This window comes from Imperialibacter sp. (genome assembly GCF_040222385.1).
In the GTDB taxonomy this organism is placed as follows: domain Bacteria; phylum Bacteroidota; class Bacteroidia; order Cytophagales; family Cyclobacteriaceae; genus Imperialibacter.
Map to the genome: position 1 here is coordinate 1 of NZ_JAVKDF010000023.1, position 57671 is coordinate 57671.

General features: G+C 46.4%; 47 protein-coding genes (1 of these 47 running past the window's edge). 35 read left to right on the plus strand and 12 right to left on the minus strand.

All coding sequences use genetic code 11. The features are described 5' to 3' along the window. The first annotated feature begins 117 nt into the window (after positions 1–117). Positions 118–660, plus strand: a complete 543-nt coding sequence (locus tag RIG68_RS10200) for a GNAT family N-acetyltransferase (protein WP_350121836.1) — start codon at positions 118–120, stop codon at positions 658–660. A gap of 50 nt (positions 661–710) precedes the next feature. Here the strand turns inward: RIG68_RS10200 and RIG68_RS10205 are convergent, their stop codons facing one another. Together RIG68_RS10205 and RIG68_RS10210 are read right to left on the minus strand one after the other, a co-directional pair. Beyond that, positions 711–1436, minus strand: coding sequence for a LytR/AlgR family response regulator transcription factor (locus RIG68_RS10205; RefSeq protein ID WP_350121838.1), 726 nt, complete (start codon positions 1434–1436; stop codon positions 711–713). Next, positions 1433–2473, minus strand: a complete 1041-nt coding sequence (locus RIG68_RS10210) for a sensor histidine kinase (RefSeq protein ID WP_350121840.1) — start codon at positions 2471–2473, stop codon at positions 1433–1435. Before RIG68_RS10210 ends, RIG68_RS10205 begins: the two co-directional genes overlap by 4 nt. A 229-nt stretch (positions 2474–2702) precedes the next feature. On the opposite strand from RIG68_RS10210, the gene RIG68_RS10215 reads away from it, so the two are divergent. The 9 genes from RIG68_RS10215 (at position 2703) to RIG68_RS10255 (ending at position 10924) form a co-directional block, all read left to right on the plus strand. Beyond that, complete coding sequence (locus tag RIG68_RS10215) at positions 2703–4508, plus strand: serine hydrolase domain-containing protein (RefSeq protein WP_350121842.1); 1806 nt, start codon at positions 2703–2705, stop codon at positions 4506–4508. Between the two features lie 36 nt (positions 4509–4544). Next, entirely contained in the window at positions 4545–5582 is a 1038-nt protein-coding gene (locus RIG68_RS10220) for a serine hydrolase domain-containing protein (RefSeq protein ID WP_350121844.1), read from the plus strand. Position 5583: 1 nt separating this feature from the next. Beyond that, entirely contained in the window at positions 5584–6144 is a 561-nt protein-coding gene (locus RIG68_RS10225) for a hypothetical protein (protein WP_350121846.1), read from the plus strand. 209 nt (positions 6145–6353) lie between these two features. Then, positions 6354–6983 carry a hypothetical protein gene (locus RIG68_RS10230; RefSeq protein WP_350121848.1) on the plus strand — a complete coding sequence of 210 codons (630 nt, stop codon included), beginning with the start codon at positions 6354–6356 and terminating at the stop codon, positions 6981–6983. Continuing rightward, the gene (locus RIG68_RS10235; protein ID WP_350121850.1) at positions 6980–8008 is read left to right on the plus strand and encodes an alpha/beta fold hydrolase; all 1029 of its coding nucleotides are present in this window, start codon (positions 6980–6982) and stop codon (positions 8006–8008) included. The genes RIG68_RS10230 and RIG68_RS10235 overlap by 4 nt, the downstream gene beginning before the upstream one ends. A gap of 61 nt (positions 8009–8069) precedes the next feature. Continuing rightward, positions 8070–8879: a CPBP family intramembrane glutamic endopeptidase gene (locus RIG68_RS10240; RefSeq protein ID WP_350121852.1), complete on the plus strand. Its 810-nt coding sequence runs from the start codon at positions 8070–8072 to the stop codon at positions 8877–8879. 66 nt (positions 8880–8945) lie between these two features. Then, positions 8946–9320: a cupin domain-containing protein gene (locus tag RIG68_RS10245; RefSeq protein ID WP_350121854.1), complete on the plus strand. Its 375-nt coding sequence runs from the start codon at positions 8946–8948 to the stop codon at positions 9318–9320. 35 nt (positions 9321–9355) lie between these two features. Continuing rightward, positions 9356–10408 carry a serine hydrolase domain-containing protein gene (locus tag RIG68_RS10250; RefSeq protein WP_350121856.1) on the plus strand — a complete coding sequence of 351 codons (1053 nt, stop codon included), beginning with the start codon at positions 9356–9358 and terminating at the stop codon, positions 10406–10408. A gap of 93 nt (positions 10409–10501) precedes the next feature. Beyond that, a complete protein-coding gene (locus tag RIG68_RS10255) occupies positions 10502–10924 on the plus strand; it encodes a DUF6326 family protein (RefSeq protein ID WP_350121858.1) in 423 nt (140 codons plus the stop codon). Positions 10925–10972: 48 nt separating this feature from the next. Here the strand turns inward: RIG68_RS10255 and RIG68_RS10260 are convergent, their stop codons facing one another. Beyond that, positions 10973–11377 carry a hypothetical protein gene (locus RIG68_RS10260; RefSeq protein ID WP_350121860.1) on the minus strand — a complete coding sequence of 135 codons (405 nt, stop codon included), beginning with the start codon at positions 11375–11377 and terminating at the stop codon, positions 10973–10975. Between the two features lie 325 nt (positions 11378–11702). On the opposite strand from RIG68_RS10260, the gene RIG68_RS10265 reads away from it, so the two are divergent. Next, the gene (locus RIG68_RS10265; protein ID WP_350121862.1) at positions 11703–13169 is read left to right on the plus strand and encodes an alpha/beta hydrolase family protein; all 1467 of its coding nucleotides are present in this window, start codon (positions 11703–11705) and stop codon (positions 13167–13169) included. A gap of 517 nt (positions 13170–13686) precedes the next feature. Here the strand turns inward: RIG68_RS10265 and RIG68_RS10270 are convergent. From RIG68_RS10270 to RIG68_RS10285, 4 genes are all read right to left on the minus strand, one after another. Further along, entirely contained in the window at positions 13687–15072 is a 1386-nt protein-coding gene (locus RIG68_RS10270) for a methyltransferase RsmF C-terminal domain-like protein (RefSeq protein WP_350121864.1), read from the minus strand. A 408-nt stretch (positions 15073–15480) separates the two neighbouring features. After that, positions 15481–16080, minus strand: a complete 600-nt coding sequence (locus RIG68_RS10275; protein ID WP_350121866.1) for a pseudouridine synthase — start codon at positions 16078–16080, stop codon at positions 15481–15483. 8 nt (positions 16081–16088) lie between these two features. Further along, entirely contained in the window at positions 16089–16592 is a 504-nt protein-coding gene (locus RIG68_RS10280) for a hypothetical protein (RefSeq protein ID WP_350121868.1), read from the minus strand. 12 nt (positions 16593–16604) lie between these two features. After that, on the minus strand, positions 16605–17879 hold the full coding sequence (locus tag RIG68_RS10285) for a dicarboxylate/amino acid:cation symporter (protein ID WP_350121870.1): 1275 nt from the start codon (positions 17877–17879) through the stop codon (positions 16605–16607). 182 nt (positions 17880–18061) lie between these two features. On the opposite strand from RIG68_RS10285, the gene RIG68_RS10290 reads away from it, so the two are divergent. The 15 genes from RIG68_RS10290 (at position 18062) to RIG68_RS10360 (ending at position 42979) form a co-directional block, all read left to right on the plus strand. Next, positions 18062–18616 carry an acyl-CoA thioesterase gene (locus tag RIG68_RS10290; RefSeq protein WP_350121872.1) on the plus strand — a complete coding sequence of 185 codons (555 nt, stop codon included), beginning with the start codon at positions 18062–18064 and terminating at the stop codon, positions 18614–18616. A 153-nt stretch (positions 18617–18769) separates the two neighbouring features. Beyond that, positions 18770–19168 (plus strand): hypothetical protein, encoded by a 399-nt coding sequence (locus RIG68_RS10295; RefSeq protein WP_350121874.1) that lies wholly within the window; start codon positions 18770–18772, stop codon positions 19166–19168. 456 nt (positions 19169–19624) lie between these two features. Beyond that, positions 19625–20071, plus strand: coding sequence for a RhuM family protein (rhuM, locus tag RIG68_RS10300; RefSeq protein WP_350121876.1), 447 nt, complete (start codon positions 19625–19627; stop codon positions 20069–20071). Beyond that, positions 20038–21396, plus strand: a complete 1359-nt coding sequence (locus RIG68_RS10305) for a M24 family metallopeptidase (RefSeq protein ID WP_350121878.1) — start codon at positions 20038–20040, stop codon at positions 21394–21396. The genes rhuM and RIG68_RS10305 overlap by 34 nt, the downstream gene beginning before the upstream one ends. 403 nt (positions 21397–21799) lie before the next feature. Continuing rightward, positions 21800–22642, plus strand: a complete 843-nt coding sequence (locus tag RIG68_RS10310; RefSeq protein ID WP_350121880.1) for an endonuclease/exonuclease/phosphatase family protein — start codon at positions 21800–21802, stop codon at positions 22640–22642. Between the two features lie 143 nt (positions 22643–22785). After that, entirely contained in the window at positions 22786–24705 is a 1920-nt protein-coding gene (locus RIG68_RS10315; protein ID WP_350121882.1) for a histidine kinase, read from the plus strand. 1 nt (position 24706) lies between these two features. Continuing rightward, complete coding sequence (locus tag RIG68_RS10320) at positions 24707–25453, plus strand: LytR/AlgR family response regulator transcription factor (RefSeq protein WP_350121884.1); 747 nt, start codon at positions 24707–24709, stop codon at positions 25451–25453. Positions 25454–25558: 105 nt separating this feature from the next. Next, positions 25559–30367, plus strand: coding sequence for a T9SS type A sorting domain-containing protein (locus RIG68_RS10325; protein ID WP_350121886.1), 4809 nt, complete (start codon positions 25559–25561; stop codon positions 30365–30367). 191 nt (positions 30368–30558) lie between these two features. Continuing rightward, entirely contained in the window at positions 30559–32550 is a 1992-nt protein-coding gene (locus tag RIG68_RS10330) for a histidine kinase (protein ID WP_350121888.1), read from the plus strand. Beyond that, entirely contained in the window at positions 32547–33302 is a 756-nt protein-coding gene (locus tag RIG68_RS10335) for a LytR/AlgR family response regulator transcription factor (RefSeq protein WP_350121890.1), read from the plus strand. Before RIG68_RS10330 ends, RIG68_RS10335 begins: the two co-directional genes overlap by 4 nt. Before the next feature lie 120 nt (positions 33303–33422). Next, positions 33423–37556: a T9SS type A sorting domain-containing protein gene (locus RIG68_RS10340; RefSeq protein WP_350121892.1), complete on the plus strand. Its 4134-nt coding sequence runs from the start codon at positions 33423–33425 to the stop codon at positions 37554–37556. Between the two features lie 128 nt (positions 37557–37684). Then, positions 37685–38818, plus strand: coding sequence for a Gfo/Idh/MocA family protein (locus tag RIG68_RS10345; protein ID WP_350121894.1), 1134 nt, complete (start codon positions 37685–37687; stop codon positions 38816–38818). A 120-nt stretch (positions 38819–38938) separates the two neighbouring features. Beyond that, positions 38939–39694: a lysophospholipid acyltransferase family protein gene (locus RIG68_RS10350; RefSeq protein WP_350121896.1), complete on the plus strand. Its 756-nt coding sequence runs from the start codon at positions 38939–38941 to the stop codon at positions 39692–39694. Beyond that, positions 39691–39978 (plus strand): Asp-tRNA(Asn)/Glu-tRNA(Gln) amidotransferase subunit GatC, encoded by a 288-nt coding sequence (gatC, locus tag RIG68_RS10355; RefSeq protein WP_339787149.1) that lies wholly within the window; start codon positions 39691–39693, stop codon positions 39976–39978. The genes RIG68_RS10350 and gatC overlap by 4 nt, the downstream gene beginning before the upstream one ends. A gap of 1 nt (position 39979) precedes the next feature. Continuing rightward, the gene (locus tag RIG68_RS10360; RefSeq protein WP_350121898.1) at positions 39980–42979 is read left to right on the plus strand and encodes a tetratricopeptide repeat protein; all 3000 of its coding nucleotides are present in this window, start codon (positions 39980–39982) and stop codon (positions 42977–42979) included. 287 nt (positions 42980–43266) lie between these two features. On the opposite strand, the gene RIG68_RS10365 is transcribed toward RIG68_RS10360, so the two are convergent. Then, positions 43267–44166: a LysR family transcriptional regulator gene (locus tag RIG68_RS10365; protein WP_350121900.1), complete on the minus strand. Its 900-nt coding sequence runs from the start codon at positions 44164–44166 to the stop codon at positions 43267–43269. 138 nt (positions 44167–44304) lie between these two features. Here RIG68_RS10365 and hutH point away from each other — a divergent pair, with 138 nt between their 5' ends. The 8 genes from hutH (at position 44305) to RIG68_RS10405 (ending at position 53138) form a co-directional block, all read left to right on the plus strand. Continuing rightward, positions 44305–45882 (plus strand): histidine ammonia-lyase, encoded by a 1578-nt coding sequence (hutH, locus tag RIG68_RS10370; RefSeq protein ID WP_350121902.1) that lies wholly within the window; start codon positions 44305–44307, stop codon positions 45880–45882. A gap of 52 nt (positions 45883–45934) precedes the next feature. Beyond that, positions 45935–46183: a hypothetical protein gene (locus tag RIG68_RS10375; protein ID WP_339813927.1), complete on the plus strand. Its 249-nt coding sequence runs from the start codon at positions 45935–45937 to the stop codon at positions 46181–46183. Continuing rightward, entirely contained in the window at positions 46180–46584 is a 405-nt protein-coding gene (locus RIG68_RS10380) for a putative toxin-antitoxin system toxin component, PIN family (protein ID WP_350121904.1), read from the plus strand. The genes RIG68_RS10375 and RIG68_RS10380 overlap by 4 nt, the downstream gene beginning before the upstream one ends. Before the next feature lie 43 nt (positions 46585–46627). Beyond that, entirely contained in the window at positions 46628–48298 is a 1671-nt protein-coding gene (gene hutU, locus RIG68_RS10385) for a urocanate hydratase (RefSeq protein WP_350121906.1), read from the plus strand. 109 nt (positions 48299–48407) lie between these two features. Then, a complete protein-coding gene (hutI, locus tag RIG68_RS10390; RefSeq protein WP_350121908.1) occupies positions 48408–49634 on the plus strand; it encodes an imidazolonepropionase in 1227 nt (408 codons plus the stop codon). A 127-nt stretch (positions 49635–49761) separates the two neighbouring features. Further along, positions 49762–50736, plus strand: a complete 975-nt coding sequence (hutG, locus tag RIG68_RS10395) for a formimidoylglutamase (protein ID WP_350121910.1) — start codon at positions 49762–49764, stop codon at positions 50734–50736. A gap of 547 nt (positions 50737–51283) precedes the next feature. After that, positions 51284–51499: a hypothetical protein gene (locus RIG68_RS10400; protein ID WP_151997914.1), complete on the plus strand. Its 216-nt coding sequence runs from the start codon at positions 51284–51286 to the stop codon at positions 51497–51499. A 262-nt stretch (positions 51500–51761) separates the two neighbouring features. Beyond that, positions 51762–53138, plus strand: a complete 1377-nt coding sequence (locus tag RIG68_RS10405; RefSeq protein WP_350121912.1) for a TolC family protein — start codon at positions 51762–51764, stop codon at positions 53136–53138. Positions 53139–53144: 6 nt separating this feature from the next. Here the strand turns inward: RIG68_RS10405 and RIG68_RS10410 are convergent, their stop codons facing one another. The 4 genes from RIG68_RS10410 to rsfS all read right to left on the minus strand — a co-directional run bounded on the left by RIG68_RS10410 (position 53145) and on the right by rsfS (position 57315). Beyond that, on the minus strand, positions 53145–53972 hold the full coding sequence (locus RIG68_RS10410; RefSeq protein ID WP_350121914.1) for a hypothetical protein: 828 nt from the start codon (positions 53970–53972) through the stop codon (positions 53145–53147). After that, positions 53926–54693 (minus strand): UDP-2,3-diacylglucosamine diphosphatase, encoded by a 768-nt coding sequence (locus RIG68_RS10415; protein ID WP_350121916.1) that lies wholly within the window; start codon positions 54691–54693, stop codon positions 53926–53928. The genes RIG68_RS10410 and RIG68_RS10415 overlap by 47 nt, the downstream gene beginning before the upstream one ends. A gap of 65 nt (positions 54694–54758) precedes the next feature. Continuing rightward, positions 54759–56855 carry an ATP-dependent zinc metalloprotease FtsH gene (ftsH, locus tag RIG68_RS10420; RefSeq protein ID WP_350121918.1) on the minus strand — a complete coding sequence of 699 codons (2097 nt, stop codon included), beginning with the start codon at positions 56853–56855 and terminating at the stop codon, positions 54759–54761. A gap of 67 nt (positions 56856–56922) precedes the next feature. After that, the gene (rsfS, locus tag RIG68_RS10425) at positions 56923–57315 is read right to left on the minus strand and encodes a ribosome silencing factor (RefSeq protein ID WP_350077445.1); all 393 of its coding nucleotides are present in this window, start codon (positions 57313–57315) and stop codon (positions 56923–56925) included. Positions 57316–57355: 40 nt separating this feature from the next. On the opposite strand from rsfS, the gene RIG68_RS10430 reads away from it, so the two are divergent. Next, a protein-coding gene (locus tag RIG68_RS10430) for a biotin--[acetyl-CoA-carboxylase] ligase (RefSeq protein WP_350121920.1) crosses the window boundary here: on the plus strand, positions 57356–57671 show its 5' portion. It continues 446 nt past the right edge of the window; the window shows 316 of its 762 coding nt (coding positions 1–316); the start codon lies at positions 57356–57358; its stop codon lies beyond the right edge, outside the window.

Here is a 57671-nt window from a genome sequence, read left to right on the forward strand (position 1 = left end):
TGGTATGAGGGAAGTGAGTACAAGGCTGCGAGGAAGATAGAATAGTGGTAATGTTGACGTTCTAATATGTGTCTTCACATATGATAACGACAACGCAGCTATTGAAAATAATTTGCAATGACTTATCAATCGACCAGATTACGACTTGTTGAAATATCGTTAGACGACCAGGACGACATTCATCATCTGCACTCCTTTCCTGAGGTAGATGAATTTAATACGCTGGGAATTCCAAGAAATATTGATGAAACCAAAGAGTATTTAACGCCATTGATTCAAGCCCAAAAAGTGACTCCCAGAAAATCTTATTTCTGGAAAATAGAATTGTTGGAAACCTTTGCATTTATCGGAATAGCGGGAATGACATTGTCTCTTGATCGATTCAAAAGGGGAGAGATTTACTATAAGCTACTTCCCAACTGCTGGGGTAAAGGATATGCAACGGAGCTTGGCAAGTTACTGATAGGTGTAGGGTTTAATGAGTTTAGTTTGCATAGAATAGAGGCTGGCGTGGCGACTGATAATATCAAATCCATCAGGGTTTTAGAAAAAATGGGAATGAGAAGGGAGGGGCTGCATCGAAAAATTTTGCCAATAAGAGGTGAATGGAAAGACAATTATCACTATGCTATCGTAGAAGACGATCTGAATGGTAATTGAGAACTAATGAGGCCGTCAGGTGACTTTGATTACGTTGACCGACATTGACCTTACCCTCCAGTTTTACCGTTGATTATTTCTAAAAAATCTTCTCTATACGTACTGCTTAATGGCAGCTCATGTTTGTCGATGACCACACAATGGCTTTTAACTGTTTCTATGTGCATGAGCGCTACTACAAAGGAGCGATGTATTCGTACAAATAGAGAAGGGGGAAGTAGCTCCAGTACTTCAGATAATTTATACCTGGCCAGTATCGGTCGGCCGTCCGTATGGAAAGTCACATAATTGCCATCGCTTTCAATGTATTTGATGTTTTTAATAGCCAGCTGGTGAAATTCAGCACCGCTTTTAATGAAAATAGTCTGCTCAGTCACGTCAGCAGCTGGTTCAGCGTTGGCGGATAGACCGCCACTGTGCAGATTCAACACGCTCTTCACTTTCATGATCGCTTGAAGCAATCGGTCGAACTGAATCGGCTTTAAAAGATAGTCTACTGCCTTGAGCTCATAGCTTTCCAGCGCATACTCCGAATAGGCCGTTGTGAAAATTATTAAAGGAGGGTTTTGTAATAGTTTGGGGAAACTAATGCCCGACAACTTAGGCATGTTGATGTCAAGAAAGATGAGATCAACTTTGTGCTGCTGAAGATAGTCCAGCGCCTCCATGGGGTCTCGAAAAGAAGCTTTGAGCACCATATACGGAACCGTATTCAAATGAATTTGAAGCACCTCGATAGCGGCAGGCTCGTCATCAATAATTACGTAGTCTATCATGGTGCCTGGTCAAGTTGTAAACTTAGTGAAGAGATAAAGTAACCATTTTCTTCCATTGTTTTTAATGTATGCGCATCGGGATAAAGAACAGCAAGTCGCTTTCTTAAATTATCGAGTCCAAAGCCTGAGGAATTGTCTTGAATTCCGTTGGCTCCTTTGTGAATGGAGTTCGTCACTTTAAAATCCATCCGGTTTTGCTTTATCTCCAATGATATGGCAATGGCTGATTTAGCATGAGGAACTACGCCATGCTTGATCGCATTTTCTACAAAAGGAATAAGCAACATCGGGCTAATCTTAACCGCTTTTATATCTCCTTTCACATCAAAATCGATATACACATCATCGTCTTCTGCGATGCGCAATTGATAGACCTGAATGAAGTTTTTCAGGTGATGGATTTCTTTTTCCAGCTCCACCTTGTCTGCATTGGTTTCGTACACCATGTATCGCATCAGCTCGGCCAATTTTGCGATGCCGTCTGCCAGCTCGGGTACATTGTGCTTCAAAGATTTTGCGTAAAAACTGTTCAACACATTGAACAGGAAATGTGGGTTGATCTTCGACTTCAGAAAAGCCATTTCTGTGGATAGTTTTTCCTCAAGCAATACCCTTTTCAGTTTTTCATTGCGGATCCAATACTTGAGCAGCGCATAGGATAGGGCAACAAGCAAAACAAAGAAGCCCACGATTAAATTGTAGTAGAAATAAATCTGGAAACCTTCATTGGCTGTTGAGAAGAAATTGACCAGGTAGTTGTAGTCAACAAAGCTCTCAACCAGTGCAATTGAGAACAGAGTAGTAATTATTAAGCCGATTAAGGTTTTTGTCTTTTTTAATCGCAAGAATTTGGGGACAAAGTAAAAGGCAGTCGTGTAAAAAAGCAGCTGACTCATCAACGTGCCAAACAACAGTGGTACCCAATAGGGGCCAGTTTCCTTCCTGAAATCTCCTATGGTTGACGTTGCTTGTAAGAGTATAAAATAGCCTACTCCCCAAATCAAAATATGAATGACCGCCTCTAATTTCTTATTCATGTTGATGATTTTCCATGTCAAAGAAAGGGAATTAAAACGAGGCTAAGGCAGCCATGGGACAAATGCTCCCTTTCTAGTGACTAAACCAGGCAGCGCTGTGAAGTTGGCTTATTTCACATCATTTCCAGCCTGGATAACATTTTATCTGGCATTAGTCACATTCATTTTCTAGTGCCCTCCAACTGCTATAATGTTGTTGCAGTTATCACAAACATTAAAACGACAGGTAATGAAAAAGTTAATCATTGTTGCATTCATTCTAGCCGCCGGACATGGGTCATTTGCCCAAACCGATGGTAAGAAAGAATTGGAGGGGAAGTTGGATGAATTATTCGAAAGCTATACGCAATACAATCGCTTTGTAGGCAATGTATTAGTCAGCAAAAACGACAAGATCATTTACCAAAAGAGCTTTGGCTATGCCGATTTGGAAGAAGGCAGAACGAACTCAGAGAAATCGATCTTCAGTATCGCCTCACTTACAAAATCATTGACCGCAGTAGGCATCATGAAGCTGGTAGAAGCTGGAAAGCTCACTTTAGAAACGCCGCTCTCCACCTACTTTCCCCATTTTATGCCCGAGTATTCAGACCAAATCACCATCCAGCACTTGTTGAATAATAGCTCCGGCATGCAAGCCAATATTGGTAGAGTGGACGATGCAGGCAACGGCCTGATGCCCGGAATAGAGGAGGTAACGATCGATGAGCTTTTAGAAAAGTTTAGAGATTCGAAGTTGAATTTTGAACCGGGCACCGCTTATGAGTACAACAACTTTGGCTACCTACTTCTTGCCAATATTATTGAAAAGGTAAGCGGCACTTCCTATGCCGACTTTATGGAGCAAGCTGTATTCAAACCTGCTGGCATGAAAAATACAGCCGCCACTACCTTTAAAAATGTTGGCCAAATGGCCTACCCCTATTTTGGCTTAGGTATGGAAACATTCGAAAGATTTACTACGCCGTTCCACACTTCCTGGCTCATGGGTGCCGCCGACGTGACGTCCACCACTATTGATTTATACAAGTTTATGCAGGCGCTGGACAATGGAACACTTTTGGAGCCAACCTCAGTAGCTCAGTTGTACACCCGTTCTCAATCAATGGGAGTGAATGAGATGGCCTCAGGGTTGGGTTGGGTTACTGATCAAAAAGAAGGAGAAAAGTGGGTCTACAATAGCGGCCTCCTCCCTGGGTATGTCTCCATGATGGGCTCACTGCCAGCACAGGACATAAAGGTGATCATTCTGTCGAACGCAACGTCTGTTAACCCAGTAACAGATGAATTTCAGGGGAACGTCTCCTTCGTTGAAGGTGAAATAACAGATAAAATGGTAGCGCTACTATTAGGCAAACCTGTCGAGCTCACACCTGTACCGACTCAAATAAGTGCTGGTAGTTTCACCAAAGACAAAGCGTTTCAGTTGGACGACGACCACACCATCCTCATTAAAAATGAAGGCGGAAAGTACTTTTTAGAAACAACTGGTGAAGCACCCTGGTCGGTTTTTACTTATGCATTTGCCAAAGATGCAAGCGAGAAGAATGAAGCCAGTGAAACAGCACTGTTTTTCGCCAAAGCATGGAGTACGCAGCAGTTTGAAGGACTTTCAGATTACGGCAACGAACAAATGAGAGGCTTCTTAGGTACCCAACAGGGGCAGGATCAGCTAAAAGGCATGTGGGCAAATTTTGTCAACCATGCCTGTGCATTTCATTCGTACAATATCTACAAAATTGCCGGTGAGGAAGTTAAAAACGTGCACATCAGGTTTCACTTTGAAGCAGTTGATATAGGAATGGTCATCGTTGTAAATGCTGCAAATAAAATCCAGGGAATGTTCATGGATGATGCCGTCAAAACAAGCCATGTGATAAAGGTGGCGCTTGTTCCTGTGGGCGAAAACAAATTCTTTATTGACGGGCACCGCAATGGTGGCATGCAAGATTTAGTAATAAAAATGACAGAATCAACACTAACCTTGAGTGACGGCTCCGAAAAATTTGAGGCTAAAATTCAAGCAGCATATTGAGTGGCGGGATTGTGAGCCCTTCGGTTTGTATAGCATATGAAAAATCAACTTAAAATAGAAGAGTTAAGAAATGTAACGATCGGGGCTATACTATCTCTCGTGCTCTTCACAGGATGTAACAAGGAATTGATTTTCTTTCCTGGTACGATTCAGGAAGAAGTGGATAAAGCGATCGATCGTGGGTTTGATGGTATTGTAGTTTATGTCAATCAATCAGGAATATCTTCGTTTTACAGCGCCGGATGGAAGAATAGAGAAAACCAGGTTCCTGCTGATCCCCATGTGTTGTTTAAAATTGCGAGCATTAGTAAGCTCTACATAGCCGCTGCTACCACCAAATTGATTGCTGATCAATCGTTGTCTTTGGATCATACGCTGACAAAGCTTCTGCCAGACCTCGCTGAAGGCATTGAATATTCAGATCAGATTACCCTGAGAATGTTGCTACAACATCGCAGTGGTATACCTGATTTCATTGATGCCTACCCATGGGACAATCCGTTCAAGGACAATAGTGAAACCTACACCCTGGTGATGGGTCAACCTGCCGACTTTAGACCAGATAAAAAACATAAGTATTCCAACACCAATTATTGGCTGATCGGAGAGATACTTGACCGAACGTTGGGTTACAGCCATCACCAATACATCCAAAATGAAATTCTCCATCCGCTAAGGCTAAACAACACCCACAGTTTGCTTAGTGAGGTGGATATAGAAGATGTAATGAGTGGGTATAATAAAGGATATGAGCCTGATATCAAGGGCAATGATTTCATTCAGCCCGGTGGCTCCATGGTGGCCACTGCAGAGGACGTGGGAGTCTTCTTGCGGGCATTAATTGACGGTACACTGCTCACCGACGATGAGCAAGCAATTTATTCTTCTGTATACCAATACGAACATACGGGTTGGTTGCCCGGCTACACAAGTATCGCACGCTATCACAGCGACATAGATGCGGTGGTTATTCAGTTCGTTAATACCAGCAGCAATGAGCTGTTCTGGCTTCAATTGGAACAGGTATACAACAGGATCGTCAAAGCTTTAGAAAAGGAACAGTCCAATAATTGAAATGAATATTGTGAAACATTTCTTTATCATTCTACTAGCAAGCCTGATTCCTTACCTAAGCAGCGCTCAAAAAATTGACTCGCCAGGTAATAGTTGGGGTTTCGCTTTGAATTCAAGCTATAACACTGAAATAAACACGGTTGGACTTGTTCCGGGTGCATCATTCTATAAAGAAAAAAGTCAGTTCGAATTGGGTGTTGGGTTCTATCCGTTTGTTGTAAAAAACCAAAGAGTCGTAAGCGGGAATTTCAACTATAAGTACTTTCCAAACGGAGCAGGTAACAAATTCAACCTGTTTCTGATCATTTCTGGAGCCTACGTCAATCAATTGAGAAAAACATACTATCCTGCCACTTATCAATACCTGTTCTTAGGTGGGGGGTATGGTATGCAAATCAGCTTGTTTAAAGGGGTTTATCTCGGAACAAACATCAATCTTGGCACTTTCACTCATAGCAAACGCACTGAGAACCCATACAAAAACTACCTCGGCACTCAAAAACTGTTTGATGAGTTCGGTATGAACCTCGCTTTTCAAGCAAATGTTGGTTACCGATTCTAAATTAAAACCAGCCTTCTATTGGCGTGCAAAGCTACTCGTGGGACGACCTACGCATTTATTGTGAGTAAATCCACCATCCCTGTGAAGTTTGCCTCTTTCACATTGTCAGGGGTATCAATCACAGCTAACTATACCCCGGGCACATTCATTTTACGGCCTGAAGAATTCCCGTTACTCTTGCTATCACTTGAACTTAACCAATTAAACAAATGAAAAAGTTACTACTCCTGACCCTGAGTTTGGTCGCTGGCATCAATTCATTTAGCCAATCCAATACCCAGTTCAATTCGGTAAGCAATGAAAGAAGCCAAAAACAAATTCCATTCTCCCAATTCGTCTACAACGACAAGGTCGCCTTGAAGCTGGATTACTTCGGGGAATTGGTGCTTCATCCGGGCCTGAGTATGGGAGTCGACTATACGTTGGCAAAGAAGAACTGGGTAACCATTCACTGGGACTCAGAATTGGGAGGCTACTGGCACCGCTGGAACAATACCGCACTGTTTCTCAAATCTAGTATTGGCGCCCGATTGCCTGTTAAATCTTTCTTCGTTGATCTGAATCTGGGGGCAGGATATATGCACGCTTTTGCTGTGGGCACTATGTATCAAATATCTTCTGAAGGTGGACTTGAAATGGCAGCCAACTGGGGCCACTCACATTTTATGCCCACCTCATCCTTTTTGATTGGTTGGGATGGAACAAGGAAAATGAATCTGCCCTGGACTTTTCATGCTGGGGTAGAGGCCTACTTACAGTCATCCTTCAATCACATATTCCTTCCTCATGCTGCGGCCAAGGTTGGTCTTACTTATAAATTCAAAAGACAATCACTATGAGAACTTTAATTCAAGTGCTCGCATGTTTAGTTCTGTTTGTCCTGGGCTCCTGTGAAAAGGAAAGTTTCTACGATGGAGATCACTTCTTTATCAAAAATGCGGGAGCCGAAATGCCGGTCTTTGTAAAAGGAAACATTGAGTCCGGGGTTTTCATCCTCTTCCTGCACGGCGGACCGGGCGGAAGTGCTTCCCTTCCTTCTTTTATGCCCGTTTCAAAAGAGCTTGAGGAGGACTATGCTTTTGTTTATTGGGACCAGCGTGGTTCCGGACTTTCGCAGGGCAATCCTGACCAAGCCACTTTCACTGTTGATCAATTTTTGGAAGACCTTGATTTAGTGGTTGAAAGCATCAAACTGAGACACAACAGCCCCAGGATTGTCTTCTACGGCATCAGCTGGGGCGGTGCCTTAGGTAGTGCTTATTTGAGTACTGGCAATTATCAGGAAAAGGTAGCCGGATTCATCTGTATGGATAGCGGGCACAACCTGCTTGAAGGCATACCGAAATCGGTCGTGTTTGTGAAAGAATACGCCCAAAAGCAAATTAATGCAGGTATTGACGTGGGCTATTGGACAGAAGCATATAACTGGTGCGCTTCTGCTCATGACATGACTATTAAGGAAAATTATTTCAAATACGATGCCTACTTAACCAATACAAATGCCTATCGCAAAGACCCCAATCAGGAGGTACAGGGACCAGAAGTCGGCGCTTTGGGAGCAATGAACTCCTATCTGTCATTGTCCATATTTTTTAATGGCGGATATCTCAGACCAAATTTTAATGTATTAGCGCTAAATCTCAGCCCTCAAATGGCAAAGATCAAGATACCCTCAATGGTCATCTGGGGAAGACACGACGGGGTCAACACCATTGAAATGGGATTTGATGCATTTAATAGTATTGGCGGACCTGATTTTACGGACAAGGAAATGGTGATCCTGGAAAACAGTGCTCATGAAGGATACATGGAAGAGCAGCCATTATTTGTGAGCTCATTCAGGCGATTTGTTAACCGGCTTTGATAATACTGACAGTTAGCCCTCATTATCAAGGGTGGTATTTAACTAGATTAAAAAAATCGTAATGAAAGACATCAAAACTATTTCTCCCTTTTTCCTTACAGTCATCGTGCTGTTCGTAGTAGGCTTAGCTTTTATGGTTCCACTTGAAGGCTTGCTGCTAAAATGTTCTTTGTCCGACTTTCATGCTGAATATATAAACCTATTGGCGAAAATGAGCGTGTTAATGCTATTGGGGTTCTCGCTCATAAAAAAATGGAACTTGGCTGTTCTTGCAGGGCTCTCTGCCAGTTATAATTGGAAGCATAAATATTTGACCGCAATTCCTGTTTACATCATACTACTAGGTCTTGCCTCTGTAATAGCTACTGATCTAACGAAAATAGAACTACCAAACCTAATCCTACTATTACTTAGCTGTTTGGCAGTGGGTTTTGCAGAAGAGCTGTTGTTTAGAGGTGTTTTACAATCGTTTTACCTCAAGAAATACGTCAACCGAAAATCAGGAATGTTCTTAGGCATTTTTATTCCTTCGCTCGCATTTGGCCTATTTCACCTCATCAATTATTTAAAATACGGGGCACTATTGCCTGTATTAGTCCAGGTTGTTTTTGCCACATTTATCGGTTTCTTCTTTGGCGTAGTATTGCTTAAAACCAACAAACTGATTCCTATCGCAATCACGCATGCGTTAATTAATTTCTCCTTTTCACTTCAAAATCTACCTAACCTACAAAGCCAGGTGACGCAAGAACCAGAAAATGCGTCAGTTGCTCCAATAGTTATATTTCTACCTTTATTGATTATCGCACTACTTCTTCTGAAGAAAATCGATAAAACTGACGTACAAGAAAAATTAAGCCAAAGCTTCTAATGCCGTTCGTGTGCAACGTGAAGTGTCAAAATCATAGAAGTATTGACAAATAAAATGTAAGAAACCATGCAGGAAATCAATTCTATCAACATTATGGAGAAGTTTTCATTGTTTGAAAAGCAATGGACTCCTCACATTATTGGAGAACTCAATGGGCAATATGTCAAACTATGCAAACTCAAGGACGACTTTGTGTGGCATAGCCACGAAAATGAAGACGAACTTTTTATGGTGTTCAAAGGCACTCTTTTGATGGACTTTAGGGATGGAAGAACAGTTGAAGTGAAAGAAGGTGAAATCCTGATTGTGCCAAAAGGAGTGGAACACCGACCGCACACAAACGGGGAAATTGTATTTAACCTGCTCTTTGAGCCAAAGGAAACGTTGCATACAGGCATAACGGAAAGTGAAAAGACAGTCAAAGAATTGGGATGGATTTAAATGGGACAAGTGCGCCCTTCCGAAAAAATGACATGATGGAAAAGAAACAAGCAAAACGAATCGTAAGAATAGTATTGATTGCGGCAAGCATCGGCTCCTTGTATTTCGTGCCATGGATTTTGGTAAAGGCCTGGATTTTACCACTACCTGAGACGGTTCAAGAACAATTAGAGGAAGGGATTGATCACGGGTTTGATGGAATGATCGTTTACGTGGATCAGGCTGGGAAGCCACCAGCCTTTTATGCCGCAGGCTGGCACGACCGGAAAAATCAAATTCCTGCCGACCCAAAAGCTTTATTCAAAATTGCCAGTGTTAGCAAGTTATATGTGGCTGTGGCTGTGGCAAAATTGGTTAATGATAAACAGTTGTCGTTGGATATGACTCTCGCTGAGTACTTTCCAGCGCTTGCGGAACGAATTGAAAATGCCAATAAAATTACCCTGAGAATGATGGTGCAGCATCGAAGTGGTATTCCCGATTTTTCCCGCACCGCTGGCTATTGGGTGAATCCGCCGAAAGCCAATAGTGAAAATCTTGCGTTGGTGCTGGATAAGCCTGCCGACTTTGGGCCCGATGAAAGTTATGGCTATTCAAATACGAATTATCTGTTGATAGGCGAAATCCTTGATAACACACTGGGATATAGTCATCACCAATATATCAAAAGAGAAATTTTGATGCCACTTGGGCTGAACAATACATACAGTTTACTTAGTGAAGTGAATACAGACGAGGTGATGAGCGGCTACTACGTAGGATATGAAGACGATCTAAAGTACAATGAATTTATAAACCCTGCAGGCTCCATGATAGCTACGGCTGAGGACGTGGGCAAATTCCTGAGGGCATTGAACGATGGGTCGGTGTTCAAAGAAGGTGAACAGGAAATCTATTCCTCTATTTACGTTTATGAACATACAGGTCTGCTCCCTGGCTACCAAAGTATTGCCAAATACCTCAAAGACATCGACACGGTGGTCATTCAGTTTAACAATACAACCAATTTTGATGGATATGACTGGAGTTTAGCGGAAATCATATACGGTCGGGTTGTAAAAATAGTGAGGAGGAACAAAAGCTCTTAACAACTAGAAGAAGCATTCCGCCTACGGGACGGACATGAAAGCGCCATTTGTATTCACAGTTAGCGCAGCAGACAACATATAAAAAACTGAAAAATGAAGACATTTGACAATACTGATAAAGGGACACTTCTTTCAACTCTCTGGATATTCGTTACGCTAAACTATCTGTATTGTGATGTCGTGGGACTCATGGATTCCGGGTTGCTGAGCCAATATTTGACAGGAACAGTAAATAGCATTGAGATGAATGAGAAATTCTTGTTAAGTGGAGCCATCCTAATGGAGATACCAATAGCAATGGTCATTCTTTCCCGACTGCTGAAACACACAGCTAATCGCTGGGCCAATATTATCGCAGGTTCTATAAAAACTGTGATTATGATTTTGACCATGTTTGTTGCGACTCCCAAATCATATTATCTGTTTTTTGGAAGTATAGAGATTGTGACAACAATGGTAATTGTTTGGTATGCCTGGAACTGGACAAAACCTGAGGAGGTAACTGTTAGTATTTAAACAAGAGATCCAGCGGCACTACGAAATGACGCCTTTGCAAGATCACAGTTAAGCTTTTTGCCGCTCCACCGCCAACCTCGCACAAAAGACAGCCGCAGCTGCCGTCAGCGGGGTGAAAATGATAAGTTCAAGCACGCTGGTGGAGGCCAGGTTCCCTACGGTGTTGAGAGCGAAAAGCACAGCAAACGCCCAAAGCAAGACCTTCAGCACTATTGCTGGCAGTTTTAGCTTCAAATAGCCTCCTTTGATCAGGATGACGGTAAGAATAAACAGGTTCACCACAATGCTGACAGTTTCAAACCGCAGCATTTGTTCCCTGTTTTGCAGTCGCCCACCCCAGGTGGCTTCATAAGGAATCAGACCGGTGATGATGATGAGGTGATACACCAAAACAAGCGACAGCAGGGCTATCATGGCGTGGACGGCAAGTTTGAAATTGATTTTTTTAAGCATGGTGGTTCAAAAATGAGTGAGTTAAATCTTCCGGCAGCTCAATACTTATCCTCAAAAGTAGAGGAAAATAGTTGTTAAAACGGGTAGCAGTCGGTTTGGTTCATCCAGGGGGCAGCTGCTGCTGCACATCAGGTGCCAACCCTTTTCTTAATGCCAAAACTCTTCTTACCGGGCCAGCAAAATCCCATTTTTCGGCAATAGCTGATATCGATGTTAGGTTTGGTCGACGGATAACGAGTTTGCGCACGGATTTAACATCGCATCTGAACCACCCTCGCCCTAGTTTTGCTAAAAACATTTTTGTCCTACAAAACTTAACTGGTGCATGAGAACTTTCGAGATTACCCTTTTGCTGGTTGTATCCATACTGCCTTTCGTCAAGAGACCGCTTGTCCGGCACGTTCGGGCTAACTACGTTTTAGCATTTCTCGGGGCGTTGCTGGCCCTGCACCTGACCGTAGAAGGCTGGCGCTGGCAAATGTTTCCCGCCTATCTGCTTACGCTTATCGTGGGATGGAGGGTGAAAGCTGTTGATGCTACTGACTCTGCCCGTGTGTCCTTTGTTAGGGTGGTCGGGTATTTGGGGTTGATTGTTTTGCTACTACCGGGTTGGGCACTCCCAAAGCTCCTCCCTGTTTTCTCCTTGCCGGAACCACGGGGCCCTTACAGCGTGGGTGCAGAATTGGTTTACGTGCAAACTGAGCGGGATGAGATCATCACCAAAGATGCTACCGATAAGCGAGAACTAATGTATAAAATCTGGTATCCAAGCGATGTGGAAGTCTCATCGCTGAAAGGCGAGAAGTATGTAGATGAAGGAAGCCGGGCTGGCTTCTCTGTTAAGTATGGCCTGCCACCTTCTGCGCTCAATTACCTTGATCGGGTAAAAACTTACGCCTATCCGGATATTCCGATAGCGGATGGGCCCTTCCCTGTGTTGATTTTTTCTCATGGGTATGGGTCAAAAGCAACGGGATACTATGCCTTGTTGACCGAGGTGGCCAGCCAGGGATATGTGATCATCAACATGAATCATACCTACGAAAGCCTTGGGGCTACTTTTCCGGATGGCAGGGTAAAGTACTTTGATTATGACTTCCAGAACGAAATTTCTGCCGAATCCCAGCCAGTGGTGGAGCCGCTGATTGAAGCCTTTAAAAGTGACCTTACTTATGAGGAAAGGCATCCTATTGTGCGGGAGGCGTCAAAGAATTATTTCATGGCCGGAGTAAATGATCGATGGGCTGAAGACTTGATATATACGTTGGATCTGCTGGAAAAGTGGAACACCGACGGTGCACTGAAAGGTAAACTGAATCTGAATGAAATAGGCGTTTTTGGGCATTCAGTAGGAGGTGGAGCATCCGGGGTAGTGGCCACTACAGACAGCCGGATAAAGGCAGCCGCAAATTTGGATGGCATTTCATGGGGCAACACGATCGATAGCACCTACCATATCCCTTTCCTCTATGTTTCCGCTGATTGGCCTGCAGAGCATGAAGATGTTAACTCACATATTTACCTCAACAAGAGTACCGACTACTTCTACGAAAGCAAGCTCCTGAAATCAGGGCATCCAAACTTCATGGATATACCCTTTATGATTCCCGTTCAATCTCTTGCTGGCACTGGCGATATCGATCCCTATCAGGGAATGGAAATTGTCACTAAGCTAACCACCTCATTTTTCGACAGGCATTTAAGGCACTTACCAGGCCCTGATCCTGAAGAAATAGGCAAGCAATATGAGCTATTGGAAATGACTGTCTACAAAGGCGATTCAATCAAATAGTTGTTCGGTTTTTGGTTGCTGGTAGCCAAAGTGCTACCAGCAGTCCATTTTTCCTGCCAAAGCCGTTTTTATGTGTGTTTTCACAGCGGTTTTCATCTGTATAAAATTTAATTTTTAGCGGCCAGATGGAATAGCCCAAACCCTTTGAGAATGAAAATCACTTGTCTAAATGGCTCTATTCATTCCGCTGGGTGTGGTACTCCTCATGGCTATTTCATGTGTGTCTTCACACAGGGCCTTGCCCTCAACTCGGCAAATTCTCACCTTCCTTAACTAACCACATCGAACAAACCAAACTGCGGCAACTCCGCAGGCAGCTCCATCTTGATTCTCCAATGCAGCGGATAGTGGTTGTTGAACCTGGTAGCAATCGGTTTGGTTCACCCAAGGGGCAACTGCTGGTAGCACATCAGGTGCCAACCTTCTTTTTAATGCCAAAACCAGGGTAGACATTAAAAGGTATGCATTTTTAATGTTTGTTGGACAGTTTATCCTTAAAGGACAACCAGTTCGCATTTCACAATAATCCAGTTCCAGGCAACTCCCCCGGCAACTCCATCCTTATCCGCCAATGTAGCGGATAGTAGTTGTTAAACCGGGTAGCAATCCGTTTGACCCAACCCAGGGGCAACTGCTCATAGCAAATCAGGTGCCAGCCGTCTTTCTCTCTATCGATGGGCCACTCTTCTTTGCGGAGGTACTGCAGGGCTTGGCGAAGTTCCAGCTCCCAGGTGGGGAAGGTGTCTTTCCTGAAAATGGTGGAGAGCGCCAGGGCCGGAGCAGGTACCAGGTTCTTTTTCTTGATCTCAGCCACCAGCACACCGGCTTGCACAATCCGAAGCTCCCGGATCACAGCGCCCCACGCCGCATTGCCTCCTACCGGCAAAGCCAGGATGTTTTCGTAGTGCTGGAAGAAATCCCGTTCATCGGTCAACCAGGGTGATACCTCCGCCTGTTCCTTTTTGCCGGTTGGGGTCAACGGAAACTTGTCTTTTCTCGGAGCTTGCCATTCCTCGCCATCCAGCTTCCTCACAGCGCAGACAAAGAAGCCTTCTCCTTTTACCAGGTGAGGCATAAACTGATACCCGACGATATTGTTGGCGGCTTCAACTTCTTTGATTTGCAGGACAGGATCTACCTCCAGAGGCAGCGCTTCCAGCTGTGTTTGTTCTGAAAGCCATTGGATATTCCCTTCGTTTTCTGCCGGATTATAGGTGCAGGTGCTGTATATCAACACGCCGCCTGGTTTCAGTGCCGGCCACACGTCCATCAAAATCCTTCGCTGCCTGTCGGAGCAGAGGTGGGCATTGTCAGGCGACCATTCGTTGATGGCATTGGGGTCTTTTCGGAACAAACCTTCACCGGAGCACGGGGCATCCACCACAATTAGATCGAAGAAGCCTTCCAGCCTGTCGAAGTCCCGCGGGTCGTTGTTGCTCACCACCACATTGGGCGCTCCCCATTTAGTCAGGTTCTCAGCTAGAATTTCCGCCCTGCTTTTAATGACCTCATTCGATACGAGCATCGACTCCTTGTTGAGGAGCGAGGCAAGCAGGGTCGATTTGCCACCCGGCGCAGCGCAAAGGTCAAGTACCCTCAGTGGTTGGGTAAGATCGACAGTTTGCTTCACCACTTCTTCCAGAAACATAGAGCTGGCCTCCTGCACATAATAGGCCCCGGCATGCATCAAAGGATCAAGAGTGAAAGAAGGCCTTTCTTCCAGGTAATAGCCATGAGATGACCATGGCACTTTTTCCAGCTTCACCGGCGTATGAAACTTATTGGGGTTGATGCGAATAGAGGTAGGGGAGGTGGTAGACAAAGCATCAAGAAGCGTAGATGCTTCGGCTCCCATTTGCACTTGCAGCCTGTTTGAAAATGATGCGGGGAAGTTAGTTTTCATTTGCGGCTCTCGGCATGGTGGTAAGCAATGTACGGAGGTCTAAAGTTATTTTCCATTGACGTCGTGAGGGAGATTATTCATCTTGCCCTATTTCATTGAATGCCAGTTGAACGTTCCTACCCAATATTAAAAACCAAAGGGCCGATGAAAAAGCTTTAGCTCACTTAATTTCATCTAAAGACAGATCATTAATATGAATCGTGCCCACCAGGGCGGGTGGGCGAAAAATGGCGGCAGGTGCGGGTTTTTGGCTTGTGCGTTAATTTTTCGTTGACTTTTGCCTACTTTTTGTCCCATCCGGGAACGGCATGAAAAAGTAGGAGCCAGCCCGGCTTAAGGGCAAAAAGGTCAAAAGATAGATAAATCTTTTCAGAGCCATGATTTTAGGCTAAATCAGCTACTTGACCATCACCCCAAATGTAACTTTCTCATCAAAACACTCCCCGACACCTGCGTTATTTCTCCCGATTTCAACGGAAAAAGGCTCAGCTCCTCAATGGCCACCCTCACCAGCCTAAGCGTGGGGTGCCCCACTGCCGCCGTCATGCGCCGCACCTGCCTGTTCTTTCCCTCAATGAGCTTCAGCTCCAGCCAGGTAGTGTTCGGGTATTTCTGGTGATTCACCGGTGGGTTTCTTTCCTCCAATTCTTCAGGGCTGGCTATCACTTTTGCTTCAATAGGCAAACTGTTGTGCTCCTTGCCTTTGATCCTGATCACGGGACCTTTGGCCAGCGCCTCCAGCGCCTTATGATCCACCACGCCTTCCACCTCTACCCAGTAGGTGCGCTTATGCTCATTGCTGGGGTGGAGCAGCCGGGCATTCAGTCCTTTGTCGTTAGTCAGCAGCAGGAGTCCTTCGCTGTCGGTATCGAGCCGACCAACGGGATACACGTCCTTCGGCAGCTTGAATATGGTGCCCAGACCCGGATTGCCGTCCTCGTCGGTGAACTGGCTCAGCACGCCGTAAGGCTTATGAATGATAAAATACAGATGGTCTTTGCCCGCCACAATAAGCTTTATTGATTCAATTTTTTCAACTCTTCCATTTCTTCCTCACTCAGGGCCAGGTCAATCTGGATGCGTCGTTCCGATGGCAAAACAGTGAATAAAATACCAAAAATGAAGATAGGAGCCAGGAAATACATGGCATCGTAGGTAACGATAGAGCCCACCACGCCAATCAGCCCAACTGTTTCCAGCACAGCCCCTCTGATCACCTTGTAGTTGTACCACGACTGCAGCCTTTGCTGCAAGGGAATGTTCGGGTCGGTCTTCAGCAGCTTCCCTGTAAAAGTCCATCCTGCCAATGCCGCCAGCGCCACAGCGAGGATAGCATATTTGGGCAGTCCCGTGGGAATGATCGTTGACCCCTCGCCGGTGAAAAACACAAAGAAGGAAACCGCCGTGAAAAGGGCCAGGGTAGACATCAGCGAGATGTAAACCAGCCGGAGAATGGTAAGGTACTTGTTGAGCGTCATTATTACTGTTTTCGGAAGTAAAGCCAATACTTCCTCAAACATAACAAATGATGTTTAGGTTTGGTTGTATTCCATTCGGTCAACGATAGCCGCCACGGTCACATTGCTTGTGATGTTGACCACCGTGCGAAACATGTCGAGTATTCTGTCGACAGCAAAAATAAGCCCCAGTCCCTCGGCATTGAGTCCTACACTTTGCAGAATAACAATCAGCATCACCATGCCAGCACCCGGCACAGGAGCGGCTCCAATGGAAGCCAGCGTAGCCATAACCACTATCGTCAACTGCTGGCCAAGACTAAGGTCAACCCCAAAAGCTTGCGCAATAAAAACCGCCGCCACGGCCTGGTAGAGGCTCGTGCCGTCCATGTTCACGGTGGCGCCTATGGGCAGGCAGAAGCTCGTTACCTCTTCCCTCAGCCCCAGCTTTTCTTCACTGCACTTCATCGTTACGGGCAGTGCCGCTGCACTCGAGCTGGTGCTGAAGCCCAGCATCTGGGCGGGCAAAATATCCTGGTAGAACTTTTTCACCGGGATTTTGGTAAAAACCTTGAGCATCAACGGGTACACGAGAAGCAGCATCATGAAAAGCCCAAAAATCACAGCAAAAGAATAAAGCCCCAGTGCCTGAAAAAGCTCGATCACCCCACCGCCGCTTGAGAAATCGGCCACCATGCCTGCCATTAGCGCAAACACACCATAGGGAGCAAACTTCATGATGATGTCCACGATTTTCAGCACAATGTCATTGGCTTCCAGAAAAAACTTACGGACAGTATCCGTCTGTTTTTCGGGCAGCATCACCATGGCTACGCCAAAAAGCAAGGCAAAGAAAATCACCTGTAGCATTCTTTTGTTATCGCCCAGCGACATAAACAGGTTCTCCGGCACGGCGTCAACCACAAATTGCAGTGGCCCCTTCGTTTGAAAATCCTGCGCCATGGCACTTCGCTCCTCTACCTTGGAAGAGTACATCGACTTCAGCTCTTCCCGCTTTTCAGGGGAGAAAGAAAGCCCGGGATTGATGATGTTAACAGTGAGCAGGCCAATGGTGATGGCCATAATGGTGGTGAGAAGAAACAAAACAAAGGTCTTCGTGCCCATTCTGCTAAGCCTGCTGATGTCTTTCAGGTTGCTCATGCCCACAATGAGGCTCACCAGCACCAAAGGCACGGCGATCAGCTTCAGCAGGTTGATGAAAATGGTACCGAACGGGCTTATCCAGACTTTGATAAAGGCAGAGGTGCCAAGAGATCCGGCCAAAAGTCCTGCCAGCACTCCGGCAATCATGCCAATAATAATCTGCCAGTGAAGAGCGAGCTTTTTCATTCGGGGTTAGTGGTTGACTGTGTATAAATATGGAAAGATATGCCTTTGCCCGATCCGTTGATTTGCGGCGTAACAAAATATTTTTTGCGGAAAGAATATTAGTTAATTTGGGTGTAAAGTTGAGTGCCAGCGGTAGCCTGCCAAAGCCGTGGGCCTGCTTACCTCACACTTACAAAAATCGTATGCATCCCAGAACTGTCGCCTATTCGCAAGTCACCATCACCGAACTCATGATCCCTTCTTATGCCAACTTTGGAGGCAAAATCCACGGGGGTATCCTGCTATCTCTGATGGACAAAGTAGCCTATGCCTGCGCTACCAAGCACTCAGGTGCCTATTGTGTCACGGTGTCGGTAGACACGGTCGACTTTCTGCAGCCGGTGGAAGTGGGCGACCTGGTGTCGCTAAAGGCGTCCATCAACTACGTGGGCAATTCCTCCATGGTAGTAGGCATTCACGTGATAGCCGAAAATGTAAAAGACGGCGTGGTGAAGCACACCAACAACAGCTACTTTACCATGGTAGCCAAAGAGGACAACGACAAGCTGACCACCGTTCCTCCGCTCATTCTGTCCGACAAAGAGGAGGTCAGACGATTTGTGGAAGCCATTCACAGAAAAGACCTGAAGAAAGAAGCCGCCGAGAGGATGCAGGAGACCAAAAAGGTTTTTCAGCTCGAAAACGTGATGTCGCTGCTGGAAAAGGAGAGGTGCGAGATTGCTTTTGCTGCGAAATAAAAAGCTAGGAAATGGAGGCCCAAAATGATAGTTTACTTAAGACAAACTTTAAGAATTTTGCCTTCGACCCCACTATGCAACTAATGGAATGTAAATGCTAGTACGGAGTGCAGCTGAGATCTATGCGGCCGTTAGGTAATAGTAAAATTAAAAATGCAGATTGTCTTTGATAAGTTGAAAGAAAATGGGAGTTATCCTGTGAGTCATAAGGATATCAAAGTCCTCTTTAGGATTATACCTGACCATTGGATCTCAGGGATCAAAATAGTTCATTTTCTTGGTCAAGCTCCACATTCATCAAGATTTGCAAGACCCGTAAGAAAGGAAATGCTAAGTGGAAAATTAAACTTATCAATTCTTGGATTGACAAAGGAAGAAGTAATTAAAGAAATATTAACTGAGTTAATTCAAGATTCAAGAGATGAACCACATCTAAAATCAAAATCATTTAGAGAACTAGAAAAAAGTCAAATCAGAAGGATCAATGAAATAATGAGTCCCTACCTTGATAAATTCAAAGAACAAAGGGAAGAGAATGAAAACATCACCTAAGACAAGCAGAAGATAATTTGGCGGTATTTCCCCCCTGTTCCACATGTTCCGAAGGGCACCACAAAGCCCCATCGGGGCGATTTTTTTCAGCGTTGAGTTTCAACCTGGCGCTAAGACAAGCAGAAGTAGTTTTGCCATGAAGAAAAAATGGCACCTGCCTACCACGGCAGGGATCATAAACGTCAGTGGTAATCGAAAAAAGGATCAGGGACAATTAGGTGTTTCGTTCCAAAGCATAGGCATACTGAAAGTGAAACCATTTATTATCGTTCACATTGGGAGTTGTAAATGGTATTTTTAGAGAAAAGAAAAAGTACTTTCAAGCAGTGAAAGAATCAGAACTTAAAAAACAGGAGCTTAATGAGTTCGGAGATCATCATATATCAAACTGAAGATGGCAAGACTAGCATTCAAACTCGCTTGGAGAATGAAACAGTTTGGTTAACTCTTGAGCAAATGGCCGAACTTTTTCAAAAAGGCAAATCGACCATTAATGAGCATATCCTGAATATTTACAAAGAAGGTGAACTAACCCGGGAAACATCCATGAGAAAAATCGGGATTTCCGATTTTTCTACCAAACCCACAAATTTTTATGATCTGGACGTCATTATATCTGTCGGTTACCGGGTGAAAAGCCTGCAAGGCACCAAGTTCAGACAATGGGCAACTGCTCGCCCCGACGGTCCGAGCAGTCGCCCCGAGATGCTTCGAGCAGCCGCACTATCCAATAGCAGCGAACGCTGGTGCGAGGCTTTGACTCGTACCCTAATCAAAATTGGCCAGGAGCCGAACAACCCCCTCCCCACCCAAACAATTTTCTTTGCCTCATTTGCAGTTTTTCATCAGCTTTCGCAAAACGATGAAATATGCAGAAAGTACTTACCCTCCTTTTTACTGTAATCATGGCTGGCCAGGTGCTGGCGCAGGACATGTCAGTCCCCAAAATCCTCACCCAAAGAGAGCAGGCCGAAGTCATTGACCGCTGGCTCGAAGAGCGAATCAAATACTTGCTGCCCGACCTCATGCGCCGGGAAGGGCTCGACATGTGGCTGATCATCGCCAGGGAGTACAATGAAGACCCTGTGATCCGCACCATGCTGCCCGCCACCTGGCTGGCCGCTCGTCGTCGCACCATTTTGGTAGTGTATGATCCAGGCGCTGGCAAAGAGCTGGAAACGTATGCCATTGCCCGCTACAATGTAGGCAGCGCCTTTAAAATGGCCTGGAACCCTGCCATTCAGCCCGATCAGTTCAAGGCACTGAGCCGCCTAATCCAGGAAAAGAATCCAAAGAAAATAGGCATCAATAAATCGGAGCACTTTGCTCAAACGGATGGCATCACCTCCAATGAGTACGATCAGCTCATGAACGTGCTGCCCAAAAACTTCCAGCAAAAAGTGGTATCGGCCGAAAAGCTGGCCATCGGCTGGCTGGAAACCCGCACCGAAAGCGAAATGATCGTTTACCAGCAGATTGTGCGCATCGCCCACCAAATTATCCAGGAAGCTTTCTCAGACAAGGTAATCCAGCCCGGCATCACCTCTACCGACGATGTGGTATGGTGGATGCGGGAGCGCATCAAAGAGCTCAAGCTCGACACCTGGTTCCATCCTTCGGTCTCCATCCAGCGCCAGGATCCGGAGTCTTTCGATCATTTGCGCAGCTTTTCAGAACGGCCGGGCGAGCAGGTCATCCTGCCCGGCGATTTGCTCCACACCGATTTTGGCATTACCTACCTGCGCCTCAATACAGATACCCAGCAGCATGCCTATATTTTGAAGCCCGGAGAAACCGAGCCGCCTAAGTTTTTGCAGGAGGCTTTTTCCCAGGGCAACAAAGTGCAGGATGCCCTCACCGGCAATTTTGTAGTGGGAAAAACAGGCAATGAAATTTTGAAAGCAGCCCTTGACCAGGCCAAAGCGACGGGCTTAAAGCCGTCGATCTATACGCACCCTATTGGCTACTACGGTCATGCCAGTGGGCCTACCATCGGCATGTGGGATCAGCAGGACGGCGTGCCTTTCAATGGCGATTATCCCTTGTACCACAACACGGCCTATTCCATTGAGCTCAACGCCAGCGTGTTCATCAAGGAATGGAACAAAGAGATCAGGATCATGCTGGAAGAAGACGGCTACTTTGACAAAACCGGCTTCCGCTACATCGATGGGCGCCAAAAAGAGCTGATGGTGATTCCACGGCCCATGTTTCCGAATGGAAAGTAAACGAACCTGAGTTCGATATAAGAAGATAACAAAGCATCAATAAGGACGTCATTGCGATGGAGCCAAATGTAGATTCTCCATGTGACGATTCTTTAAGCGACTGAAGCAATCTGTTCGTTGGGAGATGGAATGTCCGCTCCGTAGTGAAAAGATTGCCGCAGCTGCCATGAGATTTCACTCACAATAGACAATTATTGAGGCAGCTTCGCAATGACGGTTACCTTTGGGTTAGCGTATACTAAACTCGAAACAGCAAAAATAAGACGACGTTCCATATAGAACCTAGGTTAGATTAGCCTACTTTCCTGCCAGTCAAACAAGAACCTACGCCCTACTTGAGGTTGCCACACAAATTTTGCACCTTGCTACTTCTAGCTTTATTAAACCCACCTACCGTTTACTGATGAAAAATCTCTTAGCCATTTCCTTACTGTTATTAATAGTAGCCACAGGCTGCAAAAAGAAAGAAATACCGTCTTTCAATGTGATGTCGTTCAACCTCCGATACGATACGCCCAACGACAGCATTAACGCCTGGCCCAACCGAAAAGACGCAGTCGCCGATCTTGTCAGATTCCATGAAGCCGAAATAGTGGGTGTGCAAGAGGCTTTGCTTCACCAGCTCAAAGACCTTGAAGAAAGGCTGCCTGACCATAGTTGGCTGGGAGTGGGCAGAGACGACGGTATCGCCAAAGGAGAGTTTTCAGCTATTCTTTATAACAAACACCTTTTCAGCGTGCTTGATTCAGGTACCTTTTGGTTGTCCGATACTCCCGACGTTCCCTCCAAGGGATGGGATGCGGCCATTGTAAGGGTGTGCTCCTGGGCGAAAATGAAGAACCGACATCTGGGAAAGGACTTTTACATTTTTAACACGCATTATGACCACATAGGCGTGGAGGCCAGAACAAATTCTTCAATGCTGATCATTGAGAAGGTCAAAGAAATAGCTGGCAACCTGCCGGTGATCGTTACCGGCGACTTCAACTCGGAGCCTGAAACGAAGGCCTACGAAACGCTTACCGAAGGTTTAACAGACGCCCGCAATCTGAGCGAAAACCCGCCCTATGGCCCCTACGGAACATGGAACGGCTTCGACCACAACGCCGACCTCACCCGTCGTATCGACTACATCTTCGTCAACGAAAAGGTGCTGGTGAGAAAATATGCCGTGCTGTCGGATGCCATAGAGAAAAGATACCCCAGCGACCACCTGCCAGTGATGGCGGAGGTGATGTTTAGGTAGCAAGGCTGCTTCGTCAATTGGAAATCGCATTTGGTTGATTCAAACAAGGCGCTCATCAATTGATGGGCCTGATGAAAATATTAGCTTTTAATTTCCCTAATTGGGTAAGCGTTTGTTTTTTGTTCAGGTTGTCACGGTTGTTAATGAGCAGGCTTTTTGCAGTTATTTTTTTCATCCTTTCTTTCCCTGCAGGTGCGCAGCCGGATAGCCTGTACCATCAATTTCGTAGTGGAGCTGCCGGCGAAAAGCTATTGGCAAGCCTACAGCTGGCCGACTATCACCGGCTTTCCAGCGGCATCTACGACTCTGCCATTTTTTATGCCGACCAGGCTATTTTTCTCTCCGGCCAGCAAAATTTAATGGCTCTCCGCTGTCAGGCATTGGAAATGAAGGGGAATACCCTTGCCAGGATGAGAGCGTTTGACGAGGCCATTGTGGTGCTGGAGGAGGCAGTCGAAATCTGCGGCTCAGTTCAGGAGAAGCAACGACTGGCTGACGCCTACAATGCCCTGGGCTATGTCTATGACCGACAGGACGTTCATGATCAATCTATCGATAATTTTCTAAAATCAGCAGCCATCAATGAGCAGCTGGGCAGTGTTGACAAGCTGGCTCAGGCGTATATGAATGTGGTGTCTATTTTTGGTCAGCAGGAGCAACCCGATAAGGTAAAAGAGTATGCGGCCAGGGCATTGAAGCTGGCAGAGACTGTTGAAGACCCCGGGATTAAGGTCGGGATATTAACGAGTGGTGCCTCTCAGTTTGCAGAATTGGGCAGCTCTGACAGTCGGTACCTCGATTCAGCGCTTCTGCTGGTAGAAAGGGCCTTGCCGGTGTCGTATGCCAACCACTTTCAAACCAGGATTTCGCAGCTTTTCAACGTCAAGTCAGCTGTGTACTATATCAGAAAAGAGTACACCAGGTGTTTGCAGTTTTGCGATTCGATCATGAAATACCGGGAGTTTGCGATCGCTGAAACGCTGATCCTGGCCCATATCAGGTATTCCGATGGTTACCTCGGTCTTGGCAACACTTCCAGAGGCCTGCACTATCTCGATAGCGCCGAAATGCTCAGCAGGGAGCTGGGTTCTGAGTTTTACCAAATGATCATAGCCGAGAGTAAATACAAAGCCTACAAGATCATCGGAGCATTTGAGCCGGCTTTGGAAGAGCTGGAAAAATTGAGAACTGTTGAGGATAGTTTGCTTCGGATTGAAAAAGCTGAGCTGGTGAATGAGCTGGAGCAAAAATATGAAACCGAAAAGAAGGAGCTGCAGATCAGCGGGCTCACCCAACAAAATGAAATCCTGCGGCTTAAGGGTAGGGAGCAGTTCGTTATACTGCTGGCAGGCATCATTATTATTTTACTGTTGTTCGCTACTGTATTTTTTTATCTGAAACAGCGACTAAATAAGCAGAAAGAGCAGACGGCCATTCACAGGCAGCAGCTTTTGCGATCGCAAATAAATCCCCACTTTATTTTCAATGCACTGTCGTCCATAAGAGGATTCCTTTTCGACGGAAGAAATGTGCAGGAGGCAATTACCTACCTGGGGAAATTCGCCAAGCTGATGAGGACTGTGTTGGAGTTGAGCTCAAAAGAATGGGTCACTCTGGAGGAGGAGCTAAAGGCTCTTCAACTTTATCTCGAAATTCAACAGACAAGGTTCGCTCAAAAGTTTGTTTTTGAAATTGATATAGAGAAGGGGCTTGACATGGTTGAGGTGTATGTGCCGCCATTGCTTGCCCAGCCATTTATAGAAAATGCTATTGAACACGGCTTTAAGAATGTCGAGACGGGAGGAATGGTTCAGATCAGCTGTAGTAGTCAGGATGGAAAACTGCTCTTTAGAATTCAGGACAATGGCATTGGTATAGAGCACTTAAGTGGCCCGAAGGATCATGATTCGAAGGCTATCCAGATATTCAGAGACAGACTGGAATTGCTCAGCAGGAAATTAAAAACCAAACTGGCATTCACAGTCGAAGACCTCAGCAGCAAGGGCAATGGAAGCGGCACGCTGGTGGTGTATCAGCTGCCATTAATAAAAAACGGTTTATAGCATGTTCACATCTGTTGTAGTTGACGATGAAGAAAGTGTAATCAACGATCTGAAAGGCTTGTTGGAGATGACCTGTCCACACGTAAAAGTGGTGGGCACAGCTAAGCGATCGCAGGAGGCCATTGAACTTATCAGAGCAATTCGCCCGCAGATTCTGTTTCTCGACATCCAAATCGACGAAAGAACGGGGCTGGAGCTGTTGAAGAGTCTTGAGCCAATGCAAATGCAGGTTATTTTCGTCACGGCTCACAACGACTACGCTGTGGAGGCTTTCAAGCTGAGTGCCGTGGACTATTTGCTTAAACCGGTCGACCCGGACGAATTGTCGGAAGCGGTTAACAGGGCTACGACCAATATTGGGAAAGACCTGGTGCATAAACAGCTAACCACGCTGGTGCACAACCTTATGCCAGGGGCGAATACCAGGAAGATTGTGCTTTCCGACATGGATGGTTTACACATCCTGGATATTCCGGACATACTTTGGTGCCATGCCAATGGCAGCTATACCGAATTCAAGATGAAGGACGGAACTGAGCTGGTCGTGTCGAAACACCTTAAGACGTACGAAAGACTACTGGTAGACCAGGGCTTTGAAAGGGTTCATCGGTCATATTTGATAAATATCTATAACATCAAGAGAATTGATCGGTCGAGAGGAGAAATCCTGATGAAGAACGACGAAACGTTGCCCATCTCCATAGCCGCAGATGTATTGAAAGAAATATTGAGCAAGCTGCGGCAGTAGCCGTCAACGCAAACGCCCGCTTCGTCAATCCAGCCAAACCCCCTGTCAATTGCTGGTATTATCCGGTGAATTATTTGCCACTTTCAAAGAAAAAAGGCAAATATCATGGATACTTTTTCGCAGACCTATTCGCAAAGAAATACAGCACTTAAGCGGGTCATGGTAGTCATCACGCTGTTAGTGGTTTGTTCGGGAGCATGGGCCCAAAAAGTTCATGTAGATCGAAACGCCACAGGCAATGGAGATGGTGCCAGCTGGGCCAATGCGGTTACGGACCTTCAATCGGCCATTGACCTGGCTGCCACTGTAGCCAACTCGTCAAACCCTGTACAGGTTTGGGTGAAGGCTGACACCTACAAACCAACGACGGGCACGGACCGGACAATTAGGTTCAAAATCAAGAATTATGTGGAGATGTACGGAGGTTTTGATGGTAGCGAATCTTCCCTGAGTCAGCGGGATATTGGTAAAAACCTAACAGTAATATCGGGGGATATCGGAGTTCTAGATGATAGGACGGACAATTCGCAGGGATTGTTCTTGATAGATGCCAGTGTAAACGGCCCTATTTTTTTTGATGGATTTGTGATAGAAAATGCCTATGACCCATCCAACGTCTCCACCTTTGGAATCATCACCCCTGAGTCAGGAGCAACTCCCACTAGTGTAACATTTAGCAATTGCACTTTTTCTAGTAATGACGTAGGATTTGGCTCTGTTTTAGGTTACGGATCGCCATCAGCCAGGTTTTACTCCTGCAAGTTTCTTGACAATTTTGGAACCGCTATTTGGTCCACAAGTGCTGTAGAAGTGTATAATTCACTTTTCACCGGAAACGTCCATTCTATCTACATTCAGCTGGGAACTGTGACTGTATCAAATTCTACTTTTGCCAGTAACAGCGGTAATGGATTGTTTTTACAAAATCAGGGAACTCCCATTGCCAGCTCTATTCACAACAATATTTTTTGGCAGAATACCGGAACGGACATTACTGTTCAAGGGAATGCCTCCGAGAACATCACTGCAAGTAATAACCTTGTGCAGGATGCCTTTACATTTGGAAGTAACACCATCACCCCCGACCCTCAGTTCACCGATGCAGCCAATGGTGATTTCAGCATCTCTAATTGCTCTCCTGCGGTGGATCAGGGTGACAATTCTATCCTCCCCGGTTCATTGACAACCGATCTTGCGGGCAACAGTAGAACATTTAACGGCACCATCGACCTGGGCGCTTATGAAAACCAGATAACGCCACTTTTCTTCTCTGCTGTAGAAGTAGGTGATGCAGTTTGCTATGGTGAGGCGACAGGGCAGATCAGCGTAAACGCAGGAGGCGGCACTGGTCCTTTGCCTACCTACAGTAAAGACGGCATCAATTTTTCAAGTATTTCTGTTTTCCAAAACCTGGCTGCCGGAAGCCATACTATCTATACCACCGATGGCACATGTATTTATAGTGAAGAGTTTACGGTAGCCGAACCAGCGGCTGTTGAGTTTAGCTTCAAAACCGTTGAGGGCGTTGTCGGCAATAAGATTGAAGTAACGGCCACAGGAGGCGTTGGCCCTTACCGTTATAGCCCCAATGGCGTTAGTTACCAGTCAGGCAATCAGCTGTCGATCAACGCTTCCGGCTCCTACGATATTTACGTCAAGGACGGCAATAGTTGTGTGGCAACTAAAAGTGCGTATTTCACCTCAAGTGGAAACAGGGTAGTATTTGTTGACCCTGATGCTGCTGGTACGGCCGATGGATCCAGCTGGGCAAATGCTTTTACAGATTTGCAGAGCGCCATCGATTTGGCGGCCAATTCAGGGTCGTTGGATTACCCGTCGCAAGTTTGGGTCAAGGCGGGAGACTATTTTCCCACAACGACGACCACTCAAAGTATCACATTCATCCACAAAAACTATGTCGGCATATATGGAGGCTTTGCTGGCTCGGAAACGGCCTTGTCTCAGCGCAATATCGATGCCAATGTGACCCGACTCTCGGCAGATATAGGCGTCAAAAATGACAGCACGGATAATTCGTACGGAATATTGACGGTGGGGGATCTCGCTGCAGATTATGCCCTGGTGGATGGACTTTTCTTTGAGGGCATATATGCTTTGTCATATAGCGCGACAAGCGGTGCCATTTCAATGGGCGGGACTGCCAATAACTTAATTATCAATAACTGTCGGTTCAAACACAATTTGGGGCATTTAGGGGCTTGCGTGCAGGCAAATGATGCCAATGTCAACTCCACCATCCTTGTTTCCAACTCATCGTTCATTACTAACGGGTTTTTCGCAACCTCTTCGTACGTTGGGAGTGCGATTGTCAACCGGAATCAGGTCCATGTTTCTAACAGTATTTTCATAGAGAATAAAAGTGGCTCAGGAGGTGCATTTAACCTTCGACCTTCAGGAGACCTGACCCTCGAAAACTGCACGCTTTATAATAATAGTGCTGGCAATTCTTATGGTGCTATTAATGGCACAGCGTCAGGAGCTACATTGACCATCAACAACTCTATAATTTGGGGTAGCACCTCTGGAAATGGAAGCAGTGTTGGCGGCATTACAGCCATTAACAACTCAATTCTTGATTTTGGGAGTTCAGCCAATACGGTTATAGTGGAGGATCCGCAGTTTCTGGATGTTGCAAATTTCGACTTAAGCCTCAAAGGCTGCTCACCAGCTATCAACTCGGGCGACAATATACTCATCACTGGCTCATCAGCGCTGGACTTTGGCGGTGGTGGCAGGGTTTTTGACAATACGGTCGACGTGGGGGCACATGAGTATAGGTTTTTGCCTGTATCTTTTTCTGCTGCAACAGCAGACGATGTCACTTGTAATGGCGGAGCAGATGGCGTCATAACCATTAGCGCAAGCGGTGGCCAGGGAGTCATCGAATACAGCATTGACGGGACCAGTTTTTCGTCTAATACGGTTTTTTCAGGACTCGTTCCAGGCGACTATACAGTGTATGCCAGGGAGCTCACAGAGGGGTGTACGATAAGCCAATCACTTGTCGTGAACGAACCAGATCTGGTCGTCGTTACGATCTCAGCATTTACCGACATCACTTGCCATGGTGAGGATGACGGCACTATTTCCGGAACTGTTGCGGGCGGCACTGGCAGCTTCGTGTTGAAACTAAATGGCACAGTGTTGGACGCCACGCCGGTTACCAGCACTTTCTCGTTCAATAGTCTGGCTCCCGGAACTTATATTGTTACTGCAGAGGACGTCAACGCATGCACGGGAACCTCCACCTCCGTCACCATTTCTGAGCCATCGGCATTGGTGCTGTCGCTGAACGCTTCCAACCTCACTTGCTACCAGAACGGCAGCGGAGCGATTGCTGCCTCCGCCTCGGGGGGCACCGGCGCCCTCACCTACAGCATAGATGGCACAAACTACCAAACGTCTTCTGACTTCACGGGGTTGTCGGTCGGTGACTACACGGTGACAGTTAAGGATAGTAAGGGATGTTCCGCAACAGCCGATGTCTCACTGACGCAACCCGACGAAGTATTGGCAGTGGCAACCACCACGGAGGCCAGCTGCATCGGAAGCCTGAATGGTTCGGTGACCATCGAGGTTACGAATGGTGTGGCGCCGCTGTCCTTTAGTATCAATGGTGGAGCGCCGCAGACGAGCAATGTGTTTGATCAGCTCAACCCGGGCACCTACAGCGTAGCAGTATCAGATGCCAATGGTTGTGGCCCGACTTTGACAGACATAAATGTCAGTGCTACTGTAGTTATTACCCCAACGGCCACAGTCACTAACGTAGCCTGTCATGGTACTTCAACTGGTGCTATTAGCCTCTCACCCAGCGGAGGCGCAGCTCCCTATGAATACAGCATAGATGGAATCAACTTTGCAGCAGGCAGCGAATTTACCGGCCTTGCAGCTGGCGCCTATTCCCTTACAGTGAAAGATGCAAATGGCTGTACGGCTATCTCTGAGGCTGTTGTCACGCAGCCAAATGTCCTTACAGTCGAGGCTGGATCAATTTCCCCGACCTGCACCAATGGCCCCGATGGAAGCATCGACATCACAGCTGCGGGTGGAACAGCACCATATAGCTACAGCATCGACGGGGCCGATTTTCAGGAAAGCAACAGTTTTTCTGGACTTGCTGCTGGCGACTACGCAGTAGCAGTAAAAGATGCTAATGGCTGCGTAGTAGAAGTAGCTGTGGCCATCACAGCGCCGAATGGATTTTCCGTGCAGGCGACTGCCGCCGATGTCACCTGCTCTGGCCTGACTGACGGCTCGGTAAGCTTGCAGGTTACTGGCCCTGAAAATGCCTCTTATAGTTACAGCCTGGATGGCGAAAGCTTTCAGGAGGCTGCTACATTCGACGGACTGGCGGCGGGTGACTACGCTTTCACTGTTAAAAATGGGTCAGGATGCACAGTGGAAACGACTGCGGTTATTTCTTCTCCTTCGGTATTATCGCTTTCACTAAGTGAAATAGGTGGTGCCGTAGCAGCTACCGCCGAAGGAGGAACTTCACCCTACACTTACTCCAGCAATGGCACCGACTTTCAGGAAAGCAATTTATTTGACCTAACACCGGGTGATTACACCATCACAGTGAAAGACGCAAATGGCTGCGAAGCTACCGCTCAGGTAAGCATCGAACTGGAAACAGGAGTGGGTGACGACCTTTTTGACCAGGGGATCATTGCCTATCCTAACCCTGCCAGTCATGCCATTACATTCAATGCTACTACTATAACAACTGTGCGCTTATTTGACCTGTCGGGTAACAGGGTGCTGACGGTGAACAATTATCGAACACGGGAAAGTATCGATCTGTCGCACCTTGTGCCCGGTGTGGTCATTGTTGAATTGGAATTGACAACTGGAGAAAGAATTAAACAAAGACTGATTATCGAAAGGTGATCCACAACAACCGTGATCATTGCGAAAGACCCTGCCATTGGCGGGGTTTTTTGTTTGATAGTTTGTGCTACCGAATCAATTTACCTCGTCGAACAAAACGCTTGTTTCTAAAATCATCTCACTCATTATCTTTAAGGCGACGCTTGCTGATTGCAGGTCGGGTAATTGATGCCGTTGACTAACTTTTCGCAATGAAGTATTTTCTTCTCGCAGCCTTATCTTTCATGAGTCATTGTGGCTTGACCCAGGCGGCCACGCAGGCGATAGATAGGGCGAATACAAATCTTGAAGGAAATCGTCGTGACTCTGTAAAGGTGTATGCAAAACAAATCATGGAATATGGTGCCAAAGAAGAAATTGACTCGCTGGCAGCCATAGGCAAATACTTTCTGGCAGAAGGGATACTTTACGAGGACCCGGCGGAATCATTGACCTTGGCCAGCTCCGCTTTTGAGGTATTCATAAAAACTAAGATGAAACTCTATGCGGCCAGGGCGAAGAAAAGTATTGGGAACAGCTATAAACTCCTTTCCAAATACGAAGAATCAGTGGCTGCGTTTAAAGAGGCCATGCAACTTTTGGATGGTAACCAATCGTCGGCAGCAGTCAACCTGGGGGCAATTATCAATTATGGCATTGGCGCTGCATTACGTGACAATGCTCAATACAGAGAAGCGATCACTTACTTGCAAAAAACTGATAGCATTGCCGAGCGCATCCCTAATCCCTCAGTACAGATCAGTGCATTGATTCAGATAGCCGCTATTTTTTTTGAAGTCAAGGACTTTGAAAAAGCGAAATCTTACTTCCTGCAGGCTGAACAAATGGCAGCTGATTCGGCTTACAGTAATCTCCGGTACTTCATCACAAATGGATTGGCGCACGTGTACAGAGAAGAAAACCAACTGGACAGCGCCTTATTGCTTTTTCAAAAAGCTTACCTGGGCTCAAAGGACATCCATGACGAAGTGAATGCCGCCGTTTATCTTTTCAACATCGCAGATTTACTCATGGAGATTGGCCTGGTGGATAGTGCCAAGGTGGTAAACGATGAAATGATGGCGGTGTCGGAAAAGATCGGACTGACAGAGAATATTGCTTTTGGGCATGAGATCAACTCTCGTTTTTTTATTAAAAAAAATCGACCGAAGGAGGCAGTAAAGAGTGCATTACAATCCTTGGAGATAAGTAAACAAATAGGAGACCCCGAGCAGCTGATTCGGGCAAGAAAGAATTTATTTGAAATATACCGTGAGGCAGGTCATTTTGACATGGCACTTGATGCCTATTTAAAATACGATGTGCTAACCGATAGCCTTGAGCTGGCTCAGAATATGGCCAGGATTGAGGAACTTCAAACAGAATATGAGACATCGAAAAAGGACCGATCAATTCTGCAGCTCCAACAGCAAAATGAAATCCAGGAACTGCAGCTGAGCAGACGGAACCTGCTGCTAATTGTGGTGGCAGTTGTATTGGTGGGGATCATTGTTGTCGGGGTGCTCTTTTATAGGCAGCGTAATTTGAGAAAAGACAAAGAGGCAAATGACCTCAAGCAGAAGCTGCTGAGGGTACAATTAAACCCTCATTTTATGTTCAATTCACTTAACGCCATTCAAAACCTTGTTTTTAAGAATACAGATCGTCAGCGCACGGCCGACTACCTGGCCAGGTTCTCACAGCTGACTCGCCAGATTTTAGAGCTCAACCGGCGAGATTTTATTTCTTTAGAGGACGAGATCAAGTTCATCGAAAATTACATAGCTATCCAGCAGTTAAGGTTCGATGAGCCATTTCAGCATGAGTTAAGTGTTGATAGTGAAGTTGAATCCAACGAGCTTTTGATTCCACCCATGATTACCCAACCCTTTCTCGAAAATGCGATTGAACATGGCATCATGAACAAGCAAGGAGATGGAAAAATTGCCATTAAATTCTCATCCACTGCTACCCATCTGCAGATCCTGATAGAAGACAACGGTGTCGGTAGAGACCAGGCGTCGTTCAATCAGCGCAATAAAGCACATCGATCGCTGGCCACACAAATCACAATTGATAGACTGGCCAACATGGAGAAATCATTCAAAAAACGTGCGGTGATGGATATAAACGACATAGTAAAAGAGGGGCTGGTTTGTGGCACCAAAGTATTTTTCGAACTCCCATTAACCTACGCTCAATGAAAATAAGGACCCTGGTAATAGACGACGAATCTGCCTTCATAGGCAATCTTGAAGCCATGTTGGAAGCTAAGCCCAACGACATCCAGTTGGTGGGCGCAGCTAGAAGCGTCGAAGAGGGCTTGCAGAAAATAGATGAACTGGAGCCTGACCTGGTATTTCTTGACATCCAAATGGAAGACGGAACAGGATTTGACCTATTGCAGCGATGCGATCGGAGAGATTTCAAGGTTGTTTTTGTTACTGCGTATGATCAGTTCGCCATTGAGGCTTTTCGGTTCAGTGCCATCGACTATCTGCTAAAGCCAGTGGTTTCGGACGACTTATGGGCAGCAGTTGACAAGGCGAAGCTGGAGATGGAAAAATCAAAATTTGAGTTTCAGATCAGCATCTTGATGGACAATATTCATGAGCTCTCCAAGGATAAAAAGAAGCTCGTACTGCGAGAAGCTGAAACTTTACATGTAATTAAGCTGGAAGAAATTCTCTGGTGTACAGCTGAAGGTAGCTATACCACTTTCCACCTGATCGATGGCCAAAAGATTATGGTGTCTACTCATCTCAAAGAGTACGAGGCGATGCTGGAGAAAAATGGATTCTTCCGTGTACATCGGTCTTATTTGGTTAATGTCGGTAAGATCAAAAAGTTCGATAAACGTGAAGGAGGCATTATTTACCTGGAGGGTAACGTGACCTTACCCGTCTCGGTTCGAAAAAAAGAACGGCTACTAATGCTGCTGGCCAACCTCATGTAGGCCAACGCTCATCACGCTTATTCCTGTAACGGCACGCTTACCAACCAAGCATTGACGCTCGTTAGTACACTTTAAGACTATCCGATCAATCATGGCAATTTGCTAATAAAAAATTGCATCATGATAAGATTGAAACGCCTATTGTTCATCATCAGCCAACTATGCTTCACTTTCAATGTGATCGCTCAGGATTGGAGCCTTGATACAACACTTGAAGAACCTTCTGGAACTATATCCGATGCATCTTTTGGTAGATCAGTTGCGATAAGCGGTAACCTCGCTATTGTAGGCTCACCGGACGAATCAGTTGGAGGAATTGTATACATTTATGAGAAGGCCAATGGCTCATGGAGCCAAATCAATCAACTACAACTACCTACACCCGTATCTACCGATTTATTTGGGTACTCTGTCGATATAGAGGGAGATGTTGTGGCTGTGGGAGCGCCTGGTCACATTACAACTTTTGAGACTGGAGCCGTTTTTGTCTTTGAAAAACCTGCAACCGGTTGGAGTGGCGCTATAAGTTTTACTCAGATTAATTCGCCAATGCCAAGTGGAGGAGGCGAGTTTGGGTTCTCAATCGATCTTAGGGGAGATGATCTTTTAGTAGGGGCACCAATCGAAGGGATCACAGGAAGGGCGCACCTCTTTTCCAAGGCTTCTAGTGCCAGCTGGTCCGCAGCAAGTCTTGCCGCCACTCTTCAGCATAGTGTTCTTTCCAATGACAGGCTTGGCTATACCGTAGCCTTGGCTGATGATTTTGCTGTGCTTGGCTGCCCACGTTGTGGCAACGAACAGGGAAATGGCTTCATTTATGAAAAAGGGGCTGGTTGGTCAAGTAAAACGACGGCGGATGCCGTTATCAGGAATGTTAACCGACAAGTAAACGATAATTTTGGGTGGGAAATAGCGGCCGACGGTGACAGGATCGCCGTATGGGCAAAAAAATATTCTCAAGTATATATTTTTAATAGGCCAACTACAGGCTGGGGTGCAGATTTTACTGCCAATGGTGCCATCCTTCCATCCTACCTTGTACTTCCAGGCATCTCCGATGCATACCAGTTTGGAAACTCAATATCATTAGATGGCGATAGAATAGCGGTTGGATCGCCCAGTTATGAAGGTTCAGGGCGGGTTTATATTTATGAGCTTGGAACAACTGCTGCTACTCTTGTGCAAGAACTGGCAGCTCCTGAAACACTTTCTGCTGCTTTTGGTGTGAGTGTGGCTATCGACGGTAACTCACTCATTGCTGGCGATAGCTATATAAACTCAGGAATAGGGAAGTCTTACCTCTACGAGTATCGCTATGAAGTTGATAAAGCTCAAACCATCTGCTTCAATGACACCTATACTTTCGGCTCACAAACGCTGAGCACAAATGGCATCTACATAGAGTCCTTTGTCGCTCAGAATGGCCTGGATTCTCTTGTTACCCTTGATTTTAGCGTGGCGGCTTCGCAATTGGTTGGCTCAATAGTGTCATATCAGGACCCAAACTGTTTTGGATCCAGCGACGGATCAGCGACTTTCGCCGCCTCTGGCGGTACCCCTCCTTATGAATTTAGTTTTGACGGTGGAGCCTTTGGTAGCAATAACGAATTCTCAGGTTTGGCTGATGGTTCTTATAGTGTGGTCATCAGAGATGCGATAGGGTGCACTGTTACGAAAAATGTGTTTCTTTTTGAACCGGGTACCCCACTGAATGTATCAGCTTCAGGAACTGACCTAGCTTGTTATTTGGGCAAAGATGGAATCATCACTGTAGCAGCATCTGGCGGCACGCCCAACTATTCTTACTCTGTTGATGGCGTCAATTATCAGTCGGCTGCGACGATCACAAACCTTGACGCTGGCACTTATACGGTATATGCCAAAGATGCCAACGGCTGCGTGGCTACGATAGCAGGAATTACTTTGAGCCAACCGCCGGCCATTACCATTGTTGGGTCGTCAACGAACGTTTCATGTTATGGTGGATCTAATGGGGAAATAAACATTACAGCCGTGTCTGGAGGTAATGGAGGCCCCTTTGAGTTTAGCAAGGACGGGGTCAACTACCAAAGTTCAGCACTGTTTACCGGGTTGAGCGCTGGTGTCACCACTATTTATATCAAGGACGGCACCGGGTGCGTATCTCAGGAGGATTGGACAATCCTCCAACCGAATGAGATAGTTGTCAGTCCAGTTGCCAGCTCGACGACCACTTGTGGAGGCAGCGATGGAGCACTTGAGGCGAACCTTTCTGGAGGTGTCGGCCCATTCCAGTTTAGCCTTGATGGCGTTAATTTTCAAGCCTCTAATGTATTTAATGGCCTGGCAGCAGGTGACTACACGGTCTACATAATAGACGCTAACGATTGTCAGGTATCAACTGTGGTGAAAGTAAATGATCCGGATTTATTTACACTGGCGACAACTGTGATTAACTCAACTTGCGCTGGTTCTAATAATGGATCTGTCAATATTTTGCCTGACCCGACTGGTAGCAATTATCAGTTCAGTCTTGATGGTACTAATTTTCAAGTTTCCTCACAGTTTGAAAACCTGGCACCCGGTTCGTACACTGCCACAGTCACAGACGACAAACAATGCGAGAACAGTGTACAATTTCTCATAGCCGAACCAGCTCAGCTTGAAGCGACTGTTGCCACAGCGGAGGTTTCTTGTAAGGATGGAGCCAATGGTACCATAACCATCACCGCTTCGGGTGGTACAGCGCCCTACAGTTACAGCCTGGATGGAACAAGCTTTCAATCCGAAGAAGTCTTTTCGAGCCTTGGGGCCAGCAACTATACTGTTACGGTAAAGGACGCCAATGGCTGCACAGCAACACCAACAGCAGTAATTGAAGAGCCTGATGCCCTTTTGATATCTGTTGTCAAAACAAATGTCACTTGCCAGGGTACCTCAACTGGCTCAGCTAATATTTCAGTTACGGGGGGTAAGGCCCCTTATCAGTACAGCACGGATGGGACGAGTTTTGCAGCAGCCAACGAATTTTTTGGATTGGTAGCAGGCACCTATTCCTTTACCGTAAAGGATGCCAATGGCTGCACCGTAAATACTGAGGCTATCATCACAGAACCAATGGCTTTGATTGCCACGGTAGTATCCAGCTCGTCAACATGCGCTAGCCTAACCAATGGAAGCATCGACATTACGGCTACGGGTGGAACAGCACCATACAGCTACAGCATCAATGGGGCCGATTTTCAGGAAAGCAGTGGTTTCTCTGGATTTGCCGCTGGTGACTACACAGTAGCAGTAAAAGATGCCAATGGCTGCACAGTAAATGCTGAGGCTATCATCACAGAACCAATGGCTTTGATTGCCATGGTAGTATCCACCTCGCCAACATGCGCTGTGTTAACCGATGGAAGCATCGGCATCACAGCTACGGGTGGAACAGCACCTTACAGCTACAGCATCGATGGGGCCGATTTTCAGGAAAGCAACAGTTTTTCTGGACTTGCCACTGGCGACTACGCAGTAGCGGTAAAAGATGCTAATGGCTGCCTAGTAGAAGTAGCTGTGGCCATCACAGCACCGAATGGATTTTCCGTGCAGGCAACTGCCGCCGATGTCACCTGCTCTAGCCTGACTGACGGTTCGGTAAGCTTGCAGGTTACTGGCCCTGAAAATGCTTCTTATACCTACAGCATCGATGGCGAAAGCTTTCAGGAGGCTACGGCATTCGACGGACTGGCGGCGGGTGACTACGCTTTCACTGTTAAAAATGGGTCAGGATGCACAGTGGAAACGACTGCGGTTATTTCTTCTCCTTCGGTATTATCACTTTCACTAAGTGAAACAGGTGGTGCGGTGGCAGCTACCGCCGAAGGAGGAACCTCACCCTACAGCTACTCCAGCAATGGCACCGACTTTCAGGAAAGCAATTTATTTGACCTAACACCAGGTGATTACACCATCACAGTGAAAGACGCAAATGGCTGCGAAGCTACCGCACAGGTAACTATCGCACTGGAAACCGGATTGGGTGACGACTTTTTTGACCAGGGGATCATTGCCTACCCTAACCCTGCCAGCCACGCTATTACATTCAATGCTACTACCATAAAAGCTGTGCGCTTATATGACCTGTCGGGTAACAGGGTGCTGACGGTGAACAATTATCGAACACGGGAAAGTATCGATCTGTCGCACCTTGTGCCTGGCGTGGTTATCGTGGAGCTGGAATTATCAACCGGAAAGAGGATTAAACAAAGACTGATTATCGAAAGATAGTCCACAACAACCGTGATCATTACGAAAGACCCTGCCGCTGGCGGGGTTTTTTGTTGCCTATTACACAACATCGTTGCCTAAAACCTGATATTCTCACTATCTTGATTGTTCAAAAAAACTAATAGTCAATGTCTACCTACTCACGCCGTAAATTTTTAGATACAATGAAACTCGGTGCCGGTGCAGCACTAGGAGCTTCTCTGCTCACTTTTCCATCTGCCACTGCTTTGGCTTCTGTGTCCTCCTTCCCTCGCAGAAAGCAGGGAAAGAAACTTGGGATCGCCCTGGTTGGGCTTGGTTACTATGCCAAAAACCTGCTGGCACCTGCTTTGGAGAAAACGGACGACTGCTACCTGGCTGGCATCGTTACCGGCACGCCGTCTAAAATTCCGGAATGGAAAGAGAAATACAATATTGCCGACAAGAATGTTTACAGCTACGACACGTTCGACAAGATCAAGGACAACCCTGATATTGATATCATTTATGTGGTGCTGCCCAACAGCATGCACAAGGAATACACCATTCGTGCTGCCAAAGCTGGCAAGCATGTGATTTGCGAGAAGCCCATGGCACTTAACCCCGCCGAATGCCGGGAAATGATCGCTGCCTGCGACAAGGCGAAGGTGAAGCTCGCCATTGGTTACCGCCTGCATTCAGAGCCGCATACGCAGGAAATCATGCGCCTGGCAAGAGAAAAAGACTTTGGAGCGGTGAAGTTGGTGGAGGCTGCCGATGGCTTTAAGATAGGCGACCCTACCCAATGGCGACTGAAGAAGGCCCTGGCCGGTGGTGGGGCCATGTACGACGTAGGCGTATACTGCATAAACGGTGCTCGCTATTCCACTGGTGAGCAGCCCATTGCTGTTACTGCGCAGGAGTACAAAACCGATCCTGTGAAGTTCAAAGAGGTAGACGAAACGATAACCTGGCAAATGGAATTTCCCAGCGGTGCCGTGGCGACCTGCACTACCACCTACGCCGCATCGACTGAAAGGCTTTATGTGGCTTACGAAAAAGGCTGGGCTGAACTGCGCCCTGCTTTTGGTTATGGCCCCATCAAAGGCAAAACTAACAAAGGCGAAATGGACATTCCCCACACTGTCCACCAGGCCCTGCAAATGGACGACTTCAGCCGCTGTGTGAAAGAGGGAAAGGAGTCGCCGGTAAATGGTTACGAAGGATTGAAGGACTTGCTGGTCGTAGAAGCGATCTATAAGTCAATTGCTTCGGGTAAGAAAGAGAAAGTAATGCCTGTTTAGTTCACCGCTTCGTCGCTACCGATATGGTCGTTTACATGGCTATATCGTAGCGAAGTGGAGCCAGCGTGTTGCGATGTATTCAGGGCATGGGCTTTCTAAAATTTCCCCTACTTTTACCCCATGAAGCTATTCTTCAACCGGCTGTATGTAGGATACGCCCTGCTGGTATTTTCTATTACGTTTTTGATTCTTTTCCCGTGGTTTCTGCTGGGCATCTATTACCCGCCGACATCCAGAGTGGTGCTAAAAGTAAACTACTGGTGGGCGATTGTGTATTTCTTCCTTATTGGCCTGCCTATTGGTGAGGAATGGCGCTTCAAACGGGACGGCCGCCAAAATTATATCTTCTGCTCCAACCATTTTTCCTACCTCGACATACCCGTGATGGGCTTTGTGCATTCGCCTTGCGTTTTCGTAGGCAAAAGCAGCATTGCCAAAGTGCCGCTGTTCGGGTTTATGTTTAGGAAGTTACACATCATGGTCGACAGAGAGAGGGCCAGAAGCAGGGCAGAGGTGTACAAAAGAGCTGCCATTGCTTTGGACGAAGGAAAATCTGTGATCATTTTCCCTGAAGGAGGTATCAAAGTGTTGCATTCGCCGAAGATGACGCCATTCAAGGATGGTGCCTTTCGCATGGCCATTGAGAAACAAATTCCTATTGTTCCAGTGACCATTCCATACAATTGGATAATTTTACCCGACGATAATCGTTTTGTCATTCGTTTCAAACGCCCTAAAATTGTGCTTCATGAGCCCATCGACACCAAAGGAATGACAATCGACAGGGTGAACGAACTGAAGGATGAGTGTTTTAAGGTGATAGATGAAGAACTCAGGAGTCGTTTTCCTGAGGAATTTGCAAAAGAAACTACATGAAGATAGATAAAGACACTTTACACAAACTGGCCCACCTGGCCAGGCTTGAGTTGGATCCTTCCAACGAAAAGGAAATGCTCAACAGTCTGAGCGAAATCCTGACCTGGGTGGAAAAGCTCAACGAGCTGGACACAAAGGATGTGGATCCCCTGGTAAGCATGTCTTATGAATTGAACGCCTTCAGAGAGGACAAAGTAACGGAAGAGCTTCCACGGGAGGAAGGTCTTGCCAATGCCCCTCAGCACGACGACAAGTTCTTCATCGTACCTAAGGTAATCGAATAATATGAACGAAAGCTGGGCTTTCTGGAAGGAGTGGCCTTTCGAACTCAGGCGGCTTTTTGTTGCCATGGCAGCCATCGCCTGCCTTCTCATTCTAACCGTTTTGGGTTTCGAAATCGCTGGCCATCACCTTGTGCTTGACTGGTACCTCACCTCCGAAACAGAGACTGTCAAACTTGCGTTGGATCGTGTTTCAGTTGGCCTTTTCGATCTGGAAATACCAGCAGATGTATACCTGGTCAAGCAGCATTTCGAGGGCAGTACCTGGATCATCCGCCCGTGGGCCGGTGTCGTTTATCTTGGTCTTATCTCTCTTTTTTACAGCCTTCTGTTGGCCGTTTCTACTTACCTCCCCAGGTTTTGGTACATGGTGGCCTCTGTGGTTTTCATAGCCCTGCTGATTTCGATGCGCCTGGAGCAGCTACTCCTTTTCGGTTGGTACGACTACAAGCCTCTGGCAATTGGAATATTGCTTTTTCTGCCGCTGAGTTACTATTTCCATGCCTTCAAAAGCCATATTCCTCTGGTCAAAAGGTTTTTTGCATTTGCAGGAGCATTCATACTCCTTGCAGGCGTCATATACTTTGGCTCCCAAATTGACCAACCTTTTTATACGCTCGCTCAGTACAATTTCACGGCCCCTGTAATTATTGTCGTTGTGTTTGCTTTGTTGGTAGGTCACGAGGTTGTCTATTTCATCTTGCGAATGATCACCAGCGGCAAGGCGCAGGCGGGCTCAAAAAACTGGGTGCACTTTTTCACGTTCAGTATATTCTACCTCGTCAATGTGGGCTTGGCCTATGCACACAATGCCCGCTATCTCACGTGGGACATTCTCTATCTTAACGAATTTCTGATGCTCGGCCTTGCAGCCGTCTTAGGGCTTTGGGGTTTGAAAGCCAGAGAGGCCAGGTACGAAGGCACAGCTCCTTTTTATCCCATCGCTGCTGTTTTCTACATTGCGCTGTGCGGCATTAGCTTCACCACCATTGGCTACCAACTGTTGCAGGGCAACGACCCTGTGCTGGAGGCGTTCGAGGATGCCATTCTTTTCAGTCAACTTGGGTTTGGAGTCATGTTTCTCCTGTACATTATCGTCAATTTTGTCACTCCCCTCATGCGCAACCTGGCAGTTTACAGGGTGGTATTCAAAGAGGGGGCCTTGCCATATCCAACTTACCGCCTGGCGGGTACCATCGCAGTGACCGCTTTGTTTTTGCTGTCCAATCGTGTCGCCCTCAATCAGTCAATTGCAGGGTACTACAACTCATTGGGCGATTTGTACAAAGTAAGAAATGAGCAGTTGCTGAGCGAACAGTACTATCTTCAGGGGGCGTTGTATGGTTACCAAAACCATAAATCTAACTATCAGCTAGGCTTCATCGCCAACAGCAAAGAAAAGCTGGGGGAAGCCTTGTATAGATTTGAGCTGGCAGCTGCCAAAAACCCGTCCCCTCACGCTTTTGTCAACCTGAGCAACCAATATCAAAATACCGACCAATTCTTTAAAGGCATTTTCGCTTTGCAGAAAGGGAAAAGCAAATTTCCTTCTGATGGATACATTGGCAACAACCTGGGCGTGCTTTATTCTTCAACCAATATTCTCGACTCTGCAGCATTTTATTTGCAGCAGGGCCTCGGAGAAGAATTTTCCCGCCGTGCCGCCAACGCCAATCTTGGATATGTGTCGTTCAAGGCTGGCCAGCGAATCGGTGCCAATGAAATAGAAGAGGTAGTGAAGGACAAGCTACCTTTTGGATTCCTGACCAATGCGTTGGCCACTATGGCTAAAAACGGCACGAAGCAACTCCCGGAAGTTGTGGAGCCTTTTCTACCCGACTCAACGCTATCCGGCTTCACTTTCCCTTTCGTTTACAACAGTGCCTTGGTAGATCTTGGGCAGACCGGGGGAACACTGACCGACAGACTGTCTGCAATGGTTGGTGCTTCTTCGAATGCGGGGTTTTATGGCCCGTTGTCCATTGCACATGCGTTGCATCTTTACTACGAAGGCAAGGCTTCCCAAGCCATTCAAATCCTCAACCGGGTGCAGCAAGGGTTTCCCACCTACAGGGGCTATTGCTTCCATTTAATGAGCGTGATGGCGCTTGATCAGGGAGCAGCAATGAAAGCAGCTGAGTATTTTGAAAGTGCCTCGGCTGAAAACTACCCCGATGCTGATATCAACCAGGCGATTGCCTTGTCTGAGGCAGGAAACTGGGAGCAGACCACTTTGAAATGGATTTTACTTGAAACCCATGAAGGCACGTCAACGCTCGCTGAATCTATGCTCAAGTTGTCGGAGACCAAAGACTTGAGCGATCTGACCACTGACCAACAACGATACCAGTACCTTCGTTGGTTTGGACGGCGACTGAATGAAACGCAGCAAGATGACCTCCTTGTCGCTTTCGAAAGTGAAAGCATGAAGAAGGCGGCCTTGGTTTGTCTCGCACAGGCTTATTTCAACGCCGGAGACGCACAAGCCGCACAGCAGCTGATAGACAATCCATTGCTAAACGACTGGGCACAACCCGAAATGACAATTTTGGAATTGGAACTGGCGATCAAAGAGGGTGGGCTGTCAAAACTGGACAGCACTGATTTGATCAATAGCCTGCCTCCAAAGTATGGCCGGGTGTGGGTAAATGCTGCGCAGGCTGTGAAGGTGAACAATGCAACTGCTTTAAAGGAAGCTATTGTCAATAATCCTTTCAACGCAACCCTGGCAATGGCCGCCGCCAATTTTCTACAGGAAATGAAAGACGACGAAGCGGCTTACGACGTGCTTGTGGCTACCATAGAGGCCAATCCCTACAACCCGGAAGTGATCAGGAAATACATTTGGCTGGCCCTCGATATGGGTTTCCAAAACTATGCTGAAAATGGTGTAATCCAACTCCTTGATCTCTTGCCGTCAGAAGAATACAAAGCCTTCGAAAGAGCATACGCAGACCGAGTCGCCGAGATCGAAGCCGAGAGGGAAAGCTGGAACTTCGATTGATTGCGATTTAAGGATATCATCCCTGTCCTTCCAGGCTGGTAACCACGCATCAAAAAAAGGTAATTGGTTTGGGCACTTCAAAGCCCCATCGGGGCGATTTTCTTTAGCGTTGGGTTTCAACCCGACGCATTTTCGTTGCGTTCCAAGCCATCCAATCTCCATCAATTCTATTTTTTTAGCGCTGGGTTTCAACCTTGCGCTGGAAATTTCATTGATTGCCATTTAGGAACGTCATGCCTGTCCTTCCAGGCCGGGAAGCGAGGCATCTCAATTAAAAAGACAAGTGGTTACCGGTGTTCCCCCAACATCACCTCCAAAAACTTCCTCAACGCCGGATTCTCATTCTCCCTTTTCCACATCGCCGACAACCGGGCCGTTTGCTTTCCATTTTTCAACTCGATAAACTTCACCTTCAGGCTGAAGCCTTCTTTAAGAGTAGTCGGCACTATGGCAATCCCAAGGTTATTTTCCACCAGCCTGAAGATTGTACTGGCGTGCACAGAGCGATGTGAAACCTTCGGACGAAAGCCACTGGCTTCAAATATGTTCATGAACTGGTTAAAATAGTCGACGCTATAGTCGCTCGAAAACAGGATAAAGTTTTCTTCCTTTAGCTGATGCAAATCCACAAAGTTGTCTTCATTCATTGGGTGATCCTGAGGGAGCACCAGCGAAAAAGTATCCTCAAAAACCGTCACCAATTGCATTTCCTGCTGTGCGTGCTCTAGTCTCACAAATCCAATATCCAGTTTGTCGTGCATAAGCCCTTCCAGTTGTTCCTGGTTAGCCATTTCTGTCAGTGTGGTATGTATCGAAGGGTACTGCTTGTTAATCTCCAGCAATACTTTCGGAATGACTCTTTGCATAGCCGACCCAACAAAGCCAATCCGCACCTCACCGTCGTCCCCGGCCTCAATCATCTTTAGCTGCTTGACAATGAAATCGAGGTTATTGATAACACCCTTGAGCTCTTGTTGAAGGTATTTTCCAGGAGCCGTCAATGCTACGTTCCTCTTGTTTCTGACAAACAGCTTTACGTCCAGCTCTTCTTCCAGCTGCTGTATCTGACGACTGAGCCCTGGCTGGGTGATAAACAGCTTTTCGGCCGCTTTCCTGAAATGAAGCTCCTCTGCCACTTCCAGAAAATACTTAAAATGACGAAGCTCTATCTGATTACTTATAGGCATTAGTTGTTGATATAAAAGGTATTTTTAGTAATTAAAGGTAGTGACTAGATTTGAGAAATGCTTACATCGGTTAGAGCTGATAGATTTTCATAGGTCTAGGGGTCAGTTCGTTCCGGATAGGCAACTTTAACCCAAATTATGCCCACGTCAGTGAATTTTCACCCTGGAGAAGACCGGCTATCTGTCGGTCTTCTCATGAGGGTTTGCCAGCAGGAGGTTGGTGTTGAGATCACCCGAGCCGCCAGAGAAAAGATTGAGCAAAGTCGAAGCCATGTCGACCAAATTGTAGAAAGCAATAAAGTTGTTTATGGCATCAACACCGGCTTTGGACCTTTGTGCAATACCCAGATAGCCGCCGGCGACACCCGAAAGTTACAGGACAATATACTACGCAGCCACAGTGTGGGGGTAGGGGCACCTGTTCCTTTGGACATTGTGCGGCTGATGCTCATCACCAAGCTACAGTCCTTGAGCCAGGGCTATTCAGGTATTTCTGTGGAGGTATTGGAACGCATGATCTGGCACCTCACAACCGGATACTTACCCTACGTTCCGTCGCAAGGCTCAGTAGGTGCATCCGGTGATTTGGCACCGCTGGCGCACATGTTCCTTCCGCTAATAGGGCTTGGCAAGGTGTGGGACGGAAACAATTGGGTTGAAACAGGGGCTATCTTCCAAAAAGAGGGCATTAACCCTATTGAGCTTGGCGCAAAAGAAGGCCTCGCACTTATCAATGGCACGCAGTTTATTGCTTCGTTCGCTGTTTTGGGGCTGCATAGGTTACACAACCTTCTTGAAACTGCCGACATCATAGGTGCCATGAGCCTCGAAGGAGTGCTGGGTTCAGCCAGCCCATTCGATCCGGCACTGCACCAGCTCCGGGCTTTTCAGGGTTCAATGCATGTGGCCCACAGGTTGAGGATAATGCTGCAAAACTCCGAGATGGTCGCTTCACATGCCGACTGTGGTAGGGTGCAGGATCCATACAGCTTCCGCTGTATGCCTCAGGTACATGGTGCTTCCCGCAATGCATGGCTCCATTTGAAAGAGCTAACCGAAATAGAAATCAACAGCGTCACCGATAATCCCGTCATCTTTAGCGCAGAGAAAACCATCAGCGGAGGTAACTTCCATGGGCAGTTGCTGGCCATGCCGTTAGACTACGCCACGCTGGCTTCTGCCGAAATTGGTAGTATTTCAGACAGACGTACGTACCAATTGTTAGAAGGGGATATTGAAGGTCTGCCGAAGCTGCTGATGCGCAATACCGGTATCAATTCTGGCTTTATGATTCCCCAATATACCTCTGCCGCCCTGGTAAGCGAAAACAAAAGTCTTTGTTTCCCTGCCAGCGCCGACAGCATTCCAACATCGCTGGGTCAGGAAGACCACGTGAGTATGGGCTCAATCAGTGGCAGAAAGCTGAATACAGTGCTGGATAACCTGGAGAATATACTGGCCGTAGAGCTGGTGTGTGCCGCACAAGCTTTCGACTACCGCAAGCCGATGAGGTCGGGGGTGATCCTGGACGCCTGTCATGAGCTGGTGCGACAAAAAATAGACCACGCAGAGGAAGACAGGATATTTGGCGATGACATCGCTGTAGCAAGGGAGATAGTTGCATCGGGGGAACTAGTCCAACTCGCCAACGAGGTAGCTTTGGAAAACCATATTGATATTGGAGGGCAACTGGGTGGCCGCTTTACTCTTAAATAGATTACTTTGTTGAGGAGAAACGTTAAATTGTAAATAAGAAAAGAAGGTAACCATGAAGGACATTATATTATCACTGCCTGATGATCTTGCTTCCAGGCTTAGCGATCTCTCAGAAGATGAAAAAAGACAGGTCAATAAGTTGATCGAAGATACATTGTATCCGACGGGAGGAGATCAGACAGTCATGGCTATAACTTTGTTGGAAAAGGGGTTCAAGATTCCTCTTATTGCTAAACTTACCAGGCTCGACGAATCTTTTCTCGAGGACCTGAATGCCGGAGTCAAACTTCCCCGGGCTTGAAGGTTGTTTTGGACACAAATGTGCTGATAAGCTGGGTATTCGGTAAGGGGTCTGCCATTAACCTTATGGTCGAAGCGCTACTGACCGGGCATCATTTATTTACCTGCGATGAAATTCTGGATGAGGTGAACGAAAAGCTGACCTTGCCACGGTTGCAGAAATATATTGACTCCGAACGGGCCCAACAGCTTGTCGCTAGTTATACATCCAAAGCAACCAGACTTGAAGTGATAAATCATGTTCAAGTGTGCAGAGACCCCGATGACGACATCGTTTTGGCACTTGCAGCAACCGCCGAAGCAGATTTTATCATTACTGGAGACAACGACCTCCTGATTCTTCATCCGTATCAAAATATTCAGATAGTAACACCGGCAACTTTCACTGATAAATTTTTGTAGTTGCTTTTTCTAACACTAATAGCAGCCAAATCGATAGCAAAAAATGAATCTTTCAGCCTTTCTCAATACTTACGCTAGCCACCCAACCTACAAAGCGCCCACTGGATCAACCCTGAACGCCAGGTCGTGGCAGACTGAAGCACCATTACGGATGTTCCTCAACAACCTCGATGCTGAAGTGGCTGAAAATCCAGCTGAGCTGGTAGTATACGGCGGCACTGGTCAGGCAGCCAGAAATGTGGAGTCAGCCAGGAAAATCATTGAGATGCTTTTGCAGTTGGATGACGAGCATAGCCTGCTTATTCAATCAGGAAAGCCAGTCGGCGTGCTTCGAACGCATCCAGAAGCTCCAAGAGTGCTCATAGCTAACAGCAATCTGGTGCCGGCCTGGGCCAACTGGGAGCATTTTCAGGAGCTGAAGGAGCGGGGACTGATGATGTACGGCCAGATGACAGCTGGTAGCTGGATTTATATAGGTTCTCAGGGCATCCTTCAGGGAACCTACGAAACCTTTGTGGAATGTGGCAAGCAGCATTTTGGTGGCAGCCTCAAGGGGAAACTGCTGGTTTCAGGTGGCCTTGGAGGAATGGGCGGTGCTCAACCGCTGGCAGCGACCATGGCCGGCGCCACGTTTTTGGGCGTCGATATTGACCCCGAAAGAATTAGGAAACGCCTGCACACCCGGTACATTGATAAAATGACCGACTCTTATAACGAGGCGGTGAAATGGGTGCTGGACGCCAAAGAAAAGAAGGAGAACATTTCGGTCGGTTTGGTGGGAGACATTGGCGATGTGCTGGAAAGACTTTTGAAAGACAATATCACGCCTGATGTATTGACTGACCAGACATCTGCACACGACCCTGTCTTTGGCTATGTACCGAATGGGCTATCGCTGACTGATGCGGAGATTCTGCGAATGAAAAATCCCGTCAAATACAAGGAGCGATCATTGAAAAGCATGGCTCGCCACGTTGGCTTTATGCTCGAAATGAAGAAACGTGGAAGCCAGGTATTTGACTATGGCAACAACCTTCGGGAGTTTGCCCGGCAGGGAGGTGAGGCCAACGCCTTCGATTTCCCCGGTTTTGTCCCGGCTTACATTCGCCCGCTGTTTTGTGAAGGCAAAGGCCCTTTTCGCTGGGCTGCCCTTTCTGGTGATCCTGAAGATATTTACACTACCGATAGGGCCCTAATGGACGCTTTTCCAGAAAACACTCACCTCATCAATTGGTTGCAACAAGCCAGAGAAAAAATAGCCTTTCAAGGTCTGCCTTGCCGTATTTGTTGGCTGGGCATGGGAGAGCGGGAAAAGGCCGGTCTGATCTTTAACGACCTGGTGAAAACAGGCAAAGTAAAGGCTCCGATCGTCATTGGCCGTGACCACCTCGACTGCGGCTCTGTGGCATCGCCCAACAGGGAAACGGAAGGCATGCTCGACGGATCCGATGCCGTTTCCGATTGGCCGTTACTTAATCTCATGGGGAATACAGCCGGCGGTGCCACCTGGGTGTCATTCCATCATGGTGGTGGTGTGGGCATGGGCTACTCCCAGCATGCTGGCATGGTGGTATTGGCCGATGGCACCGAAAGAGCAGAAAGATGCCTTCGCCGGGTGCTCTTCAATGACCCAGCCATGGGCGTCTTCCGACACATGGATGCTGGTTACGAACTCGCCAGCGACGTCGCAGCCACCCACCATTTAAAATTTTAGTTCGTAGTACCGTAAAGGTTAAATTTAGGAGAACATGCTAGCCCTGTAGGGGCGGTATCTTATAGCGATGGGTTTAAACCCATCGCTCCAAAGACATATATCAAAAAAAATGCACACCCCCCAACTCATCGGCCCATTCAAACAAATCGTCACCATGGCCAACCTGCCAACCAAAGGGCCATTGACTGACGACCAACTCCAAATCGTACACAATGCGGGTATCGTGCTCCAAGGCGATCGGATTGTCGAGATAGTTGACTTCGAAGAAGGAGCGAAAAGGCACAAGAATGTTTTTGAAATGGAAGGCGACTATGTGGCTCTTCCCGGCCTCATCGACTGCCATACCCATGTCTGCTTTGCGGGCTCTCGGGCAAAAGACTACCAGCTGAAGGTGGGAGGTGCAGGCTATCAGGAGATACTCAAAGGCGGAGGTGGTATCCATGACACAGTGCAAAAGACGAGAGCAGCTACTCTGACAGAATTAGAAGAACTGGTTGCCGGACGGGCCACACGGCACCTCACCGAAGGTGTGACAACCATTGAAGTGAAAAGTGGCTACGGCCTCAATCTGGCCGACGAGCTTAAGATACTGGAAGCCATCAGTCGCACGTCAAAGGAATATTTGCTCGACCTTATCCCAACTTGTCTGGCAGCTCATGTCAAGCCAGGTGAATTTGACAAGGCTGACGAATACCTTGATTTCCTGATGAATGACCTATTGCCGCAGGTAAAACAGGAAGGCCTTTCCAAGAGGGTCGATATTTTCGTGGAAGAAGGAGCCTTCGATGTCGCACTAAGCAGAAAGTACCTAACAAGGGCAAGGGAAATGGGCTTCCAACTGACTGTGCACGCCGACCAGTTCAGCTCTGGCGGCAGTAAACTGGCAGTAGACATGGGCGCTCTCAGCGCCGACCACCTCGAAGCCTCCACCGATGCAGATATCAAGTACCTGGCCGGGAGCGACACCATTGGCGTGGTTTTGCCAGGAGCTTCTATGGGCTTGGGCTTGCCATTTGCTCCTGCCAGAAAACTGCTCGACTACGGAGGCTGCCTCGCCATCGCCACCGACTGGAACCCTGGCAGTGCTCCTATGGGCGACCTCCTCATGCAAGCGGCTGTACTTGGTGCTTCGCAAAAACTCTCCATGGCTGAAACCTGGGCTGGTATTACCTTCCGGGCAGCGAAAGCCCTTGATTTGGACGACAGAGGAACCCTTGTGCATGGTAATTTGGCGGATTTTATTGCTTTTGAAACAGGGGACTACCGGGAGGTGCTATATCACCAGGGAAAAGTGAAGCCAGTGGCAGTATGGAAAAATGGGCGACTAATTGACTAAATGCTTATCGATCAACCACCCATTTACATTATTTGCTTAATCCCTTACCATATTCAGTATCGAAGCCTTCATTAAATCTTTTAACTTCGCCCCACAGAAAAAACGATTGACTTTCTGATTGAATGGCATGTACAGATCACCTGATAGAAACATTTGGCGAGGAAGAACTGACAAATACGATGGGCCAGACGGAGCTCGCTGGCACCATGTCATTCAAATGCTCGATCTGTCGAGGCCGATTGCTTCGGCTCCTGGTCAACGGAAATTTGCGCTGCTTGGCTTTTGTTCCGACGAGGGCGTAAGAAAGAACTTTGGCAGGAGGGGGGCTTCTGAAGGGCCCTATACAATCAGAAAAATGGCAGCTAATTTGCCATGGCATAGTCAACCATCTGTTTCCCTTTTCGACGCTGGTGATGTTCTCTGTCCAAACGGCAATCTGGAAACGGTTCAAAAGCTGTTAGGGCAAAAAGTGGCAACATTACTAGACACTGGCTATTTCCCTATTCTACTGGGAGGCGGACATGAAATCGCCTATGGGCACTTTCTCGGAGCTTTTGCGCATTGCCCGGATAAGAAGATCGGTATCATCAATCTTGATGCGCATTTCGATCTGCGAAACGACCCTCATGCGCCCACATCAGGCACGCCATTTTTGCAGATAGCTAACTTCCTCGGTCAGGAAGCAAAGCCTTTCGACTATATGTGCCTGGGCATTCAGCCGTCTGGCAACACGGCAGCACTTTACAAAACTGCCCACCAGAAGAAGGTAAAATACCTGGAAGCAGGAACGCTCTTTCAGTTGTCTACGGCTGAGATAGAAAAGGTGATTCATAAGTTCACCAAGCCCCTTGATCATATTTACCTCACCATATGTCTCGATGTAATGGATGGCGCATTTGCGCCTGGGGTGAGTGCTCCGGCTGTGATGGGGTTGGCACCGCAGCAGGTAGCAGAGTTGGTGCGCATCATTATGAGCACTGGTAAAGTACTCACCTGCGACGTTGCAGAAATGAACCCGGCATTCGATCAGGACAATCGAACAGCGAAACTAGCGGCCAATCTCATATTTCGGATAGTGAACGAGAGTAAGATTGCAAAGTAGCTGGTTCTTCATAGTGCCTTAGCAATTCCATGGCTCCACTCGCCCAATTGGCTCCTTGTTTCGTAATGCTGTAGCACCGACAGGCCCATGTCCATGTTCTGGGCTGCTTGAGTCTTTGTGTCAGTAAAAAAAAGAACCTTCCCTAACACTGTGAAGAGGATTCTACTACCTAAGTGTGTGTTGAGGGAAGGTCACAATCAATCGAAAACCGAGAGCAAGATGGTCAGCCTTTGGAGGTTTGTAATCCCCCAAACTGAGGGAATTTTAAATTTCTCTGAAGAAATGAAATTTTTTCACGCCCAAAAAAAGTTTTTTTTCAGCTGTTTTTGACCCTTACTATCCTCGTGATTTATTCCACTGCCAATCCACCCGGGCATATTTCAACCCACTAAAATTTTGATTTCTGCAAATCCTCTCTTTTTGGGTTAAAAAATAACCAAGGGAAGGCCTGTTTGTAAAATACTGATTAACAGGCCGTTGTATGAAATAATAAACCTTCTGCTTATAATTGATGAGGAAATAGGAATTAACCCAAATATTGATTGATATGGAACGACACCTTAATCACACAGTTGTAGCAGATCTTGAAACTGAATTGAAAGATACTTTCGCCAACATAAAAATGAGTGACCTGAACCTTCACGACATTACAATGGACGAGTTTGTTGAGCAGTTGAGTAAAAAATCTAAGCTCAGCAAAGAGAAAGTAACCGAGATGGTAGAAGAAAAGATCAACTACATCTATTCAAAGAGACTAGGATAATACCTTTTCTACTTAAATTACACCCTGATTAATGAAGAGGCTGCCCAAAAGGTGGCCTTTTTTTTGCCCCTTTTGCTTTCGAAACTTTCGCCTGCCAAAGTCTCAAGTGATCTTCTTCGCTTGTTAGGTTCAAATCTGAACACAACTGTACTGTATTCGTACACATTTTTTCAAAAACAGCAACCTTAATTAATTGATAGTCAATACATTAAATAAATGGCATATTCATTGGTAAATAGGAGATGGACTTGAAAAAATGGATATGAATTTTATTAGAATAGCAAAGGGATTTCTTTTTACACTTACTCTGGGTCTCATTACTCTTGCAAACTCTTCGTTTGCGCAGGAAGAGGTGCAGGTGTTAACACTGGATGATTGTATTAGGATTGCGTTGGAAAATAACCTTGATATCAAAAGGGCGCAGAACAATACTATTTCAGCAAAGGCGAATATGATTCAGGCTATTGCAAATGCGTTGCCAGACCTAAATGCCGGGTTGAGTCAAGATATTTACAATGGATATACTTTCGACCAAACTGCGCAAAGAGGAGTGACGGCCACCACTTATCAAACTAGCCCAAATTTACGGAGTTCCCTAAATTTGTTCAATGGTTTTGCTAATGTGCATAACTATCGCAGAAGATCTGATGAACTTGCCGCCGCTGAAGAGTCAGTTGAGGCTTCCAGAGTATTGGCAAAAGCGAGCGTTTTGAGTGCATATCTGAATGTTATATTGGATCGTGAAAATGTCAGAATATCAGATGAAAGAGTCACTCTCTTGCAGTCGCAGCTTGAAAGAGAGGAAAAGCGAGTTTCGGTAGGGGTTAGTAATCCAGAGACGGTATACAGTTTTAGATCACAATTGGCCAACGAAAAATTGGTCAGAGTACAAGCCCAAAACACGCTTGAAAGAGACAAACTCCTTTTGATTCAGATGCTCCAGCTTGATGCTACTAAAAACTATGAGATAGAAACGTCTGAGTTGGATGAAGAGCAGATTCTGGACGAGGTCGACCCTTATGACGATGTTCTTGCGGCCAGTTTGTCCTATTCCCCATCGCTTAAACGTTCACTTTCTACCCAGAGTGCTTCTATATTCCAGTTTAAACAAATAAGGGCGAGCAGATACCCTCGTATATCTGCAGTTGGTTCATATGGATCAAGTTATTCTTCAAATGGAGCCTATAACCCGGAGGCTGACAGGCAGGATCCCGATGCGTCGTTTCGCCAACAGATGAGATGGAACGAATACAAATATTTGGGGTTAAATTTGAGCATTCCAATTTTTACTCGTTGGCAGACAGCTAGCAACATTCAGAGCGCAAGAGTAAATATGTATAACTCGGAGCTGGATGTCAAACAGTCGGAGCAAACTGTAACTAACACCATTCAACAAGTCTATATGGATTTGAAGGCTGCATACAGCACATACAATGCTGCGCAGGAGAATATCGAGGCTCTTACACAGGCTTATAATTTTTCAGAAACCCGATATCAAGCTGGAAGCACCGACTTTTATACTTATTTGGAGAGCCTAAACAATAAAAACAGAGCGGAGATTCAGTTGGCCAACGCCAAATACAGCATCGTCTTCCGGAAGAAAATTCTCGATATTTATCGGGGCATCGCAAACGAATAGCTACAGTTATCGAAGGAGGTTAAAGCCTCCTTCTTTTTTTGTCCCAACCACACGAGGGCCTATCAACAGGGCATTTAAATACGTGTCAGGTAAACTGATTTCATTTTTCTCATTGCTGTATAAATCCTGGATAAAAACACTGCCTCTACTTGTCAGGTAGAGCTGGTTCTTTGAAAAGCAAAAGAAACTGCAAGGAGGGCTGTCGATTACACCTTGATAATTCCCCAGATTGTCAAAGTAAATAATGCCACCACTATCCAGAGAGGCAAATAGCACATTCTGATATTCCCTGATGAAAAGAATCTTACCATCAACAGGTATTGATGCGTTGAAGGGGATTTTGGACTGGATTTTTTGATCAATAGGGTCAAACTTAATCAAGCCGTTGTATGACTCATCAATCAACCAGAACGAGTTGTCCTGCGAAGGGCAGGCGAGGCGTATAAAGCTCTGAGACTTGCCAGTGAGGTCATACTCAATAGTGGGAGACATAAACCTGTCAAGTATCACAATAGACTGAAATTCTTCGTAAAACAGAAAGGTCTTTAGTGGGTTCCAGGGATCGATTAGCGTGACCTGCCCCAGCCTTCTGGGAGAGTAGTTCACAATTTGTCTGCCCGTGGTATCGTATTTGGCCACGGTCCCGTTCTTGAATGCAAGATAGAAATCGCCTCTTCTGTCAACCGACTGAGCCGTCACTACAGGCCCCGGCACATTTTTTTCCACCACTAGCTGGGCCTGGCATAAGAAACCAGATAAGAGTAGAACCAGACACAGGACAACAGTCTTATTCAAATCTCTTGAGCTCAACTTTTTCACCATCAAATACAGCATAAGTACAGTGGTTGATCCACTCTCCTAAGTTAATGTATCTGCTGCTCTCCCCAACTTCCAGGTCAAGGGGCAGGTGCCTGTGCCCGAAAATATAGTAGTCGTGGTGCTCTTTGGCTTCAGCTTCTTTGCAATATGTCCAAAGCCACTCGTCATCGCCCAGAAAGGCCTCGTCATACTTCAGGTTGCTGATCCTGCTGTTGCTGGACCATTTGTGAGCGATGGCCATCCCCACATTAGGGTGCAACCATTTAAATGCCCACTGGCAGAGCTTGTTCCTGAAGATCTTCTTAAGAAATTTATATCGATAGTCGCCGGGCCCAAGACCATCGCCGTGTCCCACAAGTAGCTTTACCCCATTGACGACGTAGCGTTTGTTTTCGTGATACACCGGTATTCCAAACTCTTCAGTAAAGTAGTTGGCCATCCACATATCGTGGTTGCCAGAGAAAAAGATAACTGGAATGTCCTTATCGACCAGCTCAGCAATTTTTCCCTGAAACCGGGCAAAGCCTTTGGGGATTACGTGGTTGTATTCAAACCAGAAATCAAAAATATCACCAACAAGAAAGATGGCGGCGGCAGAGTCTTCGATACTTCCCAGCCATTTTACCACTTTGTTCTCCCTTTCCCGGCTCTTTGTTTGGTTGGGAGCCCCAAGGTGAAAATCACTCGCAAAATAGATCAATTTCCCATCCGGGAGGGTACCGTTGTCAAACTGCATATGGGTACAAAATAAAAAGATCAGGCGTTAACCTGATCTTTGAATCAAATATTATTTATTGAAGATTACTTTTTGGTTGTATCCTCAACTACATCTGAGGTCTCTTCATTTGTAACCTCTTCTGCTACCGATTTTTTCAAAGCTTCGACTTCGTCATCTGTTTTTTCTGCTTCTTCGGTCAGCGCTTCTACTGTTTCTCCGTTGGTAGTGTTATTCGTAAAAGCCTGGTAAGTCGTTTGCTTTTCAAAAGGACGTTTGCCTATCAGTCTTTCCAAATCATTCTGGAAAATGATTTCCTTCTCCAGAAGCTCTTTGGCTATAACCTCAAGCTCTTTCTTATGCTTGGTTAGCATTTTCTTAGTTCGCTCATAGGCAGTAGCAATAATGTTTCTAACCTCTGAATCTATGGTTTCAGCAGTCGACTCAGAGTAAGGCTTGTTGAATGAGTATTCGGATTGTTTCGAATCGTAGAACGACACGTTACCAATTTTATCATTCATGCCATAGATCGTCACAATGCTGTAGGCCATCTTGGTTACCCTCTCCAAGTCGCTTAGAGCGCCTGTCGATATTTTACCAAAAATAATCTCCTCAGCGGCACGACCACCCAGAGCCATGCTCATTTCATCGAGCAACTGCTCAGTTTGATACAAAAACTGCTCCTTTGGCAAGTACTGAGCATACCCGAGCGCCGCAATACCACGGGGAACAATGGATACCTTCACCAAAGGATCGGCGTGCTCAAGGAACCAACCCGCTACTGCGTGACCAGCTTCATGGTAGGCAACAATTTTCTTTTCTTCCGGCGAAATGATTTTTGTCTTCTTCTCCAGACCACCAATGACTCTGTCAATGGCATCCTGAAAGTCCTGCATGTCAACGGCCTCTTTGTCCCTTCTGGCTGCGATAAGTGCGGCCTCGTTACACACGTTGGCAATTTCAGCACCGGCAAAGCCCGGAGTTTGTGCAGCCAGCTTTTTCACGTCTACGTCTTTCGACATCTTAATAGGCTTCAAATGCACTTTGAAAATAGCCTCTCTGCCAATCACATCTGGTTTGTCAATGCTGATTTGGCGGTCAAATCGGCCCGGACGAAGCAAGGCGCTGTCCAATACATCAGGACGGTTGGTGGCCGCAAGGATAATAACGCCTGAATCGGTAGCAAAGCCATCCATTTCAACAAGCAGCGAGTTCAGCGTATTCTCTCTTTCATCATTGGAACCGGGCACCTGGCCTCTGCCTCTTGACCGGCCAATAGCGTCAATCTCATCTATAAACACGATACATGGTGCTTTTTCTTTGGCTTGCTTGAATAGGTCACGTACCCTTGCAGCACCTACACCCACAAACATTTCCACAAAGTCGGAACCCGAAAGTGAGAAGAAAGGCACAGCAGCTTCACCAGCTACCGCTTTCGCCAAAAGTGTTTTACCTGTGCCCGGAGGGCCTACCAGCAAAGCACCCTTTGGTATTTTACCACCCAGCTTAGTAAACTTGGCTGGGTTCTTAAGAAAGTCTACGATCTCTTTTACTTCTTCCTTGGCCTCGTCAAGTCCTGCCACATCCACAAAGGTGATCTTTACCTTGTTTTCTGCATCAAACAGCGCAGCTCTTGATTTTCCAATATTGAATATTTGTCCGCCTGGTCCGCCGCCACCAGTCATCCGGCGCATTAAGAACCAGAAACCGAACAAGATCAGGAACAAGAAACCCCAATTAAAGAAAATATTGGTGATGTCAGATCCTTCCTCAATCTTGTACTCAATTCTCTGATTATCAGGCAACCCTTTCTCAATCTCCCTAAACTTCTCATCGAAGTTGTCGGCCGAAATAATCTTGAACTTGTAGTGCGGTCCCTGGCTTAGCGAGAAAGGATTTCTCTGCTCAAGCTCAACTTTGTATTTACTGTTACTAAGTGCTTCTTCCTTTAATGTTACTTCAACAAGGTTTTGTGTTCTCAAAAGTACCACTCCTTTCACGTCATTGCTGAGCAGCATTTGCTCGAACCTTTTCTGCGAAATAGTTACTGATGAAGAACTATTGTTGAAATAAGTAATTCCAAGCACTACAGCCAGAAGAGTTAGAATCACCCAAATTTGATAATTGGGTCTCTGCGGAGGCTTTGGAATCAGGTTTTTCCTCGGTCTATCTTGATTTGCCATTCTTTAATCTTTCTAAATCTAAATCATTGTACAGATTGATAAAACGCTTTTCTATCGCTAATGTTCCTTAGTTGTGCGAGCTTTCCACCGGAGTGATCACCGCATCTCCCCAAAGCTCTTCCAGCGAATAGAAATCACGCTTATCTTTTTTGAATATGTGAGCTACCACATCTATGTAATCCAAAAGGATCCACTCTTTGTTTTGCTTGCCTTCTTTTTTCCAGGGGGACTGTTTTGAAGCTTTATAAACGAATTCTTCTACAGAATCACAAATGGCATCTATTTGAGTGTCCGAGTTGCCAGAACAGATAATGAAGTAATCAGCTACCGCATTTTTTACATTTCTCAAATCCAAAACTACTATGTCGTGGGCTTTCTTTTCTGCCATTCCCTGCACCACCAAATCGTTGAGTTCAACCGTTTTAGGTTCAACTGGCATTTTGCCCTTTTTTACTGTCATTCAAAACATTTTACTTTGTCTACAAAACTACGAAAAAAGATTGCACAAAATTTTCTCCAAAAATCTCTTTATAGGCAAAAAGGTGGTTTACCTGCCAAAATGTCACTCAACCAACTCTGTAGCTACACAATTGGCCGAAATTGAGCATGTCAACGAAGGTACAGTTGTGATCGCCGACGAGCAATTGGCAGGCCGGGGCCAAAGAGGCAACACCTGGGAATCGGAGCCAGGTAAAAATATCATGATGTCTGTGGTGCTGAAGCCCACTTTCTTAAAACCCTCGCAGCAGTTTTTTTTAAACATCATTGTGTCAATTGCAGTTAAAAAGACGCTAAGCGAATTTGGACTTGAGAATG

Excerpts from the sequence above, each read along its gene's own strand:
- RIG68_RS10220 (WP_350121844.1), top strand. The coding sequence starts at position 4,545 with ATGAAAAATCAACTTAAAATAGAAGAGTTAAGAAATGTAACGATCGGG.
- hutI (WP_350121908.1), top strand. The coding sequence starts at position 48,408 with ATGCACACCCCCCAACTCATCGGCCCATTCAAACAAATCGTCACCATG.
- RIG68_RS10410 (WP_350121914.1), bottom strand. The coding sequence starts at position 53,972 with ATGCTGTATTTGATGGTGAAAAAGTTGAGCTCAAGAGATTTGAATAAG.
- RIG68_RS10315 (WP_350121882.1), top strand. The coding sequence starts at position 22,786 with ATGAGCAGGCTTTTTGCAGTTATTTTTTTCATCCTTTCTTTCCCTGCA.
- hutG (WP_350121910.1), top strand. The coding sequence starts at position 49,762 with ATGTACAGATCACCTGATAGAAACATTTGGCGAGGAAGAACTGACAAA.
- rsfS (WP_350077445.1), bottom strand. The coding sequence starts at position 57,315 with ATGACAGTAAAAAAGGGCAAAATGCCAGTTGAACCTAAAACGGTTGAA.
- RIG68_RS10200 (WP_350121836.1), top strand. The coding sequence starts at position 118 with ATGACTTATCAATCGACCAGATTACGACTTGTTGAAATATCGTTAGAC.
- RIG68_RS10375 (WP_339813927.1), top strand. The coding sequence starts at position 45,935 with ATGAAGGACATTATATTATCACTGCCTGATGATCTTGCTTCCAGGCTT.
- RIG68_RS10405 (WP_350121912.1), top strand. The coding sequence starts at position 51,762 with ATGAATTTTATTAGAATAGCAAAGGGATTTCTTTTTACACTTACTCTG.
- RIG68_RS10335 (WP_350121890.1), top strand. The coding sequence starts at position 32,547 with ATGAAAATAAGGACCCTGGTAATAGACGACGAATCTGCCTTCATAGGC.
- RIG68_RS10345 (WP_350121894.1), top strand. The coding sequence starts at position 37,685 with ATGTCTACCTACTCACGCCGTAAATTTTTAGATACAATGAAACTCGGT.
- RIG68_RS10365 (WP_350121900.1), bottom strand. The coding sequence starts at position 44,166 with ATGCCTATAAGTAATCAGATAGAGCTTCGTCATTTTAAGTATTTTCTG.
- hutH (WP_350121902.1), top strand. The coding sequence starts at position 44,305 with ATGCCCACGTCAGTGAATTTTCACCCTGGAGAAGACCGGCTATCTGTC.
- RIG68_RS10340 (WP_350121892.1), top strand. The coding sequence starts at position 33,423 with ATGATAAGATTGAAACGCCTATTGTTCATCATCAGCCAACTATGCTTC.
- rhuM (WP_350121876.1), top strand. The coding sequence starts at position 19,625 with ATGGCCGAACTTTTTCAAAAAGGCAAATCGACCATTAATGAGCATATC.
- RIG68_RS10240 (WP_350121852.1), top strand. The coding sequence starts at position 8,070 with ATGAAAGACATCAAAACTATTTCTCCCTTTTTCCTTACAGTCATCGTG.
- RIG68_RS10265 (WP_350121862.1), top strand. The coding sequence starts at position 11,703 with ATGAGAACTTTCGAGATTACCCTTTTGCTGGTTGTATCCATACTGCCT.
- RIG68_RS10295 (WP_350121874.1), top strand. The coding sequence starts at position 18,770 with ATGCAGATTGTCTTTGATAAGTTGAAAGAAAATGGGAGTTATCCTGTG.
- gatC (WP_339787149.1), top strand. The coding sequence starts at position 39,691 with ATGAAGATAGATAAAGACACTTTACACAAACTGGCCCACCTGGCCAGG.
- RIG68_RS10250 (WP_350121856.1), top strand. The coding sequence starts at position 9,356 with ATGGAAAAGAAACAAGCAAAACGAATCGTAAGAATAGTATTGATTGCG.
- RIG68_RS10260 (WP_350121860.1), bottom strand. The coding sequence starts at position 11,377 with ATGCTTAAAAAAATCAATTTCAAACTTGCCGTCCACGCCATGATAGCC.
- RIG68_RS10245 (WP_350121854.1), top strand. The coding sequence starts at position 8,946 with ATGCAGGAAATCAATTCTATCAACATTATGGAGAAGTTTTCATTGTTT.
- RIG68_RS10400 (WP_151997914.1), top strand. The coding sequence starts at position 51,284 with ATGGAACGACACCTTAATCACACAGTTGTAGCAGATCTTGAAACTGAA.
- RIG68_RS10235 (WP_350121850.1), top strand. The coding sequence starts at position 6,980 with ATGAGAACTTTAATTCAAGTGCTCGCATGTTTAGTTCTGTTTGTCCTG.
- RIG68_RS10210 (WP_350121840.1), bottom strand. The coding sequence starts at position 2,473 with ATGAATAAGAAATTAGAGGCGGTCATTCATATTTTGATTTGGGGAGTA.
- RIG68_RS10310 (WP_350121880.1), top strand. The coding sequence starts at position 21,800 with ATGAAAAATCTCTTAGCCATTTCCTTACTGTTATTAATAGTAGCCACA.
- RIG68_RS10330 (WP_350121888.1), top strand. The coding sequence starts at position 30,559 with ATGAAGTATTTTCTTCTCGCAGCCTTATCTTTCATGAGTCATTGTGGC.
- RIG68_RS10350 (WP_350121896.1), top strand. The coding sequence starts at position 38,939 with ATGAAGCTATTCTTCAACCGGCTGTATGTAGGATACGCCCTGCTGGTA.
- RIG68_RS10320 (WP_350121884.1), top strand. The coding sequence starts at position 24,707 with ATGTTCACATCTGTTGTAGTTGACGATGAAGAAAGTGTAATCAACGAT.
- RIG68_RS10360 (WP_350121898.1), top strand. The coding sequence starts at position 39,980 with ATGAACGAAAGCTGGGCTTTCTGGAAGGAGTGGCCTTTCGAACTCAGG.
- RIG68_RS10305 (WP_350121878.1), top strand. The coding sequence starts at position 20,038 with ATGCAGAAAGTACTTACCCTCCTTTTTACTGTAATCATGGCTGGCCAG.
- RIG68_RS10415 (WP_350121916.1), bottom strand. The coding sequence starts at position 54,693 with ATGCAGTTTGACAACGGTACCCTCCCGGATGGGAAATTGATCTATTTT.
- RIG68_RS10325 (WP_350121886.1), top strand. The coding sequence starts at position 25,559 with ATGGATACTTTTTCGCAGACCTATTCGCAAAGAAATACAGCACTTAAG.
- RIG68_RS10285 (WP_350121870.1), bottom strand. The coding sequence starts at position 17,879 with ATGAAAAAGCTCGCTCTTCACTGGCAGATTATTATTGGCATGATTGCC.
- RIG68_RS10215 (WP_350121842.1), top strand. The coding sequence starts at position 2,703 with ATGAAAAAGTTAATCATTGTTGCATTCATTCTAGCCGCCGGACATGGG.
- RIG68_RS10230 (WP_350121848.1), top strand. The coding sequence starts at position 6,354 with ATGAAAAAGTTACTACTCCTGACCCTGAGTTTGGTCGCTGGCATCAAT.
- ftsH (WP_350121918.1), bottom strand. The coding sequence starts at position 56,855 with ATGGCAAATCAAGATAGACCGAGGAAAAACCTGATTCCAAAGCCTCCG.
- RIG68_RS10280 (WP_350121868.1), bottom strand. The coding sequence starts at position 16,592 with ATGTTTGAGGAAGTATTGGCTTTACTTCCGAAAACAGTAATAATGACG.
- RIG68_RS10225 (WP_350121846.1), top strand. The coding sequence starts at position 5,584 with ATGAATATTGTGAAACATTTCTTTATCATTCTACTAGCAAGCCTGATT.
- RIG68_RS10255 (WP_350121858.1), top strand. The coding sequence starts at position 10,502 with ATGAAGACATTTGACAATACTGATAAAGGGACACTTCTTTCAACTCTC.
- RIG68_RS10205 (WP_350121838.1), bottom strand. The coding sequence starts at position 1,436 with ATGATAGACTACGTAATTATTGATGACGAGCCTGCCGCTATCGAGGTG.
- RIG68_RS10290 (WP_350121872.1), top strand. The coding sequence starts at position 18,062 with ATGCATCCCAGAACTGTCGCCTATTCGCAAGTCACCATCACCGAACTC.
- hutU (WP_350121906.1), top strand. The coding sequence starts at position 46,628 with ATGAATCTTTCAGCCTTTCTCAATACTTACGCTAGCCACCCAACCTAC.
- RIG68_RS10270 (WP_350121864.1), bottom strand. The coding sequence starts at position 15,072 with ATGAAAACTAACTTCCCCGCATCATTTTCAAACAGGCTGCAAGTGCAA.